This is a genomic window from Clostridium sp. AF19-22AC, from assembly GCF_003479085.1.
GTDB lineage: Bacteria > Bacillota > Clostridia > Lachnospirales > Lachnospiraceae > Faecalicatena_A > Faecalicatena_A orotica.
The window spans coordinates 1-41847 of record NZ_QUGN01000036.1; the positions used below are offsets into that span (position 1 = coordinate 1).

The following is a 41847-nucleotide window of genomic DNA, read 5'->3' on the forward strand; positions in this document are numbered from 1 at the left end:
CTAATATATGAAAGAGTAAATATCAACTGTGCGAGAGTAAAATCCACTGGGAGATAAGGGAGTGGAATTTAAAATTTCATTTTAGGTTATTATTGGATATCTGAAAGATTAACCCTATTAACATTTTATATATGATATAATTATAATAGAACAATTATAACAATAGTCCGATGGTGGTTTCTCGGATGTATGACCTCCTTCATACATGTAGAAAAAACGTCCTGCATGAAAGTGTGGGGCGTTTTGTGGTGGATGAAAGTATACCACATATAATTGAAAACGTGTCTACAATTTGTTGATAAATGTAAGAATATGGTATATTATTAATTTAATTGTGGTGATGTTTTGGTGTTGGGACTTATATGTGGAGTGATATAATGATGGTAGAAATAGCTGATAGTATAGTAAATGATTACATTTGTGCAGAAAAGCTTAAGAATTTTTGTAAAAAACATGAAATGAAAATAAGTGAGAATAAAAAAGAGTTATTTAATAAAGTTATTGAATACGCAGGCGAAGATGTAACACAAGAAAGGTATATGGAAGTATATAATTGGTTATTGGAATCCATAAAGGAGGGGAGTAAACAATTTTGCTTCAAACGGATTATAATAGATGAAAATGTATTAGAACATTTGGATGATATTGTGTTGAATAAATATCCATATTATAATCAAAGTGATGTTATAAAATTTAAAAACAGTGATGTATACAAATTAGTTAATTATCATAAGCATTATGATGAGAATAATATTTTAGAAAGAATTGAATTTATATTCTCGAAGTTTATGTTGGAAGGGGATATAGAAAATAAGCCAGGACGTAAAGTAATATATCCGATATATATAGAGGTTTATATAAAAGAAAATTTTATAGTTGGAAGAGGAAAGTCGAAAACAACATTATATGAATGCAATGAGGCTGGTATTGTACTCAAAGAAAATAAAGCCAAGGTATTGGACGATATTACATTTTTGCTAAGTAGAATAATAATATTATTAAATGGAGAATTAATTGATTTATCAACGAAGCACAGGTGGCAATCTATGCTTTTTAAACTATATCAAAAATATTCTTTTATTCCTTTGGACGTAGATAATAAGGTTAGATCACTGGAAGAAATATCTAAACAATATATAAAAGAGATTTTTAGAAGAATGGAATTGAAGAACCAGAATATTCCGAGCGCCATAAAAGATATAGAGATATTTTTGGAAAAATATATTTCTATAAATGGTGATATGATTGATGTTTTTAAGGAAGATAGGGAAGCATATTTAATAAAGATTAGTTCTGACGATGCAAAACAAATGACAAAAATAGATACAGCATCATCTAAAGAAATGCCACTACAGTGTACAGATGTTTTTTATGACGGGAAAAAGTATATATTAGACACTCAAATGTGTAAGAGATTAAACTTATGTTATAATAGAAAAAGAGGATATTTGACTTCCTTTACAGCACAGTTTAGTGTCATAAAAAAGGATTGGGGATATTTAAAAATGTCTTATTTTCCAGAGGAGGTGGATATACAAAATGTTCTACAAACAATTTTTGAAAATTACTGATGTGTTGGATAAACAATTTTTGGAGGAAGTCGACTATTGGTTGACTGTAACTTCAGATAGAGAAACAAAAAGGATAACAACATCTTTTATTGCATCTAAGTTTATGGTTAATTATGCTACTGCGGATGTCCTATTAAAATTTGCTGTTAGCGAAAAGATATTAGAAAAAAGATACATCTTATTTTGTGATAATACAAATTGTGAAATGTATTTAAATGATTATAGCGAAAAAGATATATATAATATGTTAGGAAAAAGCACATATTGTCATAATTGTGATAATGAGTTCATCATAACAGAAAGTAACATTATGATTGCTTATAATAAAATAAAGGACCCCGGTGTTTTGGAAGAACGGATAAGAGATGCAATTTTTTCTAAAATGGGATTTGGCCATCAAAATGAAGATTTCCCAAATTTTAGCATTGCTGATTCTTTGGCTAATAATCCTAATGAAATATATTCTATTTATTATAGTCCTGAGGAGTCAGCATATAAAGAATTAATGCGGTTAAAGATAGCACTTGATGGATCATTTCAAACGCCCAAGGAAAAAGGAGATGCCTTGGAAAGATTTTCTATATACTTATTTAATCAGATTAAAAGTGTTAGTGGTACGAATAGAATAAGGACATATACAAATCAATTTGATTGTACAATGCGTTTTTCACAAAGTTCATCAATTTTTCCAACAATAATGAAGTATTTGACACCGTATTTTATTATAGAGTGTAAAAATGAATTAGATAAATCTGGTAAAGGAAAAACGCCATCCAACACATACTTTCATAAACTATCTGATATTATGGCATCAAATGAAGCACAAGTAGGAATTGTGATTTCGAGAGGAGCGGAAAGTACGGAGGATAGATTAATTGCTTATAATAACTACTTGATTTGCAAAGGATCTGGTAAACAGAAATTATTATTATCTTTATCAGATAATGATTTTAATATATTGGTTGATAAAAGGGTGAATTTACTGGAGTATTTAAGTTTTAAGATGGATATGCTAACGATGAATGCTAAAAATGCTACATATGAAATGTTTAAAAAAAAATAATTATTAGATATTGTAGTTATAAGGGGAGGCACTTCGGTGTCTCTTTTTCTGAAGCAACTATATTTTCTGATATGAAACTATAATTTTACTAATATTTGTTGATAACTTTAAAAGTTTAGTTTATTATAATTGTAGTTTAAATTTGGGAGGAGATATATGTTTATATTATTAACAGTAATTGCGATTGTATCTGTAATATATTGTGTGGATATCCCGATAATAAATGAAAATTTTCAATTTATGGTAAATAATCATGATTCAATGTTATATGGGGTTGTTCTTAGTATAATTGCAGCATATATATTTTATATATTGCAGGTTGCTATACCTGAAAAAATTAGGGCTAAACAAAATCGGGATTTAATATATCCCAAATTGCAAACTATTGAAAGAAAGATGGAAAGTATTATTAAAATTATTTATCCGTCCTTTTCCATTGAAAATACTATAGAAAAAGAGAGTATACTAAAACAGCTAAATGATGTTAATCTTTTTACAGATGGGACACAGGATTTTTACAATAGAAAAGAAGTCACAAAGATGGAAGCGTTGTATAAAAATTGCGATTTTATACATAACAAAATTTTAGAAGTGTTAATTTATAGAACCGTAGATAAGAATATAAGAAGTATAATTGGAAAGTTGGATGAATCAAATCTAAAATCAATTATTTTTGAAATGTATAAGGAACAACCAGGGATTTTAGAGACAATTACCCCAAAAGGAGCCAAAGCATCTATAGGACTTTGTATTGTAAATACGGGGGAATATTATGAAAGAATATGTTATGCTTTTATGGAATATATTGATTTATACAAAAAACTTGTCAAAATAACCAAAGATTTTTAGTTCATATGTTGCGCTAATATAAAATGTTGCACATTCCTTCAAAATAGGCGGAGATTATAAATGAATGAAAAGACTTATAAAATAATAGATTTTGCAGTAAGTATAGACAATGCTATGCATGGAGATCCATCAAGTATATTATATTTAATAGAAAGCATAGAGAAGTTGCCAGGAAATATTAGAGATAAGATGTTTACATACAATTTGAGGATATTTCTTGAGGAATATGGTAGTAAAGAAAATTTTAAAAGAGCACGAGTTATAGGAGAAATATTAGTGGAAAGTGATTATGGTGAGGAATATGGCCTTGCTGTATTAAAACTTATCGACGATATGGATATATCTGAAAAAGTAAGATATTTGGCTCGTTTAGCAGACGCATTTAGTAAGGGATTTATTGACAGAAATGAATTCTTAAGATATGGCAGAATCATTAAAGATACGCCTTTTGGGGCGTTACACTTTTTGAAAGAAAACATCGAAAATAAATTATTTAATTACAGTGATAACATGTTTATCTATAATGACTTAAAACGCAATAGGTTAATGTACGAGGCGGTTGCTGGATATTGTTTTACAATAGAGGCTTTCTACTTAGATAAATATGCTCTATCTTATTGTTGTGAAAAGTATAAATATAATGGAGAAAAGGACTTTATACCTGAGCTTGATCAGTTCCCAGGTGTTGCTCAATCACTGATTACTAAACAGGTGATAAATCCTTATATGAATTGAAAAGCGTCTAGGACAGCCTGGATGCTTTTTTGATGATGTAAATTAAAAGGGACTCGGAGGAAATAAAATTGCCTATATACAAACGATGCAGCATATGCGGACAGCGATGTGAATGCGATCATGCGGGATAGGATGTCCATTATCCTCGAAGGGACTCTTGATGGCGAGATGGATGAAGAATTAGGTTATTCCAAATATGATTACAGAAACAAAGATACCCATAACAGCCGGACGGCCATTCCAGTAAAACGATGCATACCAGTTATGGAGATATGGAAATCGATATTCCCAGAGACCGTAACGTTGAATTTGAACCTCAAGTCGTCAAAAAATACCAGAATACCGTCACCCAGGATATGGAGGATAAGATCATTTCCATGTATGCGAAGGGAATGACCACCGGTGACATAGAAAGCCATATGAGAGATCTGTACGATATTGATATTTCTGACAGCACCATCAGCCGTATCACAGACAAGAACCTTCCCATCGTAAAAGAATGGCAGGAACGCCCCCTGGAGGAGATCTATGCGGTGGTCTTCATGGATGCCATACATTATCACGTCCGTCATGAAGGACGGATCGTAAAACGTGCGGTCTACATAGCTATAGGTATCGACATGGATGGAAAAAAGATGTTTTGGAAATGGATGTGGGCCAGAATGAAAGTGCAAAGTTTTGGCTGTCTATCTTGAATGGTCTGAGGAACCGCGGTGTAGAAGATATCCTGATCGCATGTGTGGATAGTCTGACCGGATTCCCCCAGGCGGTCGAGGCAGTATACCCACAGACAGAGATCCAACAATGCATCATCCATCAGATCCGTAATACCACGAAATTCGTATCCTATAAAGAGATCAAGCCTCTGATGTCAGATCTGAAACGAGTGTATGCTGCGCCTACGGAAGATATCGCTTTATCCGAGCTGGACAGTTTTGATGAAAAATGGAGTGGAAAATACCCCAAGATCGCCAAGTCCTGGAAAGACAACGTAAACGCCAAATAGTAAGTACTTTTTCAAAATTATCATATGTGAGATAATAGACTCATCACTATAAAGTCAAAATAGTTTAGTACTCAACTTTTTTGACCAGACTACAGGAGGTGAGTTATGAAATCTCATACAAGTTTAGTTGCACAGCAAACTCGTTTGAGTGAATGGGCCGAACTGGTCAGGGATTGCCAAAATCGCCCACAGGGTATGAAAATCGATGAATGGTGCCAGCTGCACGACATGACGAAAGCGAGTTATTATTGGAGACTCCGAAAAGTTCGGGAAGCTTTTCTGGCAGCTGCTGACAACACACCAGATTTTATAGAAGTTCCTTCTTCTCCTATCCAGTCAGAAGTAAACGCAAAATAGCAAGTATCTTGACATTTTGCGTTTACAAGACAACTAGGCAAACCTGTCGACTTATTTTAAGTACCCGGAGGCAGTACGTCGCCTGATCTATACTACGAATGCGATCGAAGGGGTTAATCGTCAGCTGCGGAAAGTGACCAAATCCAAAACAGTATTTCCATCCGATGACAGCCGATCAGAAGATTATGGTAAACATAGATCTTTTGACCGGCTTTTTTTCATATTAATCCTTTATAGATTCCATAATGTCATTGAGGTTACAATCCAGTGCATCGCATATCTTTAGAAGTACGTCGGTGGTGATGTTTGCGCCTTTTCCAAGTTTTGCAATTGAGGCAGCACTTATTCCGGCGGCTTCTCTTAGATCATTCTTATTCATTTCTTTATCAATTAACAATTTCCATAGTTTATTATAACTGATTCTCATATTGATCCTCCTCTAGAAAATCGAAATCGTCAAATACCTGCTCTGTCTGATGTGAAGGCAAATAGTGCTTTAGCATTTCAACGTCTTTGCTGATATCACGCGGTTTAATTCTGTTCAGAACTTTTTCCTCTACTTCAGGTGTCCAGTAGATTTTCAGCTTATTTCTTGCGCGAGTTATAGCAGTATAGAAAACACTGTGAGTTACGAGTTCTTCAACCTCATCCGTTATAACGATCTTTACGGAATCATATTCAAGTCCCTGAGCTTTATGAATCGATACCGCATATGCAATCTGAAATGGAACAACAGTAGTAGAACCTTGTTCATCGCTATCCTCGTCAGCACTTTTTAACTTATGTACATAGAAACGAACTACCGAGGATTCATCTTCTTCAGAATTTGAAATAAATTCTAGTGGGAAGAATGTCAAATCACTCTCATCTACATATCTTGGTATTTCTACATCAAACTGGATTCGCTCTTCAGGGGTGCCAGCATCAACAATTTCGATTCCTTTGATGATGCCTTTCATATTGTTATGAATCAAAGGGAAGAACCTGTCTGATTCAAGAAACAGAATAGGATCATCTACTTTGTATTGTTGTATATCCCATTGGAATGTAGGGTTAGGATTGCTTTCCTGGAGGAATCTATTGATGTTGTTTATACCATATAGTCCGTCGTAATTTAGACAAAGAATCGCTTCGCCAGGTTCCAATGAAGATAGTAATGTTTCATCCACTTTCAGTGAATAACTTTCTCTTTCAATTACTTCTTTTGCGGTTTCATCCATATTTCGTACTTTGTCCCAGAGCTCCAATAAATACTCATCTGTAGTACGATATGGATTTGTGAGTTCAAATACCGCGCTTGATGGAAGAAAGGTCCTTAAGACAGAGAACCAGTTACCAAATTGAATGGCATCTATTTGATAAGTATCCCCGACTAGAAGAAGCATATTGAAGTTTGCAGTCTCAAGGATCTTAACCATATCACTATTGCTAACGGTGCTACATTCGTCAATTACAAGAAGCTCATATTGCGTATAAGAACTTTGATTTTTAAAGCTCTCAATCGTGGAAAAATATGTATTGTCTGCCGTGATATTCCGAACTAAGTTTTCTTTGGCAGGGTTGGTTTGTGTTAAATACAGTTTTCTTTCATCGTTCAGATAATGGGAAACATGATTTATTAATGTTGATTTCCCTACTCCAGCAGAACCATAAATCACACCAACTCTTGACTCAGAAAAGATACGGGTAATTATGTCCTTCTTCTCCGGACAGTCAATTTCGTAATCACCAAATAACTGCCACATTTCAACATCGTTTTGATAGCCTTCGACACCAGATTCCGATAGTTCTTGCAGCTTTTCTATAATCTTACAGGTATCTATTTTATACTCATTAATGAATACCTGATTATGCTCGATCATAAGGTCACTTTTAGGCCGATGGCCAAACCAGAGACTTTCATTGTACTGATCTTTCAGCTCAATTATATTTGTGTAACCTGTAATTTCATCAACATCTGTAAATAATTGTCCTTTTCCTTCAGTATTGTTTCTAATGTATCTAGCAAAAAGTTCTGGTTGCCTGTTCCCACGAGGGATACAATCAAAAACTGCGCTTAGCTTTGGATTGTGGCCGATTGGCGATCTGTTAAAAGGAAGAGAATCAAATTGTTTGCAACCATTCATTAAGTATAAATTTGAGAGCTTGTTATTTTCTATGCTACTTCGTTGATTTTTTATGATGACATTATTCATGCAATAAAGAAGATAGCGTAGAATGTTTTGACCAGATCTGCCTCTGCGAACGATATATTTACATCGATCCAAAACAGGAATAAAGATCGAAGAACGAAGTTGTGTTTTCCATTCTGTTGTCAGTCGGTCATATGCAAAATCCGGAAAAGCTATCACGTCACTAAGAGAGTACTGAGTTCTTGTGAGAAATTCACATATGAGTCTCTGTTCTGGATACGGAACACGTTTGCGTTCTCCAATTATTAGTGATATGAAATTTTGAAATTCACAATCGCGGATAGAGACTTCCCATCCATCAATAATAATGATAGGCATAGTTTTTCCAAGAATCTCAATGGATTCATTTATTAAATGGAATTTAGAAGCATAATTACTTGTAACAGGTAATTTTGTAAATGCTATTACTCTGTTTGTTTTTGACTTGTTTTTTCTATCGTCAACAGGAGTAAATGTTACTTCATAATATATTCTGCTATCTACAAATAGTGGCTTTATCTTTTGTACATAGTATTTATTGTTGCCTGATCCATTAAAGTTTGCAGGATGCCTTTCGATTTTTTCTGATATTTTGGCATAATACTCTTGTAATGTATCATCCAGTCGGAGAGGAAACTTATGCAGGTTATGAAGAATTGTAATTCCAAAATAGCGCTGTAGTAATATTTTTGCTTCCAAGAGATACTGATAATACTTCAACATCAGTCGCTCTGAGCCGTCTTCGTCTAGTGTGTATTGCGTTGTTACCACCTGTAGAAAACTGTGGAATTTATATAAAGAGCTTAATTCACTATTTACCTGAGCATGCTCGATTGCCTTAGTTATATTTTCTTCTGAGCTCCGGAGGTTAGAACCATTAGCGTAAAATTTAAGCATGATATGTTCTGTGAATTTCGTTAGCTGTTCAAGGATATCCTGTGAAATAGCTCCGCGTGATGAATTTTCAATATTATCCAGGTGTCGGCATATAACGTCGTCTATTCTTCGAATAGAATCATCTAATGATGGCATTTAATCACTCCTTTTCTAAAATTCTCCATCGTCCCAATCATCTATAAAGGCATCGTATGGAAAAGATGCAGAGTCATTCCCAGGATGGAGTTTTATGTATAAATTACGTATTTTCTTCCTTGCAGTTCTAAGTAAAGGCGAAGTATTGCTGTTTCCAGAGAAACTATTTTCTAGTTTGTCTAATTCTCCAAGCAGGGCAAAAGCATATGATTTCAAACTTGGATCTTGAAACTCATTTGCCTTGTTATTCCATTTTGTTTGATATAGATTCTTTATCCTTGCAGGGATTGTCATGTCGATCAGAGAGTCACCATAGTTCTCTTTTATTATAGAGAGCATTATATCGTCATAATCATTGGTGAATTCCTGGAGTAACATGACATCTTCTGAAGTATATGGAGCGCCCACGTTAGTTTTGTTATCAGCAGTGGTACCAAACTGTATTCTTTCAGCGTTTTTTACAGTGATCTCGTCTGCCATTGCTTTTTCAACCTGGGCAAATTTATCTGCCATAATTTGTCCAATTTTCAGTATCTGATTATTTATAATCTCATGAGGTGTTGGATCATTGGTCGCGTGGATATGAGCCTCAGATACTGGGGCGGTATTTGTTTGTGGAGACCATAATGTTACGTTGATGGCACGATTAACAGCATCACCTGCATTTCCATTATATATACGAGGTTTACGAGGAGCTTGTGTGCTCCAGGCGTCCAGTGTTGTAATTCCCAGACTATTTTTATTGCCACGATACATGAGAATGTAATGTAATACTCCAACAAGAAATGACTGAAAAGTAAAATCAGTCATATTACGAATATCAGCTTTTTTTACAGATAACCCGGTCTCTTGAATAAAGAAGTTATCAGATTCCATGATGCTATGATCGTTTTCAATGACATCAAGTAGAGCTGTAACTAGCCAGGTGGATTTGCTGTAATCAATATGCATCTCATTAAACTCCGACATCCTTTTTAGGGCGTCGGAGTATTTGTTTTTTACCAGGTAGTCATAGCTTTGAGCAAAGGCTGTGTCGTTAAACGGTACATTAATACTTCCCTCGGACTTGCAATTTCTATAGTTCGAAATATCCTTTGGGGCTTCTGGATAATATGTCCCCTCTGATAAAGCGTATATTAAGTCAACGGTAACCTTTGTATTCGAATGATTATCTTTAATTCCATTTGTATGGTCCTTAGAGGAACCATTTTTGTGTGTCGCCTGTCCCAACAAAAGGAAAAAGACTCCTCCGCACAAATATGGATAATCCATTATTTTTCATCTCCTTTAGCGAAAGTAACTCAAGTAACTGAAAAGGGGTGCTTTGAGCATTGACAGTAACTGGAGCAACGATAGTTTTAAGCATAGAAGGAACGTAAGCGTTCTTTATGTAGCTTCTATTTATTCACCATTATACCATGAAGCGATATAGGTTTCTATTAACGGAGGATTAAATGTTGCAAACGTAAAGAATATATCGCGAAAGCAATAAGTTTCTTCAAGTAAAAATGTATATCTCGGCCTGAATTACGTAATACGGTGCGAGGTACAAATATGAGCTTCTATCAGTAAAAAAGATAGAGGTACATAGGAGTACCCTTATTTCGTCATGCGTAATTATGCTGTCTAAGAGTCGGTACTTCATTGTATCGGCTCATTTTTTGTTTCCTCGCAACCTTACCAGCCGGGAAGGAAAGCGAGGACAAAGATGGAAAAAACGAGTAAAAAATTTGGAAAAGATTACAGTAACAAAAAGCCATACAATGGAGTGGCATGTATTGAAGGAGAAGTTCTGGTGCCATTCAGAATTAGTGATGAGATTGTTAGAAACCCGGAAGTAATCAAAGAGAATCTGGAGATCTGGAAGTATGGAGGGAAGAAGGTAAAGGTTGGCTTTTTTCCAATCAATGAAGAGAATGTAGCAGATTGGATGAAACTCTTTAACAGAGATGTGAATGATTATCTGGAGAAGTATAGAAAGAAGCCATGCTACATTCCAAACGGTAAAGGTGCCTATACACTTTGTGATCGCAAGGACTGTAATGGATGTAAGTATTACGGAAAATTCGATGCCAAGATTTTTACAACATTGTACTCATCACTCGATGAAATTATGGAAGGGCTCGATGGAGAAGGTGAGGAAGAAGGAGGAATGGATTATACCGGTACCACAGAGGATGCTGACAAGGCAGATGTACTTGAGACGCTTAATTTTATCTTGGATGAGCTTAGAGTTCTTGATGAAAGATACCCACAGATCTTTTCTATGCATTATGAAGGTTACCAGAAGGGTGAAATCTTAAATGCTGTAGATTTGGGGGGAGCAAAGTCACAGGGATATGCTATTATCGATAAGGTCATTAAGGAGGTTCAAAAGATTTATACTAAAAATTTTCTTGATTAAGATTTGAAATAAGGACGGTGTGTACCTCACAATAGAGGAAACATACCGTCCTTTTTGGTTAGTCTTTTTTATAGAAGTCTGTAATATATCCATCAGCACGAAGAAGAATGTCCGGCATCCAGTCTGGCGTTTTTGCCATCTGTTTACAGAGTACTTCCACCGAACTTGTTCTCGACAATACGAGGTTTGACGTAGGCGGTTGTTCTACCGGATGGAAGAGTAATGAATAACATTCCGCTACGCCAGGTGAACTTAATACCATGAGAGGCAGTGCTGCAGTGCATCTTGATTGCATTTTTGATGGCTGTATCAAAGTCCCACCAAAGAGCTGCGATTTTACCTTTTTGACGAAGGTGACCGTTTATACCATGTTTCTCAACTGGCACATGAAACATCTGACTTGCGGATGCACAGTAAATGTCACCGCTATTTTTGAATACTTCAGCACGCCATGATTCTCCGGCTAGGTGAGCAATGACGCGAGCTTCGATTGCACTAAAGTCTGCCACATAGAATTTGTATCCCGGTTTTGCAATGAAAGCAGTACGGATAAGCAGGGAAAGGGTATCTGGGATATCATCATATAGCATACACAACAGGTAGCAGACACGCAAGGAAGATTGAGTACTTGGCATAAGGAAACAGCGAAACGATTAACAATTAGTGCAGAGGACGGTAAACGGAAAAGAACTGGATTTGATGGCGTTGTCCACTTTATTCCGGGATTGTTCAATGAAGAATTTAACTTTAGGGCTATTGAAAAAAGTACTGCAAGTATGATTACTACACAGGCATCCGGATACGAAAAACATCATCAAGACACAACGACTTTGTATGGCGAGGATGTTCAACTAATTGCAAAAGATGGTAAGATATACTATCTACCAGAAAGCAAGGCAGAATAAAAGGAGCAAGTCACCTTATGGAATTCAACCATTAGGGTGACCTGATTCTTTATTCTCATTACCTTTAAATGAATCATGATGCCCGGTTGCAGTTATAATTAGATTTCTAATCTACCAAATATTATTCATCCTCAAAAGCAGTCTCATTCATTTCTGGAAAATCCAACAGTTCAGAAACAGTCATACCCAATCCCACCGCTAATTTGTGAAGTGTTTTCAATTTAGGATTCTTTGTCTTGCCCTTCATCAGATTATCTACAGTAGACTGTGTGATTCCTGACAGAGTGGCAAGTCTGTTGACCGTAATATCTTTTTCCATACATAATTCTGTTAATCGTTTAATTATAGCGTCTGAATATGTCATAGTGATTCTTCCCTCCCCTCTTAACTTTGTACGGTTATACGAGTATAGAAGTATTTAAAAGTAAAGGCTAATGGTACACGGTTGACGTGAAGAAATAAAGTGTGGTAAGTCAACCACATACCCTTAATATAAAGAGAGGGGAAGAATGAAATTCACGGAAGATATATTCAAACGTGCCACCATAAGGGAGTGGCTGATTATCTGCTTTTTGGGTGTGCACCAAACGAAGACAACAGGGATTACGAAACAAGACTAGAAATGAGTGAAGTAAAGGAAGTGTTAAAGCTGGCAGCTGACGGTATGAAGAATCGTACTTTAAATGAATTACTAGAAAATGACACAGAATATCAAAAACGGTTCAAAGAAGAAAAAGAAGCACTCAAAGCTGTTGATGCACTAGAACTGTCAGAAGAGCAGAGAAATATTGTAGATACTTTAATTGCAAGAAAAGGTGAAGTAGAATTTGACTACAATGTGAATACATATATGGCAGAAATGTTAGATGCATATGAGATTCTCAAGCAGTTTGGCGTGACAGAGGGATGATTTTTTGATGGTGTATCAATCGGTAAACAATATTGTAAAGTATCCTCTTTTACTCTTACTGCCCCCTGCACAGGAAAAGAAAAATTTCATGGAGAGCCTTCCATGTAAACAATGCTTAATCACATTTCAACTGGCAATGCTTCCAAACTTCATAATGCTGTTCCAATATCTCCCAATCTGACAGTTTTGTGATTATGAAAGACATAACGTAACATTTTTTACGGTATGTCTTTTTTAATTACAGTAAAAGGAAAAAACTGGATAAATGAAACAAAGCAAAAATAATTGTGAATTATATCTTTTTTTTGCTATAATTAAATTTAAAGTAACTGTTCAGAATGAAGTATGGTTACAGCACAAACCCATGAAATTTATCTTTGAAGACGGAAGTGGGGAAAACGGTGTGGAAAATAGGAGACAGGCTGACATGAAAGTTTTGATTGCAGATGATGAACCCAAGGTATGTAAATTGATACAGCATTTAGTGGACTGGGATGAATTTGGAATGGAGATCGTGGGAGTTGTCAATGACGGTAAGACGGCTTTGGATTTAGTATGCAGTAAACAGCCGGATATTGTGATTACGGATATCCGGATGCCTAATTATGACGGATTGGAGTTGATTCGGAGAAGCAAGGAGCTGTTTCCGGCGATTAGCTTTATTGTCATCAGTGGCTACAGCCAGTTTGAATATGCCCAGAAGGCGATTAAATACGGGGTGAAGGATTATTTGCTGAAGCCATTGAAGAAAAGAGAGTTAGAAAATACCCTTCATGGGATTAAGGAACAGTACGAATCCAGTATGGCGGATGAGAAGGAGCGGGAGAAGATCAGGGTATTGGCAGATGCTTCCCGGAAGCAGGCAAAAGAAAATCTTTTGGTTTTACTGCTGACAAATAAAAATGCTATATTAGCCCTTAAAGATACAAATTTAGAAGAGATCAACCAACAGCATGGAACAGCTTTTGTGGATGGTTTTTTTAATGTTGTCAGACTCCACCCATTCTTTGGTGGAAGCGGCATATCAGATGAAATCATAAGTTTTTTCCTGAAAAAATTGAATCAGCTGGCGAAAGAGAGGCTTTCGTGCTGTTGTCAGGAAGTTATCTGTACTGTCTTTGAAGAAGAGGTGGTCTGCATGATAAATTCTATCTCAGAGGATTGTGCAGAAATAGAGAGGCAGTTAAAGCACATTAAGATTGATATGTCCAATCTTTCAGATATGATTGAGGAGGTGCAGCTGATTGCTGGGATCGGGAGGAGCGCGGAGGATATTTCCCAAATAGGGAGGTGTATTGAGGAATCAGACGAAGCGTTATTAAACCGAATGGGTGAAAATTCATCTTATTGTATGTGGTATCAGGAGCAGGAACAAAGTCTGGAAGTCAGTGACTTGATTGATATACAGAAACGGAGTGATATTCTGGCATGTCAGGAGCGGCTGGATGTGGAAGGGGTAGAAAAGCAGATTCTGAGCATAGAAAAGAGGTTAAAGCCGTACCGGAAGGATGGAAAGTTCATATATAGATGTTATTGTGAACTGATACAAATACTGCAGTTTGGGATGAAATCCTTTGGTGTTGCGGTCTTCCCGGACTACATCCTGCAATTTAAGAAGAGGAAAACATATGAGGAAGTATTCGAGTGGATGACAGCAGTTATTAAGTCCGAATACGAGCTTTACATAGAGAATAAGAAAGATGCCGTATCCAGACCTATACGGGATGCGAAGCAGTATATCTATGACCATTTCAGCATGAATATTACGTTGGAGTGTGTCAGTGAGCAGATCGGATTCAATCCGGCTTATTTTTCAACCTTGTTTAAGAAAGAGACCGGTAAAAATTTCTTAGAATATGTAACGGAACTTCGGATGCAGAAGGCTAAGAACTATCTGATGCAGACAGATTACGATATCGCTGAAATAGCTTCTTCTGTCGGATATGGGGATTTAAAGTATTTTTCAAAGCTATTCAAGAAAAACACAGGATTAAGTCCTTCCGAATTCAGAAAATTATATTATTAGTGTGCGGATTCAAAAACCAGCAGGAGACAGATATGAAAAAGAAAATTTTGTTCAGACGCGCATGTTTTATGATTTACGGCTTATGTATAGGATTCGCCTGTATATTTGAGATAGCCGGTTTAGCGCTTTTTCTCTGCCGGAATATATCGGGTGTACAGTTTATTGTACTGACAGCGGCCGATATTGCTGTGGCCGGTATCTTATGCAGGTTTGTTTATCAGACACTGATCCATCCGTATAAGAAACATATGGCAAAATTAGAGAATTTTATACACAGCCGTCAATATGAGGAACTGCTCGATTGTGAATACCAGCTGTACAGTGGTGAAAAAGAGGTATGGCAGCAATTTGACAAGATACTGGATAAACAGAATATCATACAGCTTTCGACTAAGCATGCGGAGCTGTTAGCACTTCAAAATCAGATTAACCCGCATTTCCTCTATAATACACTGGAAGCGATCAGGGGGGATGCCTTATCAGAGGGAATGGATGAGATAGCGGATACTACGGAGGCCCTGTCGACATTTTTCCGTTATACAATTTCCGACACAGGGAATCTGGTGGCTCTTGAAGATGAACTGGAGAATATAGAAAATTATTTTAAAATTCAGAAGTACAGGTTTGGCGAGAGACTGTGTCTTCAGGTCGACTTCCCGGAAGATTACGCAAAGGTGCTTCAATGTAAAGTTCCGAAACTGACGCTGCAGCCAATCGTGGAAAATGCAGTTTTTCATGGACTGGAATCTAAGGATACCGGAGGGCTTGTACTGATTTCAATCGACAGTACGCAGAGTAAACTACTTATCAGTATACAGGATGATGGCGTGGGGATCCCGGAAAATGAGCTCCAGAAGTTGAATGAAAGGCTGGTGAGGCCTGAGGAAAAACCGGCAGAAAAGAAAAAGGGGAGCATTGCCCTGACGAATGTAAGCAGGCGGATTAAGCTTCTTTTCGGAGAGGAATACGGCTTGCATATTTTCAGTATACCCGGTGTCGGGACCGAAGTCCAGGTCAGTGTCCCGTTTATCAGTGAAAGCGATAAAGACTATCCCGGATCACCTGAAAAAGGGGAGCGCTTATGAAACGTGAGGTAATTGTAATAGAAAACGGAAGCATGGTACAGGATGGCATTCCGGTATTTAAGGACTTATCCCTGCAGTTATTCGCCGGGGAGATTGCAGGACTTGCATTCGACAACCTGATGGAACAGCGCTTCTTTCTGGAACTTCTTCTGGGGGAACGCATGCTTTCTTCCGGGCAGATTAGTCTGGAGGAGCAGAAACAGACTTTTGATGCAGCATCTAAAAAGTTATCAAAATATACTGCTGTTATCGGGCGCAAAAGTGGTCTGATTCCATCTGTGAGCATTGAGGATAATATTTTCCTATTTTCGGATAAAAGCTGTTTTATCAGCCAAAAAAGTTATAAAAAGCAGTTTGAAACATTAAAACAGCAATTTCATATCCTTTCAGAAATCCCGGATAAAATGTATGAGCTGTCTATTAAAGAACGGATCATGATAGAGCTTTTAAAAGCTTACGTTGGAAGAAAGAAAATAGTTGTACTGGAAGATGTCGTCGGGGCACTGACAAAACCGGAGACAGAAGAGTTGTTTGCATTCATGGACCAGACAAAGGAAGAGATGACTTTTTTGGTGATTGCCGGGTTCGAAGAGGTTGGGATTAGTCATCTGGACCGGATGGTACTTGTCCAGAATGGCAGAACGATAGCAATGTCACAGCTAATGATACAGAAAAAGGGACTGAACCAGATTCTGCAGGTTTTAATTAATGAAAGTGGAAAGCCTGACAAGCTCATGACACACTTTTCTAAACCACCCTCAAAGGAAAGTGGGAGCATATTGACAGCTAAACGGGTCAATACAGAATACCTGCAGAACTTTAACCTTGATATCGAAGCAGGGGAAATCCAAAAGATTTATTATTCTGACGAACAGACGAAGGAACATATATGGGGTATCTTTTCCGGGGAAGTGCGCCGGGTAAGCGGAGAGATATCATTGGGAAATAAGCCTCTCAGGATTCGGAACATGTCAGATTCCGTGAGGGAGGGCATCGGATTTATACTGGAAAAACCATACCAGAATGAGTTGATGGACAATATTTCCATTCTTGAAAACATGAGCATGCCCCTTCAGGAAAAAGTAAGCGGGTACTGGATGTTCAGGAAGTATTCACAGAGTGTGGAAGAATACATCAAAGAAATGCATCTGGATATGAGAAAAGTGAAGAACATGAATAGCTTGGAAAGGCAGAAAATGGTCTACGAAAAATGGCTTCTCTATATGCCGAAGGTATTAATCTGCCACAATCCATTTGCTGACATAGATATCAATATGCAGAATCTGACAATGAAAATGATACGGGTTTTGCAAAAAAGGGGCATCAGTATATTGATATTGACTTCCAATTTATACACTATGGGGAAAATCCCCGGGAAATCCCTATATTATTACCGTGGGAAATATATGGAAGAAAAAGAAATATGGGGAATGATAGGGAAAGAGGGAGAGCTTTAGTTTCGGAGGGGGGCGCCTGCCGTGGAATAGGGCGGGGCTCTGGCGGATATGTATGGCCTGTTTGGAATACAGGCCGTTTCACTAAGCAGCAGTAAGAGGAAACGCGCAAAAGCAGACGGCACCGGCCGCATTCAATGCCTAATCTGGTGATTAGGCATCTCAGGCGGTCTGAAAAGTTAATTTGGTAATTAACTTTTCTCCGTCTGCTTTTGCGTGTTTCCCCTAACTGCTGCTAAGTTTCCTTTATGTATTCCAAACAGGCCATACGTATCCGCCAGAACCCCGCCCCATTCCACGGCAGGCTGGTTCATCCGGCCGGCAGGAAAGAATCTGCGGCTCTGTCCGCCAACGAGGCTGGAGCCCGTTTGCTGGATATTCTGTATGGGTTTGGCGTATTAATCAAAATTTTGATGTGAGAATGTGGATTTTTATACAATAAATACAAAAGCTAAAGAATGTCCCCCCTAATCTAAATAAAGAAAGTTGAAGGAATGGGGCAAAAAACATATGATTGTTGTACAAAATGACGTATCTGATAGAACAATAGTCAGATACAAAGAACAAATTACAAGAAAATGGAGGAAAAAGGTTATGAAGAAAAGGTTTGTAAGTGTATTGATGAGTGTTGCGATGGTAGTGGCTCTGACGGCCTGCTCAGGAGGCGGCGGGAATGAAGGTGACAGTAAGAAGGGAACGGACGATGCCGGTGAGGAAAAGATTCTCGGGGCAGGGATTTATTCTGCGTCGGATAATTTTAACTCTTATATCGGAAAGGCAATCTCCAATGCATGCAAGGGTGTATTTACGACAAATATTGAAGACGGTCAGAATGACCAGTCCACCCAGAATAATCAGGTTGATACGATGCTTGCCAAAGGTGCAAGCGCAGTTGCGGTTTCTGTGTGTGATGTGACGGCCGCACCTTCTTTGATTCAGAAGTGTAAGGATGCAGGAGACATCCCGATTATTTTCTTCAATAAGGAAATCACAGACCAGGATGTTATCAATTCCTATGAAAACGCCTATCAGGTTACCTCTACAGGTGGGGATTATGGGGCAAAGATTCAGGCGGAAATGATTATAGATTATTGGAATGCACATCCTGAGATGGATAAGAACGGAGACGGAGTCCTGCAGTTAGTTTATCTGATGGGAGATCCGGGGCATACTGCAGCACAGCCAAGAAGCGAATATTTAAAGAAGACAATTGAAGAGGCGGGCATTAAGATTGAAGTCCTTGCAGAAGACACCGGAATGTGGGTAACAGCGAATGCAAAGGAGAAGATGGATGCATGGGTATCCAAATACGGGGATGAGATTGAGTGCTGTGCAGCAGGAAATGATGCGATGGCATTGGGGGCACTGGCATCCGTAGAAGCAGCAGGATTTAATGAAGACGGAGAGTCGAGCAGCAAGTATATCCCGATTTATGGAATTGATGCACTTCCTGAAATTTTATCTAAAATTAAGAGTGGGGAAGTTACCGGATCTGTCTTACAGGATGCAAAAACACAGGGACAGACGATTGTAAAGATAGCTGAAAACCTTGTGAATGGAAAAGACGTCATGGATGGAATTGACGGTCTGGAAATGGAAGAAGGCGCAAAGGCAGTGCGTGTTCCATATAAGGCAGTCACTCAGGAAAATCTCGATGAGGCAGAGGCAACATACGCTGAATAAAGAATGAAAAGGTTACTGTGCACGCCCATAGGGGGTGCACAGTAAAGCGAAAAGAGCATGGAAGGGAAGGAAGGCAATGGAAACAAAGTATATTCTGGAAATGAGGCATATCACAAAATCCTTTCCTGGTGTGAAAGCCTTAGATGACGTTACACTCTGTGTGCGTCCCGGGACTGTACACTCACTGATGGGTGAAAACGGGGCGGGGAAATCCACACTGATGAAGTGCCTGTTTGGAATTTATTCAATGGACAGCGGAAGTATTATTCTTGATGGGAAGGAGGTGGCTTTCCATAGTCCTTCAGAAGCACTGAATAATCAGGTGTCTATGGTACATCAAGAACTCAATCAGGTATTGAACCAGACTGTAATGGAAAACCTGTGGCTGGGCAGATATCCCAGAAAACATGGGCTGATTGATGATAAGAAGATGTATGAAGAAACAAAGAAAATATTTGATGATCTGGAGATTGAGGTAGATCCGAGGGTAAAAATGGGGACGCTGAAGGTATCCCAGAAGCAGATGATTGAGATTGCAAAAGCGGTTTCATATGATTCTAAAATCATTGTAATGGATGAGCCCACTTCCTCCCTTACCGAGGTTGAGGTAGAGCATCTTTTCCGCATTATCAATAAACTGGTAAATAAGGGAAGCAGTATCATTTATATTTCACACAAGATGGAAGAAATTCTGAGGATTTCCAATGATGTGACTGTCATGAGGGACGGCAGGTGGATTGGCACGGAACCTGCCAGAAAACTGACGATTGATGTGATTATCCAGATGATGGTCGGCAGAGAATTGAAGGACCGCTATCCGGAAAAAACTGCTGAAATCGGAGATGTACTGATGGAAGTAAAAGAGCTTTCCACCTTGGCGCCGTGCTTCGAAAAGGTGAGTTTTGAATTACATAAGGGAGAGATCATTGGTATTGCGGGCCTCGTTGGAGCAAAGAGAACAGAGGTATTAGAAACGATATTCGGGCTTCGGCAAAAAGGCGGGGGTGAGATTATCGTAAACGGCAGGAAGATAGAAAATAGAAGTCCAAGAGAAGCTATGGCGAACGGGTTTGCAATGCTAACGGAAGAACGGAGGCTGGACGGAATTTTTGGGGGATTGAGTGTCAGGTTCAATATGACAATCGCCAATATGAAATCCTATGCCGGTCATGGGCTTCTAAAGGATACGGCCATGAAAAATGATACGGATAGAATGGTAGCGGCTATGAAGGTAAAAACACCGTCAGAGAAAACACAGATTGGCAACCTGTCCGGCGGTAATCAGCAAAAAGTGATTTTGGGAAGGTGGCTGTTGACAAATCCGGAAATTCTGCTTCTGGATGAGCCAACGAGAGGAATTGATGTCGGTGCAAAGTTCGAAATATACCAGCTGATTAATGATTTGGCTGCACAGGGCAAAGGAATCATTGTGGTAAGCTCAGAAATGCCGGAACTTTTTGGGATTTCAGACAGGATTGTAGTTATGAGTAATGGCCGTCAGGCGGCAACATTACAGACCAATGAAGTGGGGCAGGTAGAGGTAATGGAAGCGGCGGCGAAGTATATATAGGCTGGCGGAGTAAAAACAGGAGGATATGTTACATGAAAATCTCTAAAACACGGATGAAGGAGTTAATGGCCGAGAAGGCAATTTATATTGTCTTTATCATTCTTCTTATCGGAATCATTATTGTAGAACCAAAATTTTTATCATTTAATAACTTTCGAAACATATTTGCACAGTCATCCACAAAGATTATCATTGCCCTGGCGGCGGGGATGATTCTGGTTGTACAGGGCGTGGACCTGTCAACCGGGCGTATGATTGGGCTGGCAGCAGTTGTTTTTGCATCCCTTGTACAGGCACCGGAATATGCGTACAGGATGTACCCTAATCTCCGGCAGATGCCGATTATCGTGCCGTTGCTGGTAGTTATGTTAATCTGCCTTGTATTCGGCGGCATATCGGGTCTGGCGGTTGCAATATTTAAGGTTCCGCCTTTTATTGCCACACTGGGCATGCAGTTAATTTTATATGGGATTTCTTCCATTTATTTCGACCGCCCGCCGTATGGGGCACAGCCTATAGGAGGGATTGACCCATCCATCACGAAAATTGCAACAGGCTCGGTTGGATTTGGGGAATTCAGGATTCCGTATCTGATTATTATTGCCGTCATTGTATGTATCGTATGCTGGATCGTGTGGAATAAAACAAAATTTGGAAAGTACATGTTTGCGGTTGGAGGAAATCCGGAAGCAGCAAAAGTGTCAGGGGTAAATGTAATCAGGACACAAATTACTGTTTATGCCGCAGCAGGGATGATGTATGCCATTGCAGCGGCTCTGGAAGTGGCGCGTATCGGCAGTGCTTCCAACACAACGGGAAACGGTTATGAAATGGATGCGGTAGCGGCCTGTGTCATTGGTGGTGTCTCACTTTCAGGAGGTGTGGGAAGTGTAGGCGGAATCGTAATCGGTGTGCTTATTTTTACGGTCATTAATTATGGTCTGGCATTTATCGGTGTAAATATGTATTGGCAGTATATTGTAAAAGGATTGATTATCCTGCTTGCTGTCGTGATTGATATGAGAAAATATACAAAAAGAAAATAAAGTGAGGGCGGTATCATGAGAGATGTTGTAAAGAATACAAAGCTTACGGAAGAATGCAGCAAAGAAACAATTAAAAGATATGTAGATGAAGTAATACCCAAACTTACACTGGAAGAAAAAATAGGAATCATGTCCGGGCAGATTACGGAACAGAAACTAATGGACGACTTATTCTTAATTTGTCATTACAACGTAAAACCCTATCCAACGAAAGCGGTAGAGCGGCTGGGACTGCCGAATATCCGCTTCGTTGACGGACCGCGCGGTGTCGTATCCGGCTCGGCGACCTGCTTCCCTGTATCAATGGCCAGAGGCGCATCATTTGACAGAGAACTGGAGGAAGAAATAGGAAAGGTCATCGGTGCAGAGGTACGTGCAGAGGGCGGAAATTATTTCGGCGGGGTCTGCATCAACCTTCCGAGAAATCCGAGATGGGGCAGGGCGCAGGAGTGCTATGGGGAAGACAGTTTTCATCTCGGCGAAATGGGCGCGGCCCTGACAAGAGGCGTCCAGAGTCAGAACGTAATGGCGTGTATCAAGCATTTCGCAATGAACAGCATAGAAAATGCAAGATTTAAAGCGGATGTGCATGCAGATAAGCGAACTTTGTTTGAAGTATATCTTCCACATTTTAAACGCTGTATTGAAGAAGGCGCAGCGTCTGTTATGGGTGCTTACAATAAAGTCTATGGGGAACAGGCCTCAGAGAGCAGATATCTTTTAAAAGATATCCTAAGAGACAAATGGGGATTTGAAGGATTTACCCTGTCAGACTTCCTGTGGGCAGTTAAAGACGGTGTGAAGGCAGTACTGTCAGGCATGAATGTAGAAATGCCCTGTTTCTGCCGCTATGTAGAAGAGATACCGAAGGCGGTAGAAGATGGACGTCTTGACATCGCGGACGTAGACGAGGCTGTCGGCTATATCCTCAGAACGGTACTGTTTTATGAAACGAGAAAAGACCTGCAGGAATATACAGCAGATTTACTCGCCTGTGAGGAGCATGTGGCAGTGGCAAAACGTGCGGCAGACGAGGCTATGGTTCTTCTGAAAAATGAAAATAATGTACTGCCATTTAGTAAACAGACTACAGATAAGATTGTAGTGCTGGGTGTTCTGGGAGATACCGAAAATATAGGGGATCATGGTTCCAGCAGAGTCCATCCTTATTATACAATAACCCCGTTGAAGGGACTCATGAAGAAAATGCCTCAGGCCCAGGTTCTGTATGATGACGGAAGTGACCTTGGACGGGCAAAAGCACTTGCAGAAGATGCAGATGCCGTTGTTATTGTGGCAGGCTATATCCACAGTGACGAAGGGGAATTTTTGGCTGACAGGAGCGATATTGCGGAGATGGGCGGAGACAGGGCCAGTATGCGCCTTCACAAACGAGATGTGGATTTAATACATGCACTAAAAGGAGTGAATGAGAATACAGTTGTTTCTATCGTTGGAAGCAGTGCGATTTTAATTGATGAATGGGAAGGGGATGTGCCTGCAATCCTGTTTTCTTTCTATAGTGGAATGGAAGGCGGTAATTCTCTGGCAGACATTCTGTTCGGTGATATTTGCCCGAGCGGGAAACTGCCATATACGGTTACCTATTCAGAAGAGGACTATCCTGCATTTGATCCGGACTGCACTTATGCAGAGTACGAATATTATCATGGCTACACCAAAATGGAGAAAGAGGGAATCCCTGTTTTATATCCATTCGGATACGGCCTTTCCTACACCACATTTGAACTGGGCGGACCAACGGTGGAAGTATTTGACGGAACTGCAAAGATCAGGGTAAGCATACAGAATACAGGAAAACAAAAGGGCGCAGATGTCGTACAGCTTTATATTGGCTGTGAGGACAGCGCAGTAGACCGCCCTGTGAAGGTGCTGAAAGATTTCCAGAGAGTCGAACTTGAGCCGGGCGAAAAGAAGGAAGTTATTTTGCAGGTAACGGCAGCAGATATGGCATATTATTCTGAGGAAAAAGATGATTTTGTAAAAGAGGATATTACATACACTGCATATACCGGTGACTCAAGCAAGATGGATGATTTGAAAAAGGCTGTCTTCACATTTTCTGTATAGTATGATGCACAAATGGTTTATGGTTCTTATTGGAGGAGAATATGAGAATAGGCGTTGATTACTATCCGGAGCATTGGGACAAATCCAGATGGGAAACCGATATGGAAATGATGGCAAAGGCCAATATCGGATTAGTACGTATTGGTGAATTTGCATGGAGCCTTTATGAGCCTGAGGTAGGCAGATTTGATTTTGAATGGATGGATGAAGTGCTGGATTTCCTGAACCGGCATCAAATGAAGGCGGTACTGTGCACGCCTTCGGCGACCCCGCCCAAGTGGCTGACAGACCGCTGCCCGGATATTTTACAATGGGACATACATGGGAATCCAAAAGGATTTGGAACGAGGAAGCATTACTGTTTTAACAGCGATACATACCGGGAGAAAGTACGCATACTAAATGAAAAGATTGCACAGAGGTATGGTCAGAACGAAGCTGTAGAAGGATGGCAGATAGATAATGAACTGGGCTGGTCTAATACGGCCCGATGCTATTGTGAAAACTGCCGGATAAAGTTCCAGAACTGGCTGAAGAATAAATACGGGACAATAGATAACCTAAACCAGATATACGGCACAGTATTCTGGAGCCAGATCTACAATAGCTTTGAAGAAGTCATTATTCCAAGAGCGGGGGCCTGTTATGATACATGCCACGATACACAGGGGCAGAATCCGGCGCTTCTTCTGGATTATGACAGGTTCTGCAGTGATTCGGTCATAGCTTTTACGAAGGAATCGGCAGATACCATCCGGAGATACTCAGACAGGCCTGTGACTACAAATCTATTGGATGCGGCGGTTAATTCAGGGACAGGTATTGACTATTTCAAACTGTCAAAAGAACTGGATTTCGTTACATGGGACAATTATGTAGAGTTCCAGTGGGGAAAAGCCGATAAAGAAACTGTGTCAAGAGACCACGCCTTGCTTCGGAGTTATAAAAAGCAGCCCTTCTGGGTGATGGAGCAGCAGTCAGGCCCCTGCGGGTGGAGTAAGATGGGACCGGCACCGTCGCCGGGAAGGTTAAGGCTGTGGACTTATCAGGCAGTTGCAGGCGGGGCAGATACGGTTGTATATTTCAGGTGGAGAACATGTCCGTTTGGAACAGAAGAACTCTGGCATGGCATTCTGAATTACGATGGCAGGGAAAATAGAAGATATCGTGAAATCGCCCGGACAGGCACTGAAATGAAATCCTTAAACAGGCATTATAAAGCACTAATGCCTCATGCAGAGGCCGCTATTTTAAAATCCTTTGACTGTGAATGGAGCCAGGCGATCCACCGCCAGGCAGAGAACCTTCAATATGATGACTTTCAGTTGGAATACTACAAGGCATTTACCAAACTGGGATGTGCTGTTGATTTTGTTTCGCCGGAGGATAGTTTTAAACAATACAAGCTCATACTTGCGCCGTTGTTCATGATGTCAGATGAAAAGACAAAGCAGAATCTGGAAGACTACATCCGGGACGGAGGCACTGTCTTATTCAGCTTCCGGAGTGGTATTAAGGATATGCACAATAATATGCTGACAGAGACTATGCCGGGATTCTTAAGCGAAATGGCTGGAGTGGAGATAGAAGAGTATGACCCGCTGCTAGAAAAAATAACAGCAGTATCGGGCGTATTTGGAAATAGTACGGCTAAGATCTGGTGCGATATCATAAAACCTGTAAACGCAAAGGTACTCGGTGTTTATACGGGAGACTACTATGCGGGGAAACCATGTTTTACAGTAAACCAGTTTGGCAGCGGAAAGACTTATTACCTCGGGTGTGACTTAGAAGAAAATGAGATGAAAAATCTTGCCCTCTATCTGGGAAGGGAGCTTGATATGAATGTACTTCCCTATGAAATGGAAGGGATCGAGGCGGTGACTGCCAGTGATGGGGAAAAAGAAGCCCTGTTCCTGCTAAACCATTCGGACCAGCAGGCTGTGGTGCCTGTAAAAGGAACATATACGGAAATGATTTCCGGGGAAAAGGGAGATAGCGCTGTTACTCTGGAAGCGTTCGGGGTTGCAGTCCTGCAATTTAGTTAGATACGGTCATAGAAATAGAGGCATTATGGTTCGGGAGAATCATGATGCCTCCTTTTGTAATATAAACGGGGGGATTAGTGAAAACAAACAATATAAAAACACCCAAAAGAATAGTTTTTATTGAGTCATATCACTTCATCCTAAGTTTGTGATTTTGGGTTAAGATGGTGGAGATGGTGGTTATGACTCTGGAAGTAATAGAAAAAGTCAAAGGAGAATGGTATAATATATTATCTGATTTGTGTAATTTGGTAAAGTAGTGTAGAAAGAGGAAATTTGTATGATTAAACTACCATATCAAGGTGCATAAAAATATTTTTGATGAGGGTGAATTGGCAAGAACATCAACTGTTACAAAATTTGCAACGGTTCAGAATGAAGGCAACAGACAAGTTTGAATGGAGGAGAAAGTGTTATGTGTATGGAATGTTATGTAGATGAAAATAGAATAACTCCGCTATTAAATCCGATTGATTGTTTGGAAAATCATACCCAGTACATATGTGGAACCTGTGGACGGTGTATTTGTATTGAACATGATCCTAAAAGAGGATTGCAGCGGTGGAATTTTCCTTTTAAGTCACTGGAAATTGCAAAATTGTATTTGCGAACCGCTGATTACAGTATGAAAAAGCCGTGTGGTATTTATGAGGTTAGAAGTAATAATGGCAGACTTTCATACAAAATCTTTGCGGGCAGCGAAGATTTGCAGTTATATCTAAAAAAGAATAAGGGAAAAACGTGTGAAAGTATGGCACCTGTTTTCGCTATCGAAGAATACAGAGAATATGAAAATACACAGATACGGAAACTGACTCCAGATGAAATACAAAAATATATGTCAGAACGATAAAATTCTATTTGGTTTGGAAATTTGAAATAAGCAGGGGTAATAATCCATGAGATTGCAGAAAGGCTGAAGGAATGAAAAGATTTCTAAAGATGCACGCTAAGAACCGCTAATCCTCTGTGCATTAAGATGATAAATGATTGTACAGAGGAGAGAGAATAATATGGATAGAATGAATATTCCGGTTGTTAATGAGATGACGATCAGGGCAATGGAGGACATGACTTTTTTCACTCATGCTTTGATTTTTGACGATTTAATGATTGTTGCACAGAAAGAAACAAACTGTTTTGTGCTGAAAACTTCAGAGGGGCTTATAGTCATTGATGCTATCTGGCCCAGAAAAGAGGCTTTTGACGCAATTGTAAGGGCCATTAAAGATGTTGGCTGGAATCCGGATTATATAAAAAAATTAGTATTAACTCATGGACATGTAGATCATACTGGGTGCGGCAGATGGCTGGTTGAAAAATACCATGTGGAAACATATCTGTCGGAAGTGGATGATATTTATTGGAAAGAACATTCAGTAAAAGGTGACAGGCCGGAAACGTGGAAGGATTATGAGATAAGTGTCTATATAGAGGATGGAGATACCATAACACTGGGAGATAAGGTGATTCATGTTTATGGAACTCCGGGCCATACGCCGGGAGGCCTTAGTTATATTTTCCCGGTAAAGGAAGGCGGGGAAGTTCACATGGCTGCATTGTGGGGGGGTACAACACCTCCGTGGACAGGGGACGGTGTGCAGATCTATTTAAAATCTTTGGATTATTTCTTAGGTGAAGCAAAAAGAGAAAAGGTCGATGTAGCGTTGAGTAACCATACATCTGTGGATAATGGTTTAGAACGGATAGCATATTCAAAAAGGCGGATGGCTTATATGCCAAACATTTATATAATCGGGCAGACTGGTTTTCAGAATTATTGTCAGGTATTCAGGACATTGAGTAATAAGATGCTGGCCAGACTAAGATAACGCCAGTACAGGGGGTATTGTGGTTAGGGAGAATCATGATGCCCCCTGTTAATTTCACCGAAATTGAAGCTTCAAATGTCATATTTACTATAAATCCGCTTGACATAAACAGATATACGCCGTATTCTGTTAAGTAGATTAACAGAGGAGGGATGCAATGAATAATTTACCTGTAGATCAATTATGTGAATTATTTCTCCAGACGATAAATCAATACTCAGCTCTGGAAAAATCGACACACACCTATGATGTTGAACCTAAAATTTATTTGGCTGAAATTCATACCATTGCAGCTATACGGGCACATGAAAATATCAATATAACTGATTTGGCAAAATTGCAGGGAACTTCAAGAAGTGCTGCGTCCCAAGCGGTCAGCAGACTTGTCAAAAAGGGTTTTATTGAAAAAAGAGTTTCTCCAGATACGGATAATGAAGTTATCTTATCTCTTACGGAAAAAGGAGAAAAAGTTTCTGATTTACATGATAAGCAGCATATTTTACTGAGGGAAAAGCTGACTGCCATATTGAACAAATATCCGCCGGAAACAGTTGATATTCTTTCGTCGCTGGCCATTGATGTTCAAAAGATGTGGAAGGAACTATCGTAAAAGTATAGATATGGCTGGAATATTTTTTGCTTTTTCTGTTAAGTAACTTAATAGAAGGAAGGGGGGAGGTAACAATGAGTTATACAATGATAAATCCTATTCCGCAGTTTAATTTTCAAATCAACAGGGTTTTAACTTATGGCGATTTGGCATGTAACAGTAAAGAAATTAAGATGAATCTTCCAAGTGTACGAACGTTTGAAGAATGGTATGCAGTCTGGTCGGGTATGGGCAGAAATGCCGAAAGCATTAAACACTATCTTCATGCGGCCTATTACTATCGTATGGCCGAGTTTTTCTTAAAATCCACTGATGAACGAAAGGATGATACTTATAGTAAATGTATTAAGAATTTTTACCGTGCCTTTGATTTGGAGCTGCAATTACACTATGAAAAAATACAGGTTCCCTTTGAAGGAAAAAATCTATATTGCCTGAAACTGTCTCCCACGTATTTGAAGGGAACGGTCGTTGTCTGTGGGGGATATGATTCCTTTATTGAAGAATTTGTATTGCAGGTGCATGACCTTGTATCTAAAGGCTTTGAAATTATTCTTTTTGACGGGCCAGGACAGGGGAAATGTCTTCGGGAAAACTTATACTTCCGTTTTGATTTTGAAAATGCCACATCTGCCATTTTAGATTACTTCCATATTAAAAGATGTGCTTTTGTAGGAATCTCATGGGGTGGTTATTTTGCTTTGCGAAGTGCTGCCTATGAAAAAAGAATATCAGCTGTTGCCGCATACGATGTAATGGATGACGGGCTGGAAGTAATGACAAATGTATTTCCTGCTCCTATCTGCCGAATCATCCGGCTTGCTTATTATAAAAAATGGAAACGACTTCTCAATGGGCTGGTTGGTAAGATTGTAAAGAAAAGTGTTCTGGCTGATTGGGCGGTAAATCAAGGGATGCATATTACAGGAACAAAAACACCTTTTGAGTTTTATCAAAATCTATCTCATCACAATCTTTTAGGGAGTACGGATTTCATTACGCAGGATGTGCTCTTGCTGGCTGGAGAGAAAGATCATTATATACCGTCGATTCAATTTTACCGGCTGAAAAGTTCCATACATAATGCAAAAAGCCTGACTTGCAGGATGTTTACCGTGGCAGAGGGCGGCGAACAACATTGTCAAATTGGGAATCATATGCTGGCAGTTAATACAATTGTTGATTGGCTAAATCAACATTTTCCCGAGGCTGATTAGACTTAATCAAAAGGTCTGATTGTTAATGTGACAAAACAGTATAAAATCTTACTTGAGTTTTCCCGCCTTCGGATAGATAATAAAATAGATAAGTAAATAGGGGATGAAGTAAAATGAAAGATGTTAATATAAAAGTTTTAATTAACAGAAAGCAGTTCACCCAGCAAGATATGGAAGTCTGGAAAAAACAAAGAATAAAAAAAGCATATAAAACCCTGCATATAAAAATACCACAAAAAGCATCAATATCAGAAATGAGTGATAAATTAACAAAATGGAAGGTTCAATTATCTGATGATGAAATCAGGAAGATCTTGAGAAAAAAACTGTTTTTTAGCAAATATGTGATGAAAATTGCAGGCAGGCTATCTGGCAAAAAACGACGTGTAGCGAGAACAACAATACTGGCAAAGGGGATATCTGTTGATAAATTCAGTAAACTACTGGATTTGTTAATGGTAGAAGCTGCAAAAGAACACCGAAAAGTGAATTTATCAGTCTACCCTGAACATTATGTATTAACACCAGATAAAAATGGTGTTTTAGAAGTGATTGAAACAACCGGGAATGCTCCGGTACCGGTACAATTCTTTATAACATTTGGTGATGAAAGTGGGCTTTCAGAACCTAAAAACCCTAAATTTACTTACCAGTCAGCAGGGGTGGCAAAACTGGATGATGGGACGATTATCGGCGGTGTAAGACACCAATTTAGAGATACGCCTGCTGGGATAGAATGCAGGTTAGCAGTTGAATTTCCTGTGTTATGTCCCCCAATAATAGTTAACTCCCATCAAAAGCATTTAGCAGTTGAATTTACAAACTGGCTGATCTGGATTATCAAAAATCAAAACGAAATGGAGAATTTCGTCCATTAAGCAATATATAAAACATACTAAGGAGGACATATCTATGAAGATCTTAATGATTACAGGAAGCGCCCACAAAAACGGAACGACCGCGATGCTCGCATCTGAGTTTATAAAAGGGGCGGAAGAGGCAGGACACGAGGTTTATCGTTTTGATGCGGCATTTAAGAACGTGCACCCGTGCATTGCCTGTGAAAAATGCCACAACACGGATGCCGGCTGCGTGTTTCAGGACGATATGAATGAAGTGAACACACAGCTTCTGGCGGCAGATGCAGTTGTGCTTGTGTCTCCGATTTATTACTATGACATCAATGCACAGGTGAAGGCTGTCATTGACCGTTTCTATGCCAATGATTCTGCGCTGCATGGACATAAGAAGGCAGTGCTCATACTGGCGATGGCAGACGATACGATGGAATCTGCTGATGGTGCAATTGCATCCTTTAAAGGAATGACAAAGTTTCTGGACTGGGAAATCGCAGGGACGGTAGTAGGCGTAGAGTGTGCCGATGTGGATGCATTGCAGAAAACGGACTATCCGGCACAGGCATATGAACTGGGAAAGAATCTTTAAGGTGTGTAGATGAGTAAAATAATTCAGGAGGTACAGTATGAAAGAACTCATGGAAGAAGTGCTCGCATTCCGCGATGAGCGTAACTGGAAACAGTTTCATAATCCGAAAGACCTCGCCATTTCCATAAATCTTGAGGCGGCAGAGCTTCTGGAATTGTTTCAATGGTCGGCAGAAGATACATCGGTGGAAGAGAAGCGGGACCAGATGAAGGATGAACTCGCGGATGTGATGGTTTACTGTCTGCTCATGGCAGACGCCATAGATGCGGATGTGGAAGACATTATCCGTACAAAAATGAAGAAAAATGCTGCAAAATATGAAGTAAGTAAAGTGTATGGAAGTAAAAAGAAATATACGGAGCTGCAATAGTAATAGCTATTCTTTGGCAGTGCACAGACATGCAGCGGCAGAGCCAATTGTAGAGCGTGTGGATGCTGGGAAGATCAGTGCAGAACAGGCAAAACTTTAATATTTGATACTACCAATAGAAACGAAAGGGGTGTAGAAATGAATTGTCAAATATTATTATCTCAAATTACGGCCATATCTCAAAAGTATGATTTGCTCTACCAAAAAACAGGTGGATACTTTAATATTTTTGAAGTAGCGAATATCGCATATGATGAAGTTACGATATGCCGGGTTTTACACGAATTGCTCTCGCCGACAGGCTCTCACTGTCAAGGTGCAGTCTACCTAAAATTGTTTTTTGAGAGTGCTTTACATATTCAAATATCAGAAGCTGAACTAGAAACCACAAGAGTTTTTCGTGAATATCAAATCGATGCACAAAGGCGAATTGATTTGGTCATTGAAACCGCAACAAAATTTATTCCGATTGAAGTTAAAATATATGCAGGCGAACAAGAAAATCAATGCTACGATTATTTTGTAGAGGCTAGAAAGCGTACCGAAGCCCCAAAGATATATTATCTCACTCGATTTGGTACATCTCCGGGCGAATACAGTGCGAAAGGACTCACAGAAAATGAAGAGGGTTATGAAGAGGTTGTTAATCTCTCTTTTTCAGATGATATCTTAGGATGGCTCGATTTATGCCTTAAGCAAAGCAACACTTTAAAAATTGCACCTATTCGAGAAGTGCTGCTACAGCTTATTGCGGTTATTCGTAAATTTACCGATAAGATGGGAGATGAAAAAGAAATGGAAATCAAGGAATTGCTGCTCGCTTCATCTGACAATATAAAAAGTGCCATTGCTATTCAGAGTACGCTAAATGAAGTTAGAGAAGAAATCATGCTAAAGCTGTTTCGTGCTATTGAAGAAAAGGTGGGTATCCAAAAGATTAACAACCAATATGATTTTGAATATGAGAACAATAAAAAAATCAAGACGTATTACAATCGAAAACACTCGACATATCCGGGAATTAGTTTTTTCTACAAGGACAAGAATGTTATCCATTCGGATAAAGACGTTTGGGTAAGAATTGAAATTGATTATAAAATTTTCATTGGGTATTGTTGTCCTGTGAATGGGGAAGCCACAAACAAAACCTTATTTGATGATGAAATCAGAAACGCCCTTAAAGTTGAGCCTTGTACCAATAACTGGTGGGCATATTGGGAGTATGTTCCCAATAATGACGAGGTGCAGTCTCCTGACTTCAAAGAGCACAATCAAGCATATTATGATCTGTTTGATCATGTGAAATTCGATGCTTTTGTTGATGTCTGTGCTGAAAAGATTAAAAATTTACTGAAATAAAATAGTCAAAAATGATTATCTTAACGGAACAAATCTGGATCGCCAGAACCGGCATTTGCCGGAACTGGCGATTCGTAATTAAAGACTTATTGGCAGCCTTATTTTCCGAAGATGTAACTTTCCCCCGGGGCAAATATGTGAAATCTCTGCATCCGGTTCAGTGCAAAGAGACGGTCAACGAAATGGGCCGGGTTTACTTCATTCACGGCATACAAGTCGAAATGCATGGGGACAAGGAGGCCCATACCCGTCTCTTTCGCAAGCAGTATGGCTTCGCTGCTGTCCATGTTCCCGATGATATCCTCTCTTAAGCGGTAATAATCGCGTCCGTTCACGGGAAGAAATCCAATATCCACCCCTTTCAGCCGTTCACTCAGCCCGTCATAAGGGCAGCAGTCTCCAGCGTGGAAAATAGTAACATCCTCTCCGAACTGTATCCGATATCCCAGTTCTTTATAATGTCCATTCTCATCCTTATGAAGCTGCTCGTGTGCGGCGGGGACAGGTGTCACGAGCAGCTTCGAAAGTTTCATCTCCTGATCTGCATCGGCACATCGAATCCGGTCTTCTGGTATCCCGTAAGATATCATCAATTCCTCCAATGAGTAAGGAATAATATAAGTGATATTCTTGTTTACTTTATTGAGGACTGCGAGTGTGTCCGGGTCTGCATGATCGAAATGGGGATGTGTACAGAATACATAATCTATAAAATCCAGTTCTGACGCGTCGATTGGTGCATCGTATTTCCTTTTCCATACCACACTGTCTGTACAGCAATTCCTGTCTACGTAATCTGAAAGATAAGCATCGATCAGGATGGATGTCCCCTGATACCGGATCAGGAAACCTTCCTGACCGAGATAGAAGACTGCGATCTGGTGATCCAGCGTTTTTACCGCCATGATTTCCTCTTTTAACATATGACATTCTCCTTATTGACGATTCTATTTCCGGGTGATAAAATTATTATATCATCGAGTGATATAATAGTCAAGGAGGACTCCGCGCATTGAAAAGGTTTATGAATCAGGAGTACATGAAACACGAAAACTGCATCGACATTTTCCATCTGATCCGGGAGGAGAAGCAGATCACACGCAAGCAGATAGAGGCAGTGACAGGGATGAGCTGGGGCGCCATTTCCAATATTACGGCGCGTCTGATCGGCAATGGCTTTGTAACTGAACATAAGCCGGATGGGAACACGGGGCCGGGGCGGACGCCGTCTTATCTGGAAGTGGATGGCAGCAGGTACTGTACACTGGGGATAGATGTCAATATTACAGGGATGAAAGCGGCGCTTGTGAGTCTGAAGAGTGAGACGCTGAAGACGTGGAACTGTCCAACATGCTACAGTAGTAAAGAAAAATTACTTGGATGCATTAATGGGATTCTGGATCAGGCGCTTACAGACGAAGAGAGTAAAAAATATGAAATCATCGGGATCGGCGCAGCCATGCAGGGTGTCGTGGATGCTGAAAACGGGATTTCTGTGAGCATTGCCCAGTGTGGGGGATGGGACAGCGTGCCTCTGGCAGCGATGCTTGAGGAGAGATATGGGATTCCGGTCTGGCTGGAGCATGATCCGAACTGTATCCTCCATGCCTATGCTGAAACCAAAGAGGTGCAAAACGCCATCCTTCTTCGAATCGACAGGGGGATCGGCATGGCAGTGATGCTGGACTCTGTTATCCTGAAGGGGACGGGACGCTTTGAAATCGCCCATACACTGGCAGAATGGGACAGGGACACAGATTCCGTCAAAGACAGGGGATGTCTGGAAGCCTATGCCTCGGTCAATGGATTGGAAAAGCTTTCGGGAAGGACTCTGGAAAGCCTGATAGAAGCTGCCGGAGCGGGGGAAACGCAGGCGAAGGCACTATTTGAGGATATGGGGACGAAACTTGGCATTTCGATTTATAATATGCGAAAAATATTTCATATAACGGATATCATTCTATGCGGGGAACTTATGGAGAGCGAAAGATTTTTTATGGAACCTGTAACCCGGATCAATGACGGGGCAGTATTTTCCAGAACAGATGCAGGGTGTGCCTGTTACGGGGCCGCAGCGATGGCACTGAATCAGGCAGTCAGGAAAATAAAATTGTGAGGAGGAAGGAAAACATGAAGGCAATTGTAGTTGAGAAACCGGGAACCGTTTTATTGAAGGCGGTGGAAAAACCGGAGCCGCCGGCCGGTTTTGTGCGTGTGAAAGTAAAGTCCGCGGCCATCTGCGCCACGGATCTGGAGGTGATAGACGGCAATATCCCGGCAAACTACCCCCTGATTCCGGGACACGAATGGAGCGGGATTGTTGACAGCGTGGGAAGTGCAGAGGATGAAGCATGGATCGGAAAACGTGTGATCGGGAGCAATGACGTGGTCTGCCTGAAATGCGATGCGTGCAGGAGTGGGAACTGGAGATACTGCAGCGAATTTGAGGAAATCGGATTCAGAAGAAACGGAGCCTATGCGGAGTATGTGATTGTGCCCGCCTATGGTCTCTGTGAACTTCCCGGACAGGTGTCCTTTGACCACGGGGCACTGTGCGAGCCTCTTGGGGTGGCGCTCGGCACGCTTGAGAAGGCAGGCGCAAAATTCGGGGATACCCTGACGATCATGGGGGCCGGTTCCATCGGCCTGTGTATGCTGGCTGCGGCAAAGTCGATGGGGATGCGCAGGATCGTAGTATGTGCGTCCACCGGAAAACGGCTGGAGGAAGCAAGAAATCTGGGAGCCTGCGCTACCATAGAAACGGAAAAAGAGGATGTTGTGGAAGTCATGAAAGGACTGCATCCGGGCGGCTCCGATGTGGTGATTGATGCCACTGGGATAGAATCCTGCATACAGAATTGCCTCAAGATTGCAAGAAAAGGTGGAACGGTTGCACTTGCCGGATATGGCAGGGGGAAAACGATGAGCATCCGCATGGACGATATCCATATCAACAACCTCAGGGTGGTCGGAGCAGGAAACAATTGGAACATGCATAAAAAGGCTGTTTCGTATATGGCCGAAGGCCTGATTGACATAGAAAGCTTTGTAAGCAAGAAGCTGAATCTGGAGGAATTTGAAGAAGGGCTTGCAATGGTAAGAAGCAGGCCGAAAGGATTCATAAAGGCGGTGTTTCAATTTTGAGACAGAGTATACTTGGAATCGATCTGGGGACGTCATCTGTGAAGCTGCTTCAGTGGTATACAGACGGCACGGTAAGAAAGGTGAAAGAAACATATAAGGGCGCCGGGTGTGAGGCATGGATAAAAGCCGTGTATCAGGCGGTCGGGAAAATAGATGCCCCATCCGTCACTGCGGTAGGACTGTCTTCACAGGTGGGAACCTATGTGGTGGACGGCAGGGATGTTATCAGCTGGAGGTCACCGGAAGGGAAAGAAGAACTTGACATACTAAGGAAAGAAATTGGGCCAGATGTATTTCTCAGGGAAATCTCGATGCCCCATCCGGAGATACATTCTTACCCGATTCCGCGAATGATGTACATAAAGAAGCATTACGGAAATTTTAAAACTATCTGCCAGCCAAAGGATCTTCTCTGTGAAGTGCTGACGGGAAAACGGGTGACAGACCTGTATTCGTGGAGAGGACTGGCAAATCTGGAAACGGCACAGTATAGTGAATGGGGACTTGCATATGCCGGAATAGATGCAGGAGTGCTCCCTCCGGTCATGTACCCTTGGGAGAAAGCGGGGGAGGTCAGCAATACGCAGACAGGACTTAAGCCGGGCATACCAGTATATATAGGATGCAATGATTTTTTTGCAGGGCTGCTGGGCATGGGGGTCCGAAACGAAGTGTTTGATATTACGGGTACGAGTGAGCATATCGGGGTGTTAACGAAACAGATAATCCGTGATACAAAAATGGTGAGCGGTCCATATTTTCAAGATTTTATCCACTACGGGGTTACCGCATCCAGCGGGGCATCAATGGATTTCTGCCTGAAAAACTTTTCGCCGGAGGCAGACATTGAAACGTGTATCCGGGACAACCCTCCAATTTTTCTGCCATACCTGAACGGGGAGAGGGCTCCTATATGGAATCCGGATGCAAGAGGAGTGTTCTTCGGTATCAGCGGACAATGTGAAAAATGTCATCTGGCCTATTCAGTAATGGAGGGGATTGTGTTCAGCCTGTATCACATTTACACTCAGCTGTCGGCGGAAGGCAGGGCCCTCGTAGTGACAGGCGGCGCGGCGAAAAACCGGACGCTCAATACGCTGAAAGCGGAGTTGTTCGGGATGCCGGTGAGGACCTTAAAAGAAAATGATACCTCTGCTATGGGGGCCGTTATGCTTGCAGGTGTGGGAAATGAATTGTTTGATGATCTCGAGAATGCGGCACACAGTCTGTGTAAAACAGATACAGTGATCTATCCGACGGGGGCTTACCGGGATATATTACTGAAACGATTTGAACTATATAAAAAGCTGTATCCTTCGCTGGAAGCGCTGTTTACAGAAAAAGAAAACCTGACAGGCGGCAGATAAAGAGGTACTGTGCACGCCAACAGGGGGGGCACAGTAGTAGAAAAGGAGAAAATATGAGTTGTGTAATATTTGGAGCAGGAAAGATTGCCAGAGGATTTATCGGGCATTTGCTGTATTTAAGCGGGATTGATTTTACATTTATCGAATATAACGACACGCTGGCCGATCTGATTAACGAGCGGGGAAGCTACACGGTAAACATTCTTGGAAACAGTGATAAGAATTGTGTCGTGAAAGGTGTCAGGGCACTAAAGTTCTCTGAGCCGGAGAAAATCACGGAGGCCATCGCAGAGGCAGAATGTGTATTTACAGCTGTGGGAGGGAAAAATCTTGGCGGCATAACAGAACTGCTGGCAAAAGGGATCGAGAGAAAAGCGGTGACGGGCAAAGACTTGAATATTATTACGTGTGAAAACTGGAAACAGCCGGCACAGATACTTCAGGATGCTATGGATGAAATGATCTGCCAGGACGCGAAACTCTATTTGGAGGAACACGTAGGCATTACGGAGGCTGTCATCATGCGGTCGGCAATTGAATCGGAGGAGGAACTTCTCAAGAAGGACCCGTTGATTGTTAATGTTCAGGATTTCTGGGAGCTGCCTGTTGATGCTTCCCGGCTTGCCGGGAAACTTCCGGATATTCAGGGCTTGAAGCTGGTTGAGGAATTTACAGGCTTTCTTGAGCGGAAGTTTTACACCTACAACGCGGCAAACGGGACGGTATCCTATCTTGGTGCGCTTCTGGGGTATGATAAACTTGCGGATGCCGCACACGACGAGCGGATTCTGGAAGTTCTGGAAGGTGTGTACACGGAGACGGCACAGGCACTGTCAAAGAAACACCAGTTTCCGCTGGAGGAACAGCTTGCATTCACGCGGACCTCAAAGCGCAAACTGCAGGATTACAAGATTGTTGACTTTATTGAACGCAATGCGCGCGATCCCCTGCGAAAGCTTGGCCGGGAGGACCGCCTTGTCGGTTCTGCACGGCTTGTGCAGGAATACGGGATCGTACCGGAGCACCTGGCGACGGCAATTGCGGCGGCTGTCTATTACAAAAATGACAGTGACCCGTTTGCCCGGGAACTGGAGCGGATTAGAAAAGAAGAGGGCATAGATGCCGTGCTTGTAAACGTATGTGGGCTTGATGCGGACGGGGAGCTGGGAAAACTGATCAAATCAAAGATAGAACTGTTGAAGGGAAGAGGATGGATCAATGAGTAAAATTGCGGTAATCGGTGCGGGGAAAACCGGACGGGGATTTGTGGGAAGATTGTTGAAAGAAGATCATTTAGAGATCATGTTTGTGGATAAAGATACAGAACTGGTCAGAGAACTAAACGATAAGGGAAACTTTCAGATCACCTTTTTCGGGGACGTACGTCCCAAATTTGTGGTGGATGATTATCATGCATGTACATGGGAGGATGCCGATTTTTCAGAAGTGGAGCTGGTCTTCGTGTCCGTGGGCGGCTCCAATCTGGAAGCAGTCGGAGAATCGCTCAGAGGAAAACTGGAGGATACCCCCTGCTATATCATTACATGTGAAAATGCTTCCCGGCCTTCGGAAACCCTGCGCAGCGTAATCGGAAAAGAAAATGTGAGTATAAGCGAAGCAACGGTATTCTGCACGACTACAAGTGACGGCGGTCTGGACATCTATTCAGAGAATTACCCGTATCTGCAGTGTGATGCACAGCTGTTAAATGGATATACCCCACCGGTAAAAGGGGTAAAACCAATCGATCATTTCGGCAATTTCCTGACAAGGAAGCTTTTTACATACAATGCCGCAAGCTGTGTGATCGCATATCTCGGATATATCCGGGGATACACGGATTACGGCGAGGCGGCAAATGATCCGGAGATTCTGAAACTGCTTGATCAGAATTATGCGGCGACGAACCGTGTCCTGTGCCTCGAATTTGGCTACGATGAAAAAGACCAGCAGGAATTCGCCGCCCTGTCACGGGCAAAATTCTGCGACAGGACAATCGCCGATACCATTGCGCGCAACGCCCGCGAACCACAGAGGAAACTGACGAGTAACGAAAGAGTCATCGGGCCGCTGAAGCTGCTTCAAAAATATGGGGAAGATACAGCTGTCTTAGAAATGACGGCGGGGGCGATGTTAGTGTATGACCAGGAAGGTGAGGAAGAGTGGCGCAGGATCAAAGCAGAAAACAGTTATGAAGAAATATTGGAGAAGATCTGCGGGTTGGAGAAAACAGATCCTCTGTTTGAGGGAATATTAAAATATGCACGTCAATTGTGTGGTAGAATTTAGGTAAGAGGGACTAACCTGAAAGGAGAAAGCACGATTATGACAGCTGATACTTTATTGTTTTTTGATAAGATGCCCCAGGCCCTGCCGATATATCAGGCATTTGAGGAAAGAATCCTGAAAGAGTGTGCGTATATTGAGATTCAAGTAAAAAAGACCCAGATTTCGTTCAAAAACAAGTATAACTTTGCATTTGTTTCGCTTCCGGTCAGAAGAAGAAAAGGATGGCCCGAAATCTGTATCATCGTTACATTTGGTCTGTCACACCGGCTGGAATCGCCGCGGATCATGCAGGCAGTGGAGCCCTATCCAAACCGGTGGACGCATCATGTAATTGTGGAAGATGTAGATGAGATTGATCAGGAACTGATGGGCTGGATCAGGGAAGCCTATGAATTTGCACTGCTAAAGTAGCAGGTATGTCTAGTAATATCCCTCTACAATACGGACCGGATCATGGCCGACCTTTTCCTGAAGCTCGGGATTTGATGTATACTTGTAATAATCCATACCGGCATCATTCATATAATTGGCAATGTTGAGTGTACTCATGTCTTCATAGAGGGGGACATGGATTGTGGTTGTAAAGGGGCCGGCGGTTAATTCTTTGCCATCTATTTTATAGGTGAGGGAGTATTTAAGCCTGCAGGATTTATCCGGTATCAGGACGGTATCTGCGGCGGCCCGGTCCTGTATTAAAAAGGTAGAATGGATCGGGATAATGTCGCCTGCACTGGTGTGGTCAACGGGGATATAAACATAGTTCAGGATATTCGAGTCCCCGGGACCTGCTCCGCCGCCTTCTATAATAAGGCGTCCCTCATACAAACACATAATTCCAAAAAATAACTCTGCTGATTCTGTTTTGTTTTCAACTTTTCCATACAGTCCAATTTGTCCGCCATCCTGCATGAATGAAAAAGCCCAGTCGCTTGGTTCGAATGAATAGTATTTGATACCGTCCCCGCCTTCGACGGGGGCAGGTTTGAGCGGAAATGCTGTGTCAGGGTCAGATTTTGCTACTTTATCCCAGGGAAGAACGGGAGAGTTTGCGGGACTGCCGGTATCTGTCTGTTTCGCTAATAGGGTAACGCCTTCTGGGCATCCGGCGGCATCACCGGAATTGACGATATAAAAATTAACGGTATTGCCGCTCGCAAGACAGTGATAATTCAGCACAGGCTCACTGTAATCATGAATTGACAGTATATTCAGTGTATTATCAGTTGCCTGCGCTATGGAAGTCTTGCTGCAGGAGAAACAGGTTCTGACAGCACAGGCAAATGTGTATTTTTCACGTGCTGAAGAATGGTCTTGCTTGTTATAATTGACCAGTGATGCTGATGATACAGCGCTGGTATAGTTTAGGGTATAGGTGTCTGTGATTTTTGTCCGCCCAATGTTCTTGCTGAAATAAGGACCAAGAACGAAACCAATGGCCGGTATTAAAATCGTCCCCAGCACAAATGCAATAAAACTTTTAGATAAATGTTTATGAATGAAAGATTTAAGCAATTGTTTCTTACTCGTAATTTTTTCGTTTTCCGGGTCAGAACCCGGAAAATGAATGATTTTGTTATCTTCTGTACTCATAGCTTTACCTCATTCTGTGAATTCTGGTGGTTTTTCTAAAATTCTGCATGCTCAGCGATTTTCTTCTAAAAACTGTATCATATTATTCGGGAAATCCTCGTCCAGCAGACAAAGCGACCAATCAGGAAGACTTTGAAAAATCTGTTGACAACGGCTGAGCATATCCCCGGAAAAATGATAGCAGCATTCCAACAGTAAATCCTGCTGGGATAAAAGCCAGTGCATTTTTTCGTCAGGGTACTTGTTTGAAGCAATGTGTATCGTTTCTGATTTGTGATCTTTATATGCTGAGTAACGGCAAAGGAGTGCAAGAGTTTCTGTGTCTGTTTCAAGGGTATACAATATGTCGGAGAATGAAATATATGCCCCCATAAAAGTGTCATAGAGATTTAACTTCTGCCGTATATCAAAGCAGATATATTTTGAGGTTGTGACATTGAAATAAAGGCAGATCAATAATAAAGGAAATAAAGCATTTTCTGTAAAATTTATGATATGTACCATAAATGGCTCCGAATCATTGAAGAATGTATAATTCTGTTTCAGGGCGACTGATTTTACTGTAATATAAAGGACAAAGATTGAAAATGAAAAGTAGAGGTTATCCATTACCTTAA

Annotated in this window: 36 protein-coding genes and 3 pseudogenes; 32 read left to right on the top strand and 7 right to left on the bottom strand. The window is 40.9% G+C overall.

The genetic code is table 11. The features are described 5' to 3' along the window. Positions 1-377 precede the first annotated feature (377 nt). The 7 genes and pseudogenes from DWX43_RS25185 to DWX43_RS27490 form a co-directional block, all read left to right on the top strand. The gene (locus tag DWX43_RS25185; protein ID WP_118622667.1) at positions 378-1571 is read left to right on the top strand and encodes a hypothetical protein; all 1194 of its coding nucleotides are present in this window, start codon (positions 378-380) and stop codon (positions 1569-1571) included. Further along, on the top strand, positions 1540-2634 hold the full coding sequence (locus DWX43_RS25190; RefSeq protein WP_118622669.1) for a hypothetical protein: 1095 nt from the start codon (positions 1540-1542) through the stop codon (positions 2632-2634). The genes DWX43_RS25185 and DWX43_RS25190 overlap by 32 nt, the downstream gene beginning before the upstream one ends. Before the next feature lie 156 nt (positions 2635-2790). Next, entirely contained in the window at positions 2791-3483 is a 693-nt protein-coding gene (locus DWX43_RS25195) for a hypothetical protein (protein WP_118622671.1), read from the top strand. A 60-nt stretch (positions 3484-3543) separates the two neighbouring features. Continuing rightward, positions 3544-4218 (top strand): hypothetical protein, encoded by a 675-nt coding sequence (locus DWX43_RS25200; protein WP_118622673.1) that lies wholly within the window; start codon positions 3544-3546, stop codon positions 4216-4218. Between the two features lie 99 nt (positions 4219-4317). Further along, positions 4318-5209: pseudogene (locus tag DWX43_RS25205) on the top strand (IS256 family transposase); the annotation flags it as partial. Positions 5210-5329: 120 nt separating this feature from the next. Next, positions 5330-5581, top strand: coding sequence for a hypothetical protein (locus DWX43_RS25210; RefSeq protein WP_243099472.1), 252 nt, complete (start codon positions 5330-5332; stop codon positions 5579-5581). Positions 5582-5624: 43 nt separating this feature from the next. Beyond that, positions 5625-5867: pseudogene (locus DWX43_RS27490) on the top strand (transposase); the annotation flags it as partial. Here the strand turns inward: DWX43_RS27490 and DWX43_RS25220 are convergent. Genes DWX43_RS25220 through DWX43_RS25230 form a run of 3 tightly spaced genes read right to left on the bottom strand, consistent with a single transcriptional unit; the run spans position 5805 to position 10056 of the window. After that, on the bottom strand, positions 5805-6008 hold the full coding sequence (locus tag DWX43_RS25220; protein WP_118622675.1) for a helix-turn-helix domain-containing protein: 204 nt from the start codon (positions 6006-6008) through the stop codon (positions 5805-5807). The pseudogene DWX43_RS27490 and the gene DWX43_RS25220 sit on opposite strands and share 63 nt — an antisense overlap. Next, positions 5992-8784, bottom strand: coding sequence for an AAA family ATPase (locus DWX43_RS25225; RefSeq protein ID WP_118622677.1), 2793 nt, complete (start codon positions 8782-8784; stop codon positions 5992-5994). The genes DWX43_RS25220 and DWX43_RS25225 overlap by 17 nt, the downstream gene beginning before the upstream one ends. A gap of 15 nt (positions 8785-8799) precedes the next feature. Further along, positions 8800-10056: a hypothetical protein gene (locus tag DWX43_RS25230; protein ID WP_118622679.1), complete on the bottom strand. Its 1257-nt coding sequence runs from the start codon at positions 10054-10056 to the stop codon at positions 8800-8802. A gap of 436 nt (positions 10057-10492) precedes the next feature. Between DWX43_RS25230 and DWX43_RS25235 the strand changes: the two genes are divergently transcribed. Beyond that, on the top strand, positions 10493-11188 hold the full coding sequence (locus DWX43_RS25235; protein ID WP_118622681.1) for a hypothetical protein: 696 nt from the start codon (positions 10493-10495) through the stop codon (positions 11186-11188). A 58-nt stretch (positions 11189-11246) separates the two neighbouring features. On the opposite strand, the pseudogene DWX43_RS25240 reads toward DWX43_RS25235, so the two are convergent. Then, positions 11247-11784: pseudogene (locus DWX43_RS25240) on the bottom strand (DNA polymerase); the annotation flags it as partial. 24 nt (positions 11785-11808) lie between these two features. Between DWX43_RS25240 and DWX43_RS25245 the strand changes: the two are divergent. Then, the gene (locus tag DWX43_RS25245; protein WP_118622683.1) at positions 11809-12093 is read left to right on the top strand and encodes a hypothetical protein; all 285 of its coding nucleotides are present in this window, start codon (positions 11809-11811) and stop codon (positions 12091-12093) included. A 121-nt stretch (positions 12094-12214) separates the two neighbouring features. On the opposite strand, the gene DWX43_RS25250 is transcribed toward DWX43_RS25245, so the two are convergent. Next, positions 12215-12457 carry a helix-turn-helix transcriptional regulator gene (locus tag DWX43_RS25250; RefSeq protein ID WP_118622685.1) on the bottom strand — a complete coding sequence of 81 codons (243 nt, stop codon included), beginning with the start codon at positions 12455-12457 and terminating at the stop codon, positions 12215-12217. 258 nt (positions 12458-12715) lie between these two features. Between DWX43_RS25250 and DWX43_RS25255 the strand changes: the two genes are divergently transcribed. The 17 genes from DWX43_RS25255 (at position 12716) to DWX43_RS25340 (ending at position 32840) form a co-directional block, all read left to right on the top strand. Further along, a complete protein-coding gene (locus tag DWX43_RS25255; protein ID WP_118622687.1) occupies positions 12716-13003 on the top strand; it encodes a hypothetical protein in 288 nt (95 codons plus the stop codon). 427 nt (positions 13004-13430) lie between these two features. After that, the gene (locus DWX43_RS25260; RefSeq protein ID WP_182440820.1) at positions 13431-15029 is read left to right on the top strand and encodes a response regulator; all 1599 of its coding nucleotides are present in this window, start codon (positions 13431-13433) and stop codon (positions 15027-15029) included. A 32-nt stretch (positions 15030-15061) separates the two neighbouring features. After that, positions 15062-16114, top strand: a complete 1053-nt coding sequence (locus tag DWX43_RS25265; RefSeq protein ID WP_118622691.1) for a sensor histidine kinase — start codon at positions 15062-15064, stop codon at positions 16112-16114. Continuing rightward, the gene (locus DWX43_RS25270; RefSeq protein ID WP_118622693.1) at positions 16111-17571 is read left to right on the top strand and encodes a hypothetical protein; all 1461 of its coding nucleotides are present in this window, start codon (positions 16111-16113) and stop codon (positions 17569-17571) included. The genes DWX43_RS25265 and DWX43_RS25270 overlap by 4 nt, the downstream gene beginning before the upstream one ends. A 591-nt stretch (positions 17572-18162) precedes the next feature. Further along, the gene (locus DWX43_RS25275; RefSeq protein ID WP_182440821.1) at positions 18163-19251 is read left to right on the top strand and encodes a galactose ABC transporter substrate-binding protein; all 1089 of its coding nucleotides are present in this window, start codon (positions 18163-18165) and stop codon (positions 19249-19251) included. 76 nt (positions 19252-19327) lie between these two features. Further along, positions 19328-20821 carry an ATP-binding cassette domain-containing protein gene (locus DWX43_RS25280; protein ID WP_118622697.1) on the top strand — a complete coding sequence of 498 codons (1494 nt, stop codon included), beginning with the start codon at positions 19328-19330 and terminating at the stop codon, positions 20819-20821. A gap of 32 nt (positions 20822-20853) precedes the next feature. After that, positions 20854-21867 (top strand): galactose/methyl galactoside ABC transporter permease MglC, encoded by a 1014-nt coding sequence (gene mglC / locus DWX43_RS25285; protein ID WP_118622699.1) that lies wholly within the window; start codon positions 20854-20856, stop codon positions 21865-21867. Positions 21868-21882: 15 nt separating this feature from the next. After that, positions 21883-23958, top strand: a complete 2076-nt coding sequence (locus DWX43_RS25290) for a glycoside hydrolase family 3 C-terminal domain-containing protein (protein ID WP_118622701.1) — start codon at positions 21883-21885, stop codon at positions 23956-23958. Positions 23959-23999: 41 nt separating this feature from the next. Then, positions 24000-26006 (top strand): beta-galactosidase, encoded by a 2007-nt coding sequence (locus tag DWX43_RS25295; RefSeq protein ID WP_118622703.1) that lies wholly within the window; start codon positions 24000-24002, stop codon positions 26004-26006. A 415-nt stretch (positions 26007-26421) separates the two neighbouring features. Then, positions 26422-26859: a hypothetical protein gene (locus tag DWX43_RS25305; RefSeq protein ID WP_118622705.1), complete on the top strand. Its 438-nt coding sequence runs from the start codon at positions 26422-26424 to the stop codon at positions 26857-26859. A gap of 160 nt (positions 26860-27019) precedes the next feature. Then, the gene (locus tag DWX43_RS25310) at positions 27020-27838 is read left to right on the top strand and encodes an MBL fold metallo-hydrolase (protein WP_118622707.1); all 819 of its coding nucleotides are present in this window, start codon (positions 27020-27022) and stop codon (positions 27836-27838) included. A 157-nt stretch (positions 27839-27995) separates the two neighbouring features. Further along, positions 27996-28448 (top strand): MarR family transcriptional regulator, encoded by a 453-nt coding sequence (locus DWX43_RS25315; RefSeq protein ID WP_118622709.1) that lies wholly within the window; start codon positions 27996-27998, stop codon positions 28446-28448. Between the two features lie 74 nt (positions 28449-28522). After that, entirely contained in the window at positions 28523-29665 is a 1143-nt protein-coding gene (locus tag DWX43_RS25320) for an alpha/beta hydrolase (protein WP_118622711.1), read from the top strand. A gap of 113 nt (positions 29666-29778) precedes the next feature. Beyond that, positions 29779-30543, top strand: coding sequence for a hypothetical protein (locus tag DWX43_RS25325; protein ID WP_207666103.1), 765 nt, complete (start codon positions 29779-29781; stop codon positions 30541-30543). 34 nt (positions 30544-30577) lie between these two features. Continuing rightward, positions 30578-31111 carry a flavodoxin family protein gene (locus tag DWX43_RS25330; RefSeq protein ID WP_118622713.1) on the top strand — a complete coding sequence of 178 codons (534 nt, stop codon included), beginning with the start codon at positions 30578-30580 and terminating at the stop codon, positions 31109-31111. 37 nt (positions 31112-31148) lie between these two features. After that, positions 31149-31481: a nucleotide pyrophosphohydrolase gene (locus tag DWX43_RS25335; protein WP_118622715.1), complete on the top strand. Its 333-nt coding sequence runs from the start codon at positions 31149-31151 to the stop codon at positions 31479-31481. Between the two features lie 138 nt (positions 31482-31619). Next, positions 31620-32840 (top strand): PD-(D/E)XK nuclease family protein, encoded by a 1221-nt coding sequence (locus tag DWX43_RS25340; RefSeq protein ID WP_118622717.1) that lies wholly within the window; start codon positions 31620-31622, stop codon positions 32838-32840. Positions 32841-32938: 98 nt separating this feature from the next. Here DWX43_RS25340 and DWX43_RS25345 read toward each other — a convergent pair whose 3' ends face one another. Further along, positions 32939-33763, bottom strand: coding sequence for an MBL fold metallo-hydrolase (locus DWX43_RS25345; RefSeq protein ID WP_243099473.1), 825 nt, complete (start codon positions 33761-33763; stop codon positions 32939-32941). An 89-nt stretch (positions 33764-33852) separates the two neighbouring features. Here DWX43_RS25345 and DWX43_RS25350 point away from each other — a divergent pair, with 89 nt between their 5' ends. Genes DWX43_RS25350 through DWX43_RS25375 form a run of 6 tightly spaced genes read left to right on the top strand, consistent with a single transcriptional unit; the run spans position 33853 to position 40051 of the window. Next, positions 33853-34956 (top strand): ROK family protein, encoded by a 1104-nt coding sequence (locus tag DWX43_RS25350; RefSeq protein ID WP_118622719.1) that lies wholly within the window; start codon positions 33853-33855, stop codon positions 34954-34956. A 14-nt stretch (positions 34957-34970) separates the two neighbouring features. Further along, on the top strand, positions 34971-35984 hold the full coding sequence (locus tag DWX43_RS25355; RefSeq protein ID WP_118622720.1) for an alcohol dehydrogenase catalytic domain-containing protein: 1014 nt from the start codon (positions 34971-34973) through the stop codon (positions 35982-35984). Beyond that, complete coding sequence (locus DWX43_RS25360) at positions 35981-37351, top strand: FGGY-family carbohydrate kinase (protein WP_118622722.1); 1371 nt, start codon at positions 35981-35983, stop codon at positions 37349-37351. Before DWX43_RS25355 ends, DWX43_RS25360 begins: the two co-directional genes overlap by 4 nt. A 53-nt stretch (positions 37352-37404) precedes the next feature. After that, on the top strand, positions 37405-38577 hold the full coding sequence (locus DWX43_RS25365) for a mannitol-1-phosphate 5-dehydrogenase (protein WP_118622724.1): 1173 nt from the start codon (positions 37405-37407) through the stop codon (positions 38575-38577). Then, positions 38570-39640, top strand: a complete 1071-nt coding sequence (locus DWX43_RS25370) for a 2-dehydropantoate 2-reductase N-terminal domain-containing protein (protein ID WP_118622726.1) — start codon at positions 38570-38572, stop codon at positions 39638-39640. The genes DWX43_RS25365 and DWX43_RS25370 overlap by 8 nt, the downstream gene beginning before the upstream one ends. A gap of 36 nt (positions 39641-39676) precedes the next feature. After that, positions 39677-40051: a DUF5655 domain-containing protein gene (locus DWX43_RS25375; protein WP_109729619.1), complete on the top strand. Its 375-nt coding sequence runs from the start codon at positions 39677-39679 to the stop codon at positions 40049-40051. Positions 40052-40060: 9 nt separating this feature from the next. On the opposite strand, the gene DWX43_RS25380 is transcribed toward DWX43_RS25375, so the two are convergent. Further along, positions 40061-41230: a hypothetical protein gene (locus DWX43_RS25380; protein WP_118622728.1), complete on the bottom strand. Its 1170-nt coding sequence runs from the start codon at positions 41228-41230 to the stop codon at positions 40061-40063. Positions 41231-41847: the final 617 nt, after the last annotated feature.

Bases quoted from the DNA above. Each gene is read 5' to 3' on its own strand.
- DWX43_RS25185 (WP_118622667.1), top strand. From the start codon at position 378: ATGATGGTAGAAATAGCTGATAGTATAGTAAATGATTACATTTGTGCA.
- DWX43_RS25190 (WP_118622669.1), top strand. From the start codon at position 1,540: ATGTTCTACAAACAATTTTTGAAAATTACTGATGTGTTGGATAAACAA.
- DWX43_RS25195 (WP_118622671.1), top strand. From the start codon at position 2,791: ATGTTTATATTATTAACAGTAATTGCGATTGTATCTGTAATATATTGT.
- DWX43_RS25200 (WP_118622673.1), top strand. From the start codon at position 3,544: ATGAATGAAAAGACTTATAAAATAATAGATTTTGCAGTAAGTATAGAC.
- DWX43_RS25210 (WP_243099472.1), top strand. From the start codon at position 5,330: ATGAAATCTCATACAAGTTTAGTTGCACAGCAAACTCGTTTGAGTGAA.
- DWX43_RS25220 (WP_118622675.1), bottom strand. From the start codon at position 6,008: ATGAGAATCAGTTATAATAAACTATGGAAATTGTTAATTGATAAAGAA.
- DWX43_RS25225 (WP_118622677.1), bottom strand. From the start codon at position 8,784: ATGCCATCATTAGATGATTCTATTCGAAGAATAGACGACGTTATATGC.
- DWX43_RS25230 (WP_118622679.1), bottom strand. From the start codon at position 10,056: ATGGATTATCCATATTTGTGCGGAGGAGTCTTTTTCCTTTTGTTGGGA.
- DWX43_RS25235 (WP_118622681.1), top strand. From the start codon at position 10,493: ATGGAAAAAACGAGTAAAAAATTTGGAAAAGATTACAGTAACAAAAAG.
- DWX43_RS25250 (WP_118622685.1), bottom strand. From the start codon at position 12,457: ATGACATATTCAGACGCTATAATTAAACGATTAACAGAATTATGTATG.
- DWX43_RS25255 (WP_118622687.1), top strand. From the start codon at position 12,716: ATGAGTGAAGTAAAGGAAGTGTTAAAGCTGGCAGCTGACGGTATGAAG.
- DWX43_RS25260 (WP_182440820.1), top strand. From the start codon at position 13,431: ATGAAAGTTTTGATTGCAGATGATGAACCCAAGGTATGTAAATTGATA.
- DWX43_RS25265 (WP_118622691.1), top strand. From the start codon at position 15,062: ATGAAAAAGAAAATTTTGTTCAGACGCGCATGTTTTATGATTTACGGC.
- DWX43_RS25270 (WP_118622693.1), top strand. From the start codon at position 16,111: ATGAAACGTGAGGTAATTGTAATAGAAAACGGAAGCATGGTACAGGAT.
- DWX43_RS25275 (WP_182440821.1), top strand. From the start codon at position 18,163: ATGAAGAAAAGGTTTGTAAGTGTATTGATGAGTGTTGCGATGGTAGTG.
- DWX43_RS25280 (WP_118622697.1), top strand. From the start codon at position 19,328: ATGGAAACAAAGTATATTCTGGAAATGAGGCATATCACAAAATCCTTT.
- mglC (WP_118622699.1), top strand. From the start codon at position 20,854: ATGAAAATCTCTAAAACACGGATGAAGGAGTTAATGGCCGAGAAGGCA.
- DWX43_RS25290 (WP_118622701.1), top strand. From the start codon at position 21,883: ATGAGAGATGTTGTAAAGAATACAAAGCTTACGGAAGAATGCAGCAAA.
- DWX43_RS25295 (WP_118622703.1), top strand. From the start codon at position 24,000: ATGAGAATAGGCGTTGATTACTATCCGGAGCATTGGGACAAATCCAGA.
- DWX43_RS25305 (WP_118622705.1), top strand. From the start codon at position 26,422: ATGTGTATGGAATGTTATGTAGATGAAAATAGAATAACTCCGCTATTA.
- DWX43_RS25310 (WP_118622707.1), top strand. From the start codon at position 27,020: ATGGATAGAATGAATATTCCGGTTGTTAATGAGATGACGATCAGGGCA.
- DWX43_RS25315 (WP_118622709.1), top strand. From the start codon at position 27,996: ATGAATAATTTACCTGTAGATCAATTATGTGAATTATTTCTCCAGACG.
- DWX43_RS25320 (WP_118622711.1), top strand. From the start codon at position 28,523: ATGAGTTATACAATGATAAATCCTATTCCGCAGTTTAATTTTCAAATC.
- DWX43_RS25325 (WP_207666103.1), top strand. From the start codon at position 29,779: ATGAAAGATGTTAATATAAAAGTTTTAATTAACAGAAAGCAGTTCACC.
- DWX43_RS25330 (WP_118622713.1), top strand. From the start codon at position 30,578: ATGAAGATCTTAATGATTACAGGAAGCGCCCACAAAAACGGAACGACC.
- DWX43_RS25335 (WP_118622715.1), top strand. From the start codon at position 31,149: ATGAAAGAACTCATGGAAGAAGTGCTCGCATTCCGCGATGAGCGTAAC.
- DWX43_RS25340 (WP_118622717.1), top strand. From the start codon at position 31,620: ATGAATTGTCAAATATTATTATCTCAAATTACGGCCATATCTCAAAAG.
- DWX43_RS25345 (WP_243099473.1), bottom strand. From the start codon at position 33,763: ATGTTAAAAGAGGAAATCATGGCGGTAAAAACGCTGGATCACCAGATC.
- DWX43_RS25355 (WP_118622720.1), top strand. From the start codon at position 34,971: ATGAAGGCAATTGTAGTTGAGAAACCGGGAACCGTTTTATTGAAGGCG.
- DWX43_RS25365 (WP_118622724.1), top strand. From the start codon at position 37,405: ATGAGTTGTGTAATATTTGGAGCAGGAAAGATTGCCAGAGGATTTATC.
- DWX43_RS25370 (WP_118622726.1), top strand. From the start codon at position 38,570: ATGAGTAAAATTGCGGTAATCGGTGCGGGGAAAACCGGACGGGGATTT.
- DWX43_RS25375 (WP_109729619.1), top strand. From the start codon at position 39,677: ATGACAGCTGATACTTTATTGTTTTTTGATAAGATGCCCCAGGCCCTG.
- DWX43_RS25380 (WP_118622728.1), bottom strand. From the start codon at position 41,230: ATGAGTACAGAAGATAACAAAATCATTCATTTTCCGGGTTCTGACCCG.